The following is a 55,702-nucleotide window of genomic DNA, read 5'->3' on the forward strand; positions in this document are numbered from 1 at the left end:
ACACGCACTGGTACCTCACGGGGTTCCGATGCCGGGAGGGCGCATCGTCAAGTCGGAGGAGCTTTTCCAAGCCGATCCCCTGGCACGCCCCTACGTGCTCAAGCCCGTCAACGAAGGCTCTTCGGTCGGCGTAGCTATTGTTACCGACCAAAGTAACTACGGCAACCCGATCCGGCGCGACGCCAGGGGACCGTGGCAGGAATTCGAGCAACTGCTGGCCGAACCCTATATTCGGGGGCGCGAACTCACCACCGCGGTGCTCGGGGATCGGGCGCTGCTGGTGACCGAGCTGGTCCCGAAGTCCGGCTTCTACGACTTCGACGCCAAGTACACCGACGGGATGACCGAACACGTCTGTCCGGCGCAGATTCCGCCGGAGATTGAAAAGCTGTGCCTCGAATACGCCTTGCAAGCTCACCGCTTGCTCGGCTGCCGAGGCACCAGCCGGTCGGACTTCCGCTGGGATGACGAGCAGGGCGAGGAAGGCCTGTTCCTGCTCGAAACCAACACCCAGCCCGGGATGACACCGCTCAGCCTGGTGCCCGAACAGGCGCGCCACTGCGGAATCGATTATGCCGAGTTGGTCGAGATCGTGATCGAAGACGCGCTGGTGCACTTCGGCAAGCTGGAGAGGCCGGCCTGATGGCGCAGACCATTCGTCGCAACGCCAAGCCCGTGCGTCGGCAGGCGCGTGCGCAGGCGTCGAAGACCAAAGTCCGCAAGGCCAGGCAGAAGACCAACTCGCTGGTCGACGCGCTCATGCGCATCTTGCCGTTTACCGAGGAGCAGCTGCACAAGATATTCCTTGTCCTGATCCTCGCGGCCGCTGCGGCAATCGCCTGGATTGTCGCCAGTACCGCCGGGCTGACGGCGCTTGCCGGTCAGCAGATGGCCTTCGCCGCGGCCGACGCCGGTTACGAGGTCAATCGCGTGGAAGTGCGCGGAGTCGAGCGGATGAACGAACTCAAGGTCTACGAGCGGGTGCTGGGCGAGAAGGACCGGGCCATGCCGCTGGTTGATCTACACGCGCTCCGCAGCTCGCTGATCGAACTGCCGTGGGTTAAGGATGCGCGGGTCTCGCGCCAACTTCCGGACAAGATCGTGGTCGATATCGTCGAGCGCCAGCCCCACGCCGTGCTCAAGAAGCCGGACCGGCTGGTGCTGATCGATCCGCAGGGCCACGAACTGGAACCGATCTCGCGCACGGCTGCCAAGGGCATGCTCGAGATTTCCGGTCCTGGTGCGCAAGCCCGGGTGGAAGAGCTGAGCGCCTTGCTCGATGCCGCGCCTGCGCTTCGCCCGCAAGTGGCGGGCGCGGAATGGGTCGGCAACAGGCGCTGGAACTTGACTTTCAAGACGGGTCAGGTGCTGGCCCTACCGCAGGGCGAGGATGAATCCGCCGGCGCGCTTATGAGTTTCGCCAGATTGGACGGAGTGAACCGGCTGCTTGGGGGTAAGGTGGCCGCGTTCGATATGCGCAATCCGGAACGCATCTACATGCGGGTGCCGGGTCGCGCGAAAGAGGCATCAAACACCGGGGGAACTTAATGGCCAGCCAACCTAGAAACAGCCCGCGCATCGCGCGCGTGTTTGGCGCGGTCAACATTGGATCGTTTCGAATTTCGGCCATGATCGCCGGTCTCACCGAGAGCGGCGAAATGGTCGTGCTCGGCAGCGGCCATCGCGCTTCCGAGGGCATTCGGCGTGGGTATGTCACGGACATGGCCGCGGCGACCTATGCGGTTCGCGACGCGCTCGAGCGGGCGGAAAAGCACGCGGGGACGAGCGTCGCCAGCGTCTGGATCGGATGTACCGGCGCGGGCCTCGCGAGCCAGATCACGCCGGTCGACATCGACATAGGCGGCCGCCGCATCGAAGAGGAAGACATAGAACATCTGCTGGTCTCGGCGCGCAGCAGCATCGAGCCTGACGGTCGCATGGTGCTCCACGCGCAACCGGCGTGCTACTTCCTCGATGGGGCCGAGGGGATCGCCAATCCGAAAGGCCTCCACGCGGAGCGGCTGCGCGTCGATATTCATGTCATGCTCGCCGAGGGCGCTGCGATGCGCAACCTGACTGAAGCGGTGCAGAACGCCCACCTCGAAGTCGAAGGGATCGTCGCCTCGCCGCTTGCGACTGGTTATGCCTGCCTGACTGCGGAAGAGCGGGATCTTGGCGTGGCCATGGTCGAGTTCGGTGCGCAGGTAACCAACGTATCAGTTTACATGGCGGGGATGCTCGTCGGACTGACGACGATCCCCAGCGGGTCTGCCGACATCACCGATGCGATCGCCAGCGCGCTCGGCATTCGCCGTTTTCAGGCCGAACGGCTCAAGTGCGTTTACGGTTCGGCCATCGCGAGCCCCGCCGATCACCGCGAGATGATCCCCGTCAACGGTCCTGGCGACGATCGCGCTGGACCCGTCGCGAGAGGGGCAGACGAGAACAACCGCATACCGCGGTCGGAGCTCATCGGCGTGATCACCGGTGAGCTCGACCGCCTGGTAAGCGACATCGGCCGCGCGCTGGAGGCCATGGGGTATTCGGGCCGCCACGGCCGTCAGGTCGTGTTCACAGGTGGCGGGGCAGAACTCGCCGGCCTTGCCGACTACGCCCAGTCCGCGCTTGGACGGCCTGTCAGGATCGGCAGGCCGCCCCAAATGAAGGCTCTACCGGAGGCGCACGCAGTGCCTGGATTTGCGACGTTGGCCGGATTGGTACTCTATGCGGCGGAGGACCCGATCGATATTCGATCGGTCGGTTCGCGCTTCCAGACCAGCCATCGTGCGTCGGGTTTTGCTCAGGTGCAGCGTGTCTGGCGAGCGATGAGAGAGTACTTTTAACGGTTTGCTAGGGTTTTCGCGGGGCTGTGGATAGTTCCATATACCTTTTGCACCGCCGAATCGCTTTGTGGCACAAGCGTGCCACGGGATTGTATCAACGCCTCCCCAAGGAGAGCAGGGAATGAGCATCAATATCGGTCCTCCGTCGGTGGAGGAACTGCGGCCACGGATTACCGTGATCGGTGTTGGCGGAGCTGGCGGCAACGCCATTTCCAACATGATCGAGGCCGAAATCGAAGGCGTCGACTTCATCGTCGCCAACACCGACGCGCAGGCACTCAATAACTCGATTGCCGAGCATCGCATCCAACTAGGCCCGGACATCACCCGCGGCCTTGGCGCGGGCTCGCGGCCCGAAGTGGGGCGCGCTGCCGCTGAAGAGACGATCGAAGAGATCGAGCGCGCCCTCGAAGGCGTGAACATGGTCTTCATCGCCGCCGGCATGGGCGGCGGCACCGGCACCGGCGCGGCTCCCGTGATCGCGGAGATCGCTCGCGGCAAGGGCATTCTCACCGTCGGCGTCGTGACCAAGCCGTTCCTGTTCGAAGGCACGCGCCGCATGCGTTCGGCCGAATCGGGCATCGACGAGCTGCAGAAGAACGTCGATACCCTTCTGGTCATTCCCAACCAGAACCTGTTCCTGGTCGCGAAAGCGGAAACGACCTTCAAGGAAGCTTTCCAGCTCGCCGACGAAGTGCTGCAGCAGGGCGTCCGCTCGATTACCGATCTTATGGTCATGCCAGGCCTCATCAACCTCGACTTTGCCGACGTTCGTTCGGTGATGGGCGAGATGGGCAAGGCCATGATGGGCACCGGCGAGGGCGAAGGCGACAACCGTGCGCTCGAAGCCGCCGAACGCGCTATCGCCAACCCGCTGCTCGACGGCGTGTCGATGCAGGGCGCCAAGGGCGTGATCATCTCTATCATTGGCGGCGAGGACATGAAGCTTCTCGAAGTCGACGAGGCGGCCAATCACATTCGCGAGCTGGTCGATCCGGAAGCCAACATCATTTGGGGCTCGGCATTCAACCCTTCGCTCGAAGGCAAGATCCGCGTTTCGGTCGTCGCCACCGGTATCGAACAGAGCGCCGAGCAGGCCGTTGCCGCCCGCAGTCAGCCGATCAGCCTCAGCGCGGGACGCGCGCCGAAGAAGCCCGTCCTTCCTCTGCCGACCGAAGAGGAACTGGCCGAGGACTCGTTTGCGACTTCGCCAGGTGCTGAACCCGGCTTTACCCAGGCGCCGTCATTCGAAGACGATTACGCCGAACCTCTGACGGGAGCTGCCTATGACGGCGGCGAGGAAGAAGGTCTCGCCGATCCAGTCGACGACAGCAATTATGGCCGCGGTCAGGAAGCGGGCTACGGTTCGCTGACCGGCATGAAGATCGAACGCGATCCCGAGGTCCTGGCCGAACAAGGCGAAGACGAGGGAGACGCATTCGAACTGACGCTTGAGGCTCCGGACGCCGGGGACGACGTGCCGGGGGCGGATCAGGACGAACTCTTGCTCGAGGCCAGCGAAGTCGCCGACGACTCCGAGCCAGTTCAATCCGGTGGACGCCGCCGAGGCCTGCTCGGCTCGGGTCCGGGTGAAGCAGAAGGTGGTTCGTCCGCCCCTCAGGGTGGCGGTGCAGCTCCGGCGGGTGGAAGCACCTTGTTCGAACGCATGGCCAACCTCTCACGCTCGAGCGCCAACAGAGACGAAGATGACGAAGAAGAAGGCGGAAGCAGTTCGATCCGCATCCCACGCTTCCTCGGCCGTCAGAACAACCAGTAGGACGGTCGCCATTCTCGCCAGGTTCAGCCGCGCCTGTTTAGCAGGCCCGGCATGACCCGCATTGTCGGTCATAAACAACGCCGCAGGCCGGGTGCATTGGCGCTCATGGCCTCGGCGGCAGGCGTGCTGCTGTCTGTCGCGGTTTCGCCCGCAGCGCAGGCTCAGCCCGTGGTCCAGCCGCTACCGGATCCCGCGACTTATCGGCTGAACGAGGCGCTGCGTCAGCTTGCCCAGGATCCGCGCTCGATCAATGCGCTGGTCGATGCCGGGCAGGCGTCGATTGCGCTCGAGGATCCTGAATCCGCGCTCGGTTTTTTCCGCCGGGCGGAAGCCGTCAATCCGAACGATGGGAGAGTGAAGGCCGGCCTGGCGGCGGTTATGGTCCGCCAGGGACAGCCGCTGGAGGCCTTGCGCCTCTATGACGAGGCGGAGAAGGCGGGCGAGGCGATGTTGCTTCATGCCCCGGATCGGGGCCTCGCCTTCGACCTGATCGGCGACAATGTCCGGGCGCAGAAGGAATATTCGGCTTCGCTGAACTTCGCGCCCGACCCCAGGGTCGTCCAGCGCCTCGCGCTCAGCCAGGCGATCGCCGGAAATCAGGCGGCTGCAGAAGCGACATTGCTGCCGCTTCTGCAGAAGAGCGATCTCTCGGCCTACAGAACGCGCGCCTTCTCGCTGGCGATTCTTGGCAAGTCGGACGAAGCCGTCACCATTGCCGAGACCATGCTGCCAGAGCGTCTGTCGAGCAGATTGGCGCCCTATCTGCGCTATATGCCGCGCCTGACGCGTGCGCAGCAAGCGGCGGCAGCGAACCTCGGTACGTTTCCGCCGGCGGCGCAGATCGGTCGCGACGACCCTGCGGTAGTGGCTTACGCGGCCCAGCTTGGAGTTCTGCCATCGGTTCCAGCTTCGGCTCCCTCGGGGGGTTCGGCCGACTCGCGGCTCGTTCCGGCGGGCGAACCGCTGGGCCGGCGCGACAACACGAGCCGAATTCCACGGCGCGAGGAAGTCCCGGCACCGCAACCAGCCGCACCGCCGACCCCGGCGCCAACGCCTCCGCGTCCGGCGGTGCAAGCCCCTCAGGTCGCTCAGGTGCCGCAGCCGCAGCCGATCGAGCCGCCTCGACCGGCGCCGGTGGTCGTCTCTGCATTGCCTCAAACTCCGGCTCCGCCGCCCGCGCCAGTGCCCGAAGAGCCACCTCCACCTCCCACCCAGGACCTAGTGGAAGCGTTCTCCGATTTGGCGGCTCCTGCTACGCGCGTCATTCCCGCGGACGGAGCGGTGGACATGTCCAAATTTGAACCCCGGCGCGATCCGCCGCCACGGCCGGCGGTGGTTGCGCCGCCGAAACCGGTCATTCCGAGCCGTCACTGGGTGCAGATCGCCACGGGCCGCGATACCGACGCGCTGGCTTTCGACTGGCGCCGACTCAAGCGCTCTGCGGGGGGGCTGCTGGACAAGTCCAAGCCCCAGATTGCCGACTGGGGGCAGACTAACCGCCTGCTGGTCGGGCCGTTCCCCAGCGCCAAGGAGGCCAACGAGTTCGTTGCGGACCTGAAGAAGAAGAACTTGGATTCCTTCCGCTTCACCAGCGCTCAGGGGGAAGAGGTGAAGCCCCTCGACTGAATCTGACGGACGATCTCGCGGCCCTCGGTGAATTCGTCTTTTTGCACATCTTGCCAACAGGGTTATAGAGTTTTGCCCAGCGGCGACATTTACCTCAATTGCCTAGCGAACCCCTTACATTGCATGTGCTTGGGTGTCTTGCTGGGATGGGAAAGTTAATGATGAACACCGGGCGTGAGCCGATCGAAGAAGCCGACGACGCGGCGCCGGTCGAGATGCTTGCGCAATTGTTCGAAGCCCATGGCTGGCCTTGCGAATTCGTCAACGAGGACGAATTGAGCGGGGAAATCCAGGGCAGCTGGGCCACTTATCAGATGCGCTGCATCTGGCGGGCGGAAGACAACGTCCTGCAGTTGCTCTGCCTCCCGGAGATTCGGGTGCCCGACGCCAAGCGCAAGCCGGCGTACGAGTTGCTCGCTCTGGTCAATGAGCAGCTCTGGCTCGGCCATTTCGATATCTGGTCGAACGGTGGCGTGCTGCTCTATCGTCACGGGCTGATGCTTGGACCTGATGGGATGTTGAGCTTGTCGATGGCGCAGGTCGCCGTCGAAAGCGCAGTCTCGGAATGCGATCGGTTCTATCCCGCATTCCAGTTCGTGCTCTGGGGCGACAAGCGGCCGAAGGACGCGCTCGAAGCCGCAATGGTCGACGCGGCGGGAGAGGCCTGAGGCTGGTCTCCCGCTTGCGGGAGGGTCCTGAGGAGGGCATGGGAGCTCCGATGTGGGAGGACATCCTCCCCACCCCTCCCGCGAGCGGACGGGGAGTAGGAGCGCTCAGTGGCCGATTTCAATTCCATCCTTCTCGTCGGGTGCGGCAATATGGCCGGGTCGATGCTTCGCGGCTGGCTCGCAGCAGGCCTGGCGCCGGAGCGGTTCTCGGTTGCGGACCCGGCAGTGCGGGATCTGCCGGATGGGGTGCACAGGCTCGACGCCGTTCCAGAAAGCGGTGAATTCGATGTCATCCTGCTCGGCATTAAGCCTCAGGTTCTGGCCCAGGTCGGTCCATCCGTCGAACCGCTGGTGGGGCGCGATACCACGCTGTTCTCGATCCTCGCCGGGGTTGAACTCGCCGTGTTGCAGGAGCAGTTCCCTCGGGCAGGCGGTGTCGTTCGCCTGATGCCGAACCTGGCGGCCGCCCTTGGAAAGTCACCGATCGCCATGGCGGAAGCAGGTCTGGACGATGCGTCACGGAACGAAGCTTTCGCCTTGCTCAAGCCTCTCGGAACGCCTGAATGGGTCGCCGAGGACGAATTCGACCTCGTCACCGCACTGGCCGGCTCGGGACCCGCATTCGTCTATCGGTTCATCGATTCCTTGTCCGTGGCAGCGGCTGAGCTCGGATTGCCTGCGGACAAAGCGCGGCGGCTGGCGCTGGCGATGGTCGACGGCGCGGCGGCCCTGGCCGCGGCTTCAGAGCACGACCCGGCAGAGCTTGCGCGTCGTGTCGCGAGCCCGGGCGGGGTCACTCAGGCGGGCCTCGACGCCATCGACGAAGGTAATTCTCTGAGCGATCTTATGCTTAAGACGTTAAGGTCTGCACGGGACCGCAGCGCGGAGATGGCCGAGGCTGCCCGGAATAGCGGTTAATACCTAAAGACCGGTTTTCCTTGAATACTGAGGCTATCGACGCGATATTGCCTCCACCGGCTTGTCGTCGCTCGGCGCCGGAATGGAGTTTGTAATGGCGAATTGGAATGATCCCCAGCCCACTCGGACGAACTTCTCGTCTTCCGGGTCTGCGGGTGCGGTGGGGACCGGTCAGGCGTATGCCGTCGACCAGGGCCTTCGCCGCCACATGCTCTCGATCTACAACTACATGACCAGCGGCGTGCTGCTGACTGGTATTGTCGCACTGCTGTTTTCATGGGGCGGAGAGACGTCTCCTGCGGCCCAGGTGTTCCTCAGCGGGGGCATCCTGGCGTGGGTAATCATCCTTTCGCCCCTCGCGATCGTCTTCGCCATGAGCGCGGGCGTCAACAAGTTCTCGACTGGCACGCTCCAGCTGATGTTCTGGGGCTTCGCGGTGCTGATGGGCCTGTCGATGTCGACCGTATTCCTGGTCTATACCGGCAGCTCGATCGCGGCGACTTTCTTCGCGACCTCCGCGGCTTTCGCGGGCCTCAGCCTGTTCGGCTACACCACGAAGAAGGACCTGTCGGGCTTCGGCAGCTTCCTGATCATGGGCGTGGTCGGTCTGATTGTGGCTAGCCTGTTGAACATGTGGCTGCAGTCTGGGTCGCTGACCTGGGCGATCAGCTTCCTGGGCGTGCTGATCTTCGCGGGTCTCACGGCTTATGACACCCAGCGGCTGAAGCAGCAGTACATCGCGATCCAGCAGATGAAGCTGACCAACCCGAATGCGGTTGCAGCTTACCCGGTGGGCAAGGTCGTGATCATGGGCGCACTGAGCCTATATCTGGACTTCATCAACATGTTCCAGTTCCTCTTGCAGTTCATGGGTCAGCGCAACTGATCGCAACTCAGATTCGTTTCATCGTGCCCGGGGTGCGGAAACGCTCCCCGGGCATTTTCATTGCCCGACCCGCGCGATAGGCTGACGCTTCATCCGCGCGCAAGGCGCGGCGTGGCACGATCATCTCACGTGCCATGAGAGGGGAGCACACTGCATGAATTCGACCCGCCCTAATCGGCTGAAGCTGGCGCTCGTGATTGCGGCTGTCGGCGCTCTTGGGGCCTGCGCGAAGGCACCTCCGCCTCCTCCGCCTCCGCCTCCTCCGCCACCCAGGGTCGTGGAAACGGTTCCCTTCCGACCCATCCCCCCGCAAGGCGCCTCGTATACGATGGACCTGCCGCCTGTGGGCGTCGGCGGCCAGCGCACCACGGTCAACACCGGCCTCGATGCGGACAGCACGCTGTGGCACTTCCGTTCGGCCTGGAACGTCGCTGCGCTCAATTGCCTCGATCCTGGTTATGAATCGATTCTGGAAGGCTACTCAGCTTTCCTCAAGCAGAATGTCCGGACCCTTGCCTCCACCAATACTGCGATCGAGGAGCGCTTCCGCAAGCAGTACGGCGCGCGCAACGCGGCGGTGAAGGCTCGTGAGACTTACATGACGCAGGTCTACAACTACTTCGCCCTGCCGCCTGCCCGCGCGCGGTTCTGCGACGTGGCCCGGTCGTTCTCTCAGCAATATCTGAGCCTGTCACCGACACCCGATATCAAGCAGTTCGCAGCGGCCAATCTGCCGAACGTCGAGACGGTCTATCAGGACTTCTTTCGTGAATACGAGAAGTACCAGGCCGATTCAGCGTCTTGGGATGCCCAATACGGGACCCGTTATGGCGCATCGCAACCAGGTTACGTCGCGGTCCATGGAGCCAGCGGGCAGAGCGTAGGGGCGTTGGTCAACTTGAACGCCCCGGCGCAGCAGACCGGCGCGGTCGTCGATCCGCAGTCGGGGGCGGAAATCCCGGTTATCCCGGTGCCGGACGAGGTCAGCACGCCGGTGGTTCAGCCCGTTCCGAGCAAGTAGGCGGAACGGGAGTGGCGCGGAAATGGGAAGGGCAAAATTTTGCTCTTCCAAGCCCGCGGCCTTTTGGCTAGGAGGCGCGCTCTTCGCGGGGCCCCAACCCCGCGCGACACCGGAACGGGGCCGTAGCTCAGCTGGGAGAGCGCGTCGTTCGCAATGACGAGGTCAGGGGTTCGATCCCCCTCGGCTCCACCACCGGGTCCTTTACTTTACGAGCGGTTCGACAAACCTGCCGCTTAACCGTTAGGTTAGCGCCATGCATTTTCTCGACCAAGCCAAGATCTATCTCCGTTCAGGCGCAGGCGGGCCGGGTGCCGTCAGCTTCCGGCGTGAGAAGTACATCGAGTACGGTGGTCCAGATGGCGGCAATGGCGGGCGCGGCGGGGACGTTGTCCTGGTTGCGGTGCCGGGCCTCAATACGCTGATCGATTTTCGGTATACCCAGCATTTCAAGGCTGCGCGCGGCAGCCACGGGATGGGCAAGAACCGCACGGGCGCCAGCGCGCCCGACCTGGTGATCGAAGTTCCCGTCGGTACTCAGGTGCTTGACGAGGAGCGCGAGGAAGTGCTGGCCGACTTTACCGAGGTGGGTCAGCGCATTGTCCTGCTCGAAGGCGGCATGGGTGGGCGCGGTAACGCCAGCTACGCCACCTCGACCAACCGCGCCCCGCGCCAGCACCAGCCGGGCATTCCCGCGCAAGAGATGTGGGTCTGGCTGCGGCTCAAGCTGCTGGCCGACGTTGGCCTGGTCGGGCTGCCGAACGCGGGCAAGTCGACCTTCATCAACCAGGTTTCGAACGCGCGCGCCAAAGTGGGCGACTATGCCTTCACCACGCTGGTGCCCAAGCTCGGCGTTGTTCGGCACCGGGACCGCGAGTTCGTGCTGGCCGACATTCCTGGGCTGATCGAGGGCGCTGCGGATGGCGCGGGCATCGGTGACCGGTTCCTTGGGCACATCGAGCGCTGCCGCGTGCTGATCCACCTGATCGACATCAGCGGCACCGACCCGGCCGAAGGCCTGCGCATCGTAGAACGCGAGCTTGAGGCCTATGGCGAGGGTCTCGAGGACAAGCCGCGGCTGATCGCGCTCAACAAGATCGACCTGGCTGACGCCGAACTGGCCGAAGGCTTCGCACAGGAACTGCGCGATGCCGGAGCGGACCGCGTGTTTCCGATTTCGGGGGCTACGGGTGCGGGGATTGATCGGTTGCTCGACGCTGCGCTGGATTATCTTCCGGCGCGGACGGCAACCGAGAACCCTCATATCGTCAACTCAGACGACGATGAGCCCGAGGGCGAGTGGTCGCCACTGGGCTAAGCCCTCTCCCCCTTGTAAGGGGGTTGGGAAGCGGCGGCTGAGGCTGCTCCAAGACCCTCTGCCCGGCCGTCTCCCAACGAGAAGGGAGATGCATGGCTTCTCAACCGCGATTGCAGCGGCTAACTCGCCGCAATGCCCATTGAGAGCCTTGCCGATTTAGCCAATCCCGCCACCGCTCCTCGCCTTGTCCTCAAGGTCGGGTCTTCCTTGCTGTGCGGTCGCGATGGCACGCCGAACCGTGATTGGCTCGCAACCCTGGCCCAGGAGATCGCCAAAGCGCAGGCGGGCGGGCAGAAGGTGATCGTGGTGAGCTCGGGCGCCATCGCGCTCGGGGCGGCGAAGCTGGGGCTGGCGAAAGGCGGACGGGGTTCTCTCGCCGACGCTCAGGCGGCCGCCGCGGTAGGGCAGATCGCCCTTGCAGGTCTGTGGAGCGAGTTGCTCGGGACCCACGGCCTGACGGCGGCTCAGCTGCTGCTGACGCTGGAGGACCTCGAGGACCGGCGCCGCTACCTCAATGCTGCAGCGACGCTCGGGCGGCTCCTGGGGGCTGGGGCCGTGCCCGTGATCAACGAAAACGATTCCGTCGCCACGCAGGAAATCCGCTTCGGCGACAACGACAGGCTCGCGGCGCGCGTGGCCCAGGCAGCTCAGGCTGATGCAGTGGTCCTGCTGTCCGATGTCGATGGTCTCTACGACCGTGACCCCAAGCACCCCGAAGCCACTCTCCTGCCGCGGGTTGAGGGCGTTACGGAGGCAGTCCATGCGATGGCCAGTCCGACTTCCGGCTCGGGTCTGGGTTCGGGAGGGATGACTTCCAAGCTTCAGGCGGCGGAGATTGCGACCCGTGCCGGGATCGCCCTTGCGATCATCAACGGCACGCACGAGCGGCCACTGGGTCGGGCCCTCGGCAACGACATCGGTACGGTGTTCACCCCCACTCGACGCGATCGGGCGCGCAAAGCGTGGCTAGGCGGACGCCAGCGGCTCAAGGGTACGCTGGTGGTGGACCCTGGTTGTGCCGGAGCGCTGCGCAAGGGCGGTAGCTTGCTCGCCAGCGGTATTACCGAGGTTGACGGACATTTCGAGCGCGGCGATCCGATCGGCGTGCGCGACCCCGACGGCAAGGCGGTGGCCCAGGGCCTTGCCGAGTATGACTCCGATGAGATCGAGCAGATCAAGGGTCGCCGCAGCGAAGAGCACGCGGCTTTGCTGGGTTATGCGCCTCGCTCCGCCGTGGTTCACCGCGATCAACTGGTGTTGCTTTGACGCTCGCGGTCACCGGCGGCACGGGCTTTGTCGGCCAAGCGCTGCTGGACCTGGCGAGTAGCCGATCCGTCTCCGTACGAGCCCTCGCACGACGCGAGCAGTCTCCCCGTCAGGGCGTAGAGTGGGTTCGCGGTGACCTGGCTGATCTCGGCGCGCTCAAAACCCTTGTCGAGGGCGCCGAGGCGGTGTTGCACATCGCGGGTGTGGTGAACACGCCCGACCCGATGGGCTTCCACCTCGGAAATGTGGCGGGGACCGAAGCCCTGATCGCGGCCGCACGAGCGGCTGGGGTTTCGCGCTTCATTTTCGTGTCGTCCCTTGCGGCGCGCGAGCCGAACCTTTCCAGCTACGGTATGTCCAAGCGACACGCCGAGGAAGCCGTCCAGACGAGCGGACTGGATTGGACCATCGTCCGCCCACCGGCGATTTATGGGCCGCGCGACCGAGAAATCCTCGACATGTTCAAGGCAGCACGTTGGGGCGTAGTCCCCATGCCGCCGGCCGGCCGGGCATCGATGATCCATGTCGAGGACCTTGCCCATCTGTTGCTGAACCTCGTGCGGCTGACGGTGCCGTTGCTCGAGGAGGTAAAACACCGCATTCTCGAGCCTGACGACGGGCGGGAAGGAGGCTGGTCGCACCAGGAACTGGCCAAGGCCATCGGCGATGCCGTGGGGCGGCGGGTGTGGGTGCCGACGCTCTCCGACAAGGCCTTGCGCGCCGCGGCCTGGGCAGATGGCCGCTTGCGTGGGAGCAAGGCCAAGCTGACACCTGACCGGGTCGGCTACATGGTCCATCCCGACTGGGTGAGCCGTCCCGACAAGGCTCCACCCGAAGCCCTGTGGCGGGCGGAGATCCCCACAGCCGAAGGCCTCGCCGCGACAGCGCGCTGGTATCGGGCGCAGGGGTGGCTCTAGCTGTTCGGCGCTAAACCGCGCCGCTTCTTTCCATACGGAATGTTGCCGAGGTTGGCCGGAGGGCCAGTCCGAACTGACGTGTCTCCGCGTGCGTTCTCGACCACGGCGATCGAGATCGGCTTGTCGAACATCACGCCGCAGCCATCATCCTTGACCCAGACGATGCGGCTGAACAGCTCAAGCCCGTCCCACTTTAGCAGGGCCGTGGCGCCGACCGGGGGAGGGTTGCTGATTTCCACACGAGCGCCGGTCTCGGACAGGTCACAGATGTTACCCCGCCAGTCGCCACCCGCCGTCTGGAGGTGAACCACTCCCGACACCGGTACCCGCTCCGAACCGCGTCGTTCGACCCAGGTGGCGGCAGCCTTCGCTTGTTCTTGACCCATACCGCATGATCTCGTGGGCGAGTTAATAGCCCTACTCGGCAAAGGGTTAGCGGCGTGGTGAGACTTGTCCTGGCTTCACTCGACAGGCATCGCCTCTGGAAACGATCACCGGCCATCGAGGATCTCGGCTCGCGGCCGGTACAGGCGCACGGTGTAGTTCCACCCTGGCATGATCGGCAGGCAGTTTGAAACCTGCCCATCGCAGCCGCCGAACTGGATGCGGTAGTATCCGTCGGCATCCTGCTTGGCCGTCATGTTGTTGAGCGAATAGGCGTTCTGCGGGTTGGCCTCGAAGTAGCCGTCCTTGTTGTAAACCGTGACTGACCAGAAGCCATCGACGGGGACGTCCTTCACTTCGAGACGATGGACCGTTGTGCCGTCATCGTTGGGCGGGCGCCCGGCAACGTAGACGGCGTCTTCAGCAGGATTGCCTCCCCAGCCACAAGCCGTGCCGACCAGGTGAGCCTCAGGATCGACCGTCTCGCGTGTCCCGAACGCCAAGCGCGGCTCGAAGGAGCCGGCTTGCTTCAGCACGTCGCGGATTTGGCCGAGGGACACCTGGTCCCATTGCGGCACCTCGAAAGTGCCCGGCGAAGCCTGGTCGATTGTTATCGCGTCCTGCAAGGCATGCACGGCAGAGAGGTCAGCCGGGTCTTGAGGGTCGACAAACGTGCGCACCAGCAGCGCGACGTAGCGGGTTCCGACTTGCTCCCGCGTGACCACATAGGCACCGGCGCCGTAATAGGTGGCGGGGTTGAAGTGGTCTTCGCTGATCAGCAACAGCGACATGAACCGCTTGCCGGCATCGGGAAGGGTGATTGTCACCGGGCCTGCGTCGAGGTCGAAGATGCCGCTCGAGTAAAGCGTGTCGCGATTCATGCGCACCACGGTCTGGTGAGCTATGTCAGGCAAACCGCGATTGTGGACCATCCTGCCGAAAGCGCCGTCCTTTGCGAAGTTAGCGAAATAGGTGTCGGTCTCGGCTCGAACGAAGGTGTCGCGGGTCACGGCTTCCATAGGTCGCTCCTGGCGCATGGCTGTCTTGGTGGTCCAAGTGGCCGTGAGAAGCGCGCAGGCTCAATCGGGTGGATTCCCGATGCCCTTCTTTTTTCGACGAAAGCTGCCCGCTTCGCGGCGGATCAGAATGCCGGTTCGTAGCCCGGAGGCAGTTCGCCCTCGTCCGGCGTGTCCGTCGCGCCGACCGGCGTGTGGATGCCGCACTCGGTCTTGTCCCAGCCGCGCCAGCGTCCCGCACGCGGGTCTTCACCGGGCTTCACGATGCTGGTGCAGGGTTGGCACCCAACCGACAGATAGCCCTGGGCCTCCAGCGGATGGCGCGGGAGGTCGTACTCGGCGAAGTAGGCGTCGAGATCGGCCTTGGTCCAATCGCCCAGCGGGTTGATCTTGAGGCGGCCATCCTCGATCTCGAAGCGCGGCAAGTTCTGGCGGGTAACTGACTGGAACGCCTTGCGGCCTGAGATCCAGGCGTCCAGGCCTTGCTTGGCGCGGCGCAGGGGCTCGACCTTGCGGATCTCGCAGCAGCCGTCAGGGTCCCACGACCAACGCAAACCATTCTCGTCCTTGGCGGAGAGCACGGCAGGATCGGGCTGCACGACCGAGGAGTTGGTCAGGCCGAAGCGCCGGGTCAGTTCGTCCCGGTAGGCGAGAGTTTCCTCGAACATCTTCAGCGTGTCGACAAAGATCACCGGCACCGTCGGGTCGGCCTGCGCTACGAGGTGCAGCAGCACCGCGCTTTCCGTGCCGAACGAGGAGACCACGGCTACCCGGCCGAGGCTGCCCTCGGCGAAAAGCTCACGCAACATCGTGCCCACGTCCACCCCGGCGAAGCGCGCGTTAAGCGCGTCCGCATCGGCCTGGGTGAAGGCAGGACCGGTGTCGATCGTGTCGATGGCCCGACTAGCCATTCACCAGATCCGGATGGCGCAACTGCCAGATCGGCACGGCCGCATCGGCGGCAGGCTGATAGACATAGGGATAGCGGCTCAGCGTCGCGTTCACGTCGTCCATGTCGAACGGTACGTCGGGAGCAAAGCTGTCGAATCCGCAGCGGCGCATGAAGAACAGCAAATCCACCAGCACGTCGCCGGTAGCCTTGATCTCGCCGGTGTAGCCCATCTCGCGCAGCACGCGGGCGCTGGAGAAGCCGCGGCCGTCGCGGAACTTGGGGAAGTCCACTTCCACCAGCTTGGTGCGATCGAGCACCGGCGCGAGCCGGCGCACGTCGTCGCCCGCTTCGATGCGGACCGAAGCGGCGTTGGTCTGGTCGAGAAACGCGTCGAGCGAGACAGCCGGTTCATCCGGCACGGGATCGTCGCGGAAGCGCAGTACGTCAGCCATAGATAGCCTCCTTGAACCCATCCATGCCGACGCGGCGGTAGGTATCGATGAACTTTTCACCCGGTTCGCGAATCTCGCGATAGCGTTCGACGGCGCGTTCCAGCGCGTCGACCACGCCCGCTTCGTCGAAGCCGGGGCCGGTGATCTTGGCTTGCGTGGTCACCTCGTCGCCCGAACCTCCGAGCAGGAGCTGGTAGCTCTCCGTGCCCTTACGGTCGACGCCAAGGATGCCGATGTTGCCGGCGTGGTGGTGGCCGCAGGCGTTGATGCAGCCGGAGATCTTGATCTTGAGTTCGCCCACGTCCTGCTGGCGCGCCGGATCCGCGAACCGTTCGGAGATCTTTTGCGCGACCGGGATCGAGCGCGCGTTCGCGAGGCTGCAATAGTCGAGCCCCGGGCAGGCGATGATGTCGGTCACCAGATCGAGGTTGGCTTCGCCCAGGCCCGCTTCGTGGAGTGCGGTCCACACGGCGTGCAGGTCTTGCTTGCGAACATGCGGCAGAACCAGGTTCTGCGCGTGCGTAGCGCGGATGTCGTCGAAGCTGTAGCGCTCGGCGAGATCGGCCACGAGGTCCATCTGGTCGGCCGAAATGTCGCCGGGGATCTGCCCGATGGGTTTGAGGCTGATGTTGACGATCGCATAGCCCGGCGCCTTGTGCGCGACGGTCTGGCGATCGACCCACAGCGCGAAGTCGGGGTCCGAACGGTCGATTTCTTCGGAAAGGCCGGTCTCGAACGCGGGCGGGGCGAAGTAGGCCGCGATGCGGTCGTACTCGGCCTGGGGGAAGTCCTGGTGGAGGGTGAGGAAGTGCTGGAACTCCTCTTCCACCTGCCGACGGAACTCGTCTTCGCCCAGTTCGTGGACGAGGATCTTCATCCGCTGCTTGTGGATGTTGTCGCGTCGGGCGTTGCGGTTCCAGGTGCGCAGGACCGCCTGCATGTAGGACAGGATCTGCCCGGTCGGGAGGAACTCGCGAATCTTGTACGCGATGAAAGGCGTGCGGCCCATGCCGCCACCGGCATAAACCTCGAACCCGATCTCGCCCGCGTCGTTCTTGACGATACGCAGCGCGAAATCGTGCCAGCGCAGCGCCGCACGGTCGATCGGCGAGGCGATCACGGCGATCTTAAACTTGCGCGGCAAGTAGCTGAATTCCGGCATGAAGTTGGTCATCTGCCGGATCATCTCGGCCCACGGACGCGGGTCGAGGATCTCGTCAGCCGCGGCGCCGGCGTACTGGTCGGCCGAGACGTTGCGGATAGACTCGCCGCTGGTCTGGATAGCGTGCATCTCGACATCGGCGAGCTCGCCGAGCAGGTCAGCCGCTTCTTCCAGCTTGATCCAGTTGTATTGGATGTTCTGCCGCGTGGTGAAGTGGCCGTAGCCACGGTCATAGACGCGGGCAATGTGCGCCAGCTTGCGCATCTGCGCACCGTTGAAGGTGCCATAAGGGATGGCGACCCGCAGCATGTACGCGTGGAGCTGCAGGTACAGACCGTTCTTTAGCCGCAGGGGCTTGAATTGGTCGTCAGTCAGCTTGCCTTCGATGCGGCGGCGGGCCTGGTCGCGGAATTCCTCGACGCGGGCCTGGACCATCGCTCGGTCATATTGGTCGTACTTGTACATCAGATCACCCAGGTGCCGGCGTTGGGATCGGCAGGTTTGAGAGTCAGGTCAGGGCGTACGGTCGGGCCATAGGCGCGGACCCGGTCCTTGATGTGAGCCGGGCGAGGCTTACCCTGCGCATCGAGTTCGGCATCGAGCGCGTAGCCACCATTGACGCGGCACGCAGCGTCTTCCTGCTTGAGGATGGTTTCCCCCTGGTCGCCGACGTCAACCGCGTCTTCGACATGAAACGACCATCCCTGGCCATCCCACCAGATGACCCGGCCGTTCTTCAAATCATTCCCCGTAAGTATCTTCACGAATGCGCCTCCAGCGCGAATTGGGCGACGGCCGCGTCGGTGCGGGCGGTGACATCGCCGATGATGATGAGGGCAGGGCTCTTCACCCGCTCGCGCTCCACAAGGTCGGGCAGCGCGGCGAGAGGGCCGCGGAGAACACGCATCGTGGGACGCGCGGCATTTTCGATGACCGCCAGCGGCGTCTCGGGCGACAGGCCGTCGGCCATGAGCTTCTCGGCGATCTGAGGGGCGGTCTTGACGCCCATGTAGATCACCAGCGTGCGGCCCTTGCCGGCAAGGCCCGCCCAGTTCTGTTCGGTGAGACCCTTGCACTGACCGGCGACGAAGCTGACGATGCTTGCGCCTTCGCGGTGGGTCAGCGGGATCTGCGCGGCGGCCGCCGCTCCCAAGGCCGAGGTGACACCGGGAACGACTTCGACCGGAACGCCGGCGGCGTGGCACGCTTCGGCTTCTTCACCACCGCGTCCGAAAACGAACGGGTCTCCGCCTTTAAGACGCACCACATCGCGCCCGGCGAGCGCCTCGCGCACCAGCAGGGCGTTGATCTCTTCCTGAGGCAGGGTGTGGCGAGCGCGGCTCTTGGCGACCGACACCAGCTTCGCGCCCGGACGTGCCATTGCCAGCACGGCAGGTTCCACCAGACCATCGTGCACGACGATCTCCGCCGCGCCCAGCAGGCGCGCGGCGCGCAGCGTCAGGAGGTCCGGATCACCCGGGCCCGCTCCGACAAGGTAGACTGTGCCTATCCTGCTCATGGCGCGCATGTGGCGTTGAGGCCCGTTTCGCGCCAGCCATATTGGATTGGGTAGGGGCTAGGAGAGCTTTAGGCTGCGTTCCTGGGCGCTTTAATCAAATCCTCCCTGTGGCGGCTGAGCCGTCATGGGGAGGAGGGGTGACGCAGGGGCTAGGGGCACCAGGCCATCCCCTCCACCAGTCGCAGTTCTCCTCCCCATCGGTTTCGCCGACAGGGGGGATTTCAATCTCAGAAAGTCGCCGTCAGCGCGGTGGCAATATAGTGGGTGTCGCCAGTCTGCGGGGCGTTGGGGGCGGTCTTGAGGAATTCGCCCTTGGCCAGCCACACCGCGTTGACTTCGGCTCTGAGGAAGTTCGGCATCAACCAATAGCGCAGGCGACCTTCCAGTTGGTGCCCTGCGAAGTTGCCCGATTGACCGGTAATGTCCCGCACGCCCGTGGTCGAAAAGCTGTCGGTACGAGAGGCCAGCCACATGGGGCGATAGACGGCGAAGGCATCCCACCGCGGGTCGGGCGCGACCTCCGCCCGCAGGCCGGGGGTGCTGATATTCGCCCGGCCGATGGCATTGTAGATACCCGCCGGGGCGAGGTCGGCACGGCGCATGCCGAAGAGAGTGTCAAAGCGTCCGTACTTTGGACCGTCCCCATCGCCGCTCGCTCGATCGTACTCGACCGAAAGGCGAAGCTTCGCCGGGCCGGGGAAAGTGTAACCGGCGTCCGCATGGATGAACCACGCTCTTACGTCGACTACAAGAGAGTTGGCTGCGGTCGAGGCGCGGATGTTGCCCGTCTGATAAATGCCTTCAATCTCGAAATCGAACTGTCCCACCTTGGGGTCGCGGATCAGGCGAGCGCTAAAGGTGTCGAGGTCTCGATTACGAGTGGGATGGTCGAGCCAATCGCGCTCATGCAATCCGAAGTAGCCGATCTCCGCCGTGGCGCCGGCTATCGTCTTGGGCCGGGCGATAAGACCGCCCCACAGCTGCAGGTCGAAGCTCTCGCGGTCCCACTCGGTCTTGGCGTCGAGGACTGAGGGCAGGTCATCCGGGAGCCTGATTTGCGGCAAGACGTAGATCGCGGTCGCCGTGACGCCGGCCTTGGTTCGCAGATCCGCTCTCAGGCCGGTGTAGCCGTTGGTGGTGTTGCGGTAGTCGTCCGCGGCGACAAGGCGGCGTGAGCCGAGGTTGAGGGTGAAGCGCCCTGCTTGCAGGGTGGCCTTGCTGCCATCGCCCAGGACATTGTCGATATCCGCGGCAAGATAAGCCTGGACCAGCTCAAAGGTGTTGACCTCGTTGGCGCTGATTGCGCTGCCGGGCTTATCCAGCCAGGCCCGGCTGTCGTACAACTCGCCCCCGATGCGGACCACGCCGGTATCGTATTCGGCGAACAGAGTCGTGCGCAGGTCGAGTTGCTCATCTTCATCGCGAAGGCCGGCTCGAGGCTGGCCATCGAGCGCCTCATAGCGCACGCGCATGCTGCCCGAGAGCTTGAAATCATCGGGATTACCGATCGCCGATTGCAGCGTGGGCGCCTCGGCGCGGGCAACAGCCGGCAAAGCACCGGCCAGCAAGACGACACCAATGGCGAACCTCATGGAAAACCCTTCGAAGCGACGGAGCAATCGGTTCGGCTCCATTCGAATGGTCGCCGTCATTGGCGCACTCTATCGCCGCTCGTTTCGGACGAGGGAACCCTAGTTGTTGTTTTTGGGCGTTTCGCCCGGCTTCGCCTCTCGCAAAACCGCAATGAGCTCCTTGAGGGCCTCGGTCTGGTCAAGGTGAACCTGACGCGTGGTGCGATTGGGAATGGGCACGTTGTTTTCGCGGAACGAGCGCCAGATTCGCTTGAGCACGTCCGAGCGGACATTGGCGAGGCCATCCTCGGGATCGTTGATCCAGATCCTGATCTCGTAGAACACGCCATCTTCGGTGAGTTGGGTGATCCACGCCGCAGGTGGGGGAAGGTTGAGGACTCGCGGAGAGGCCTTGGCGGCCTCGATCATCAGCGTTTCTGCCAGGTCGAGGTCGGCGGAGTGATCGACCACCATCTGCAGCCGGACCCGGACATTGCGCGAGCTGTAAGACCAGTTCTCGACCTGATTGATCATCAGGTTTTCGTTCGGGATCAGGTATTCCTTCATGTCGCGGGTGGTGACCGAGACGGCGCGCAGCCCGATCTTCTTCACCTGGCCGACAGTGTTCGAAATTCCGTCATTCACCGCGATCACGTCGCCGGGCTTAATCGAACGGTCCATCAGCAGAATGATCCCCGCCAGCAGGTTGCCGAAGGTCTTCTGCAGGCCGAACCCGATGGCGAGGCCGAAGGCGCCCGAGAACACCGTCAACGCCGTCAGATCGATACCGAGCAGGTCGATCCCGATGAAGATGGCGATCAGCCAGATCACGATCGACAGCAGCTTCTCGCCCAGCAGCCGGCGGGCTGGATCAAGCGCCGTCAGGCGGGCGAACAGCCGATGGGCGACTTTGCTACCGACACGGGCAAACACATAGAGCCCGATGATTACCGCCAGAACGACGATCACGCCCCACACGGAAATGCGGGTGGACCCGAGCGCAAAACCGAATGAGTCGAGCCACTCCACAACCGTGCCTGCGGTCATGCTCTTCTCGGTAACGACGTCCTTCAGCGCGTCGGCGCCTTCGATATTTCCCGCCGCCTTGGCGACGGCTGTAGCGGTGGCTTCCGGCGAAGGGGACGAGGCAGGAAGCAGCATCGAAGCCATCAGGCCGACCCCAGGGCCTCTAGGCCGCGCGAGAGATCGCGCATCAAGTCCTGCGGGTCCTCAAGCCCAATCGAGAGCCTAATTCCGAGGCGGTCCTGCGTGTTCCAACCGGCGGGCGGCCAGGATGTCGCGCTGCGGGCACGGGCGGGGTCGAACGGGATCACCAGGCTCTCGTAGCCGCCCCAGCTGTAGCCGATGCCGAACAGCTCCAGCGCGTCGATGAAGCGGGCGCGTCCGGCCGGATCGCTTCCCTTAAGGACGAAGCTGAACAGTCCGCAGCCTCCGATGAAGTCGCGCTGCCAGAGCTGATGGCTGGGGGCGTCCGGCAGCATCGGGCACAGGACGTGGGCAACTTCCGGGCGGCTGGATAGCCATCGGGCGAGCGTGAGCGCGCTGGACGTCTCGCGCTCCAACCGCACGCCGAGCGTGCGCAGGCCACGCAAGGCGAGCGCGGCATCGTCGGGCGAGACCACGAGGCCGAGGGCTTGGCTCTTGAGCCGCAGCCGAGTGTAGAGCGCCTCGCCGGCAGAAGCGCTGCCCATCATTAGGTCCGAATGCCCACCCACATGCTTGGTCAGCGACATCAGCGAGATATCGCAACCCCGCGATAGTGCCGGGAAGCCGAGCGCCGTGGCCCAGGTATTGTCTAGAATGCTGACAGCGCCCTTCATCCGCGCGGTTGCCGCCAGCGCCGGAATGTCGGCCACTTCCATCGACAAGCTGCCAGGACTTTCGAACAAGACCGCGCGTGTGCGCTCGGTGAAGAGGGCGGCAAAGCCCTCGCTATCGAGCGGATCAAAGAAGCGCGTCTCTATGCCCAACGGAGCAAGCAGGGACTTCGCCATCACCCGGCTGGGTTCGTAGGCGTTGTCGGTCATCAGTACCGTGTCGCCGCTTTCGAGCACCGACAGCAGCACGCCGGAGATCGCCGCCACGCCGCTTGGATAAAGCACCGTGCCCGCAGCGCCCGGCTCGAGTTCGGTCAGGGCGTCGGCCAGCGCCCATTGCGTCGGTGAGCCGCGGCGGCCGTAGTAGAAGTGACCGTCCGCGTTGGGGCGACCGCGCGCCAGGTCGGCGCTATCGGCGTAGAGGTGGGTGCTCCCGCGCCAGACCGGCGGGTTGACCACCGAGCCTGTCCATTCCGGCCGCCGGCCGGCTTCTACGATGCGGGTGGCGGGCTTGTGCTGATCCTCATCGGGCGAGCTCAAGCGGCGGTTCCCGTCGCCTTGGGCGTGGCCGGGTCCGCACCCCATTCGCTCCAGCTCCCGTCATAGAGCGCGACATCGTCCTTGCCGAGCAGGTGCATGGCGAACAGCAGGACCGAGGCCGTGACGCCGCTGCCGCAGGTGGTGACGACCGGTTGATCGAGGTCGATGTGCGCTTCCTTGAAGGCGGCGCGCAGCCCCGCCTCGTCGCGGAAGGTTCCGTCAGGCTTGAGCAGGCGCCCGAAGGGCAGGTTGTGCGACCCGGGGATGTGACCGCTCGGCATCCCCGGCCTGATCTCCGGCTCGGCCCCGGTGAACCGACCGGTGCCGCGTGCGTCGAGGACTTGCTCGGTCGCAGTCTGCAGGTTGGCGAGCATGTCGGCCTTGCTGCGGACGGCGGCCGTTCCCGCGGTGGGGGTGACGTGCCCGCCTCCAGTCCGGGTTCGTCCGCTCTCCAGGGGACGAGCCTCGCTTCGCCATTTGCCGAGACCGCCGTCGAGAATCGCGACTTGCGCGAAGCCGTGGAGGCGGAAGATGAACCACGCGCGGGCCGAAGTTTTCACCGCGCTGTCGTCGTAGATCACCACCTGGTCGCCGTCGTTGACGCCGAGTTCGCTCAGGCGTTCAGCGAATTGCTGAGCCGTGGGCAGGGCTGCGGGAACCGCACTCGACGGGTCCTTGAATGTATCCAGGTCGAGGAAGCGTGCCCTTGGAATATGGGCCGCCTCGAATTCAGCCGCCGCGTTTCGCTCTGCGTCGGGCAGGTGGGCCGATGCGTCGATCACCACCAGACCCGGTTCGCCGAGCCGCTCCGCCAGCCAGGCGGTGGAGACAAGGTCCTTCATGCGGCGTGGTTAGCCGGTTCGATCATGTCAGTAAATGTGGCGTTAGGGTCTATGCGAATGCGCGCTGGGCCAGATGCGGATAGATGCGCGGACCCAGATCGAGACGGAAGGGCTGCAGGGCCGATCCTTCCCCCGGCTGCCCGACCACGAAAGTCCGCACCACCGGTCGTGCGCCCTCCGCCTCGACCCGGAAGCGTGCGAGCGGCAGGAGCAGCGCGGTCTTGCCCTGGCGGATCGGCACGATTTGCGAGAACGGCACACGAAAAGCCCCTGAGATCACTTTGCGCTCACCGGGTTCAAGCCGCTCGATGGTCTGCGACGGCATGGCCCCCTGACCGGGACCTGCGAGCTGTTCCTCGCGGCTCATCGAGGCGTGGGCGGAAATCATGTCGGCGCCGATCTTAAGGCCGGTAATCGGTGAAGACCCATGATTGGCAACCTCCAGCCGGTAATCGAGCGTCGCGTTCATCAGCGTGAGGCTGAGGCGCAGCGGCTCTAGTGCCACTTGCAGAGGTTCGGCGGGCGTGATGGCTGGCTGGCGCGGCGGCGACGGCGCTATCGGCACTAGCGACTCGGACAGTGGCTCAGGCGCCGCAACGGGCGATGAATCGACTCTCGGCCGTTCGAGTTGCGGCACCTCAAGCGGAATGCCTGCAAGGGGACGACGGCGCCACCAGACGAGCGCCACCAGGGCGAGTCCGGCGAGCACCAATATTCCACCGAGAATCCAAGGCCAGGCCGCCCCGCCCTCGTTACGATCGCCGAAGTCCCGGATCGGTATTGGCGCTCGAGCGACGGGCTGGGTTGCGATGGCCGGAGCGGCGCTCTCCGCCGTGGGCTCTTCAGTGACGGCGGGCGGCTCGCCACCGATGGCTATTGCCGTTTCAGCGGCAGGGGCCCTCTGAGTCGCTTGAGGCCGGGGCGCTGTCGTCTGCCTCGCGAAGGGTGGCGGAGTTACTTGCGGTGCCGGGGTTGCCTCGACCGGGCGCACTTGCGTTGGCGCAGGGGTCGGCGTGGGCTGCGGGCCTCGCGATTCCGGCACGTCGGGGACGACCGGACCCTGGCGCTGAGGAGGGGGTTGCGCCTCCGACGTGGAAGGGGGCAGGCGGAAATCGGCGACGCTGGCCACGGCGGGCGCAGCCGCCCACAGCGCAAGCGCGCTCGCGCCGGCAATCCGGCAGGTTATCTTCGACCTAGGAATTTTGAACGTCCGACCCATCGATTTACGCCGCATGTTGGGTGAGGCGCTGAATAGTCCGTGAACCGCCCTACGCAAAGCGCCGCCTTGTGCATGGCGTCCGATAGGGGCAAGAGCGCGACCGATGAGTGACACAACCTCAGACGCGCCGCGCCACCTTGGGCAACAGAGCGCCTTGCCAGCTTCTCCCGAAGAAGCCGTACTCGACTATGTGCCTAACCCGCGTGCCGGCACGCTCTATCTCGTGCGTTTCGCGGCCCCAGAATTCACGTCGTTGTGCCCGGTCACCGGGCAGCCCGATTTTGCCCATCTCGTCATCGACTATGCGCCTGGCGACACGATCGTCGAATCCAAGAGCCTCAAGCTGTTCCTGGCCTCGTTCCGCAATCACGGCGCATTCCACGAGGACGTGACGGTCGGCATAGGTAAGCGGCTATTCGACGAGATGGCCCCGCAATGGTTACGGATCGGCGGCTACTGGTATCCGCGGGGCGGCATTCCGATCGACGTGTTCTGGCAAAGCGGTTCGTCGCCCGCAGGTCTCTGGATACCGGATCAGGGCGTTTCGGGATATCGCGGACGAGGGTGAGTTGCTACCGCGACCAGCGTTTGACTAGACCAAGCCGGCGAAACGCGCCGCTACATGGGGGTAAACGATGCGCATTGTAATGATCGGAAGCGGTTACGTCGGCCTCGTCTCCGGTGCCTGCCTTGCCGATTTCGGGCATCATGTCTGTTGTGTCGACAAGGACGCCAGCAAGATCGAGGCTCTGCATCAGGGCCGTATTCCGATTTTCGAGCCCGGCCTGGATGAGTTGGTGGCTAAGAACGTGGCGGCGGGACAACTGCAGTTTTCGCTCGATCTCATCGAAGCGCTGCCAAATGCTGACGCTGTGTTCATCGCAGTCGGCACGCCATCGCGTCGTGGCGACGGCCATGCGGACCTCAGCTACGTCTACGCGGCCGCGCGTGAGATGGCCCCTCACCTCGACGCCGGCACGGTCGTGGTCACCAAGTCAACGGTTCCGGTCGGCACGGGGGACGAGGTCGAGCGCATCATACGCGAGGCGGCTCCGGATCTTTCCTTCTCGGTCGCTTCCAATCCGGAGTTCCTCCGCGAAGGCGCGGCAATCGAGGACTTCAAGCGCCCCGACCGCGTGGTCATCGGCGTCAACGACGATCACGCTGCCGACGTGCTGCGGGAAATCTACCGCCCGCTGCTCGGCAACGAGACGCGTCTGCTCGCGATGTCGCGGCGCGCGGCCGAACTGACGAAATACGCGGCGAACGCCTTCCTCGCGACCAAGATCAGCTTCATCAACGAGATCGCTGACCTGTGCGAGCGGGTGGGTGCCGACGTGCAGAACGTGGCCAAGGGCATCGGCCTCGATTCCCGCATCGGCGCACGCTTCTTACAGCCGGGGCCGGGATATGGTGGTTCGTGCTTTCCCAAGGACACACTCGCCCTGCTCAAGACCGCGCAGGACTACGAAGCGCCGTTGCGGATCGTCGAGGCCGTGGTGGCATCGAACGACGGCCGCAAGCGTTCGATGGGCCGCAAGGTGATCCACGCGCTCAACGGTCAGTCGCAGGGCAAGACGGTCGCGTTGCTGGGCCTGACGTTCAAGGCCAATACCGATGATATGCGCGACTCGCCGGCCCTTGCGATCGTCCGCACGCTTCAGGACGGAGGCGTGGCGGTACGGGCTTACGATCCCGAAGGGATGGAGCAGGCGGCAAACGTGCTCGACGACGTCACCTATTGCGGCGATGCTTACGAAGCCATGGAAGGCGCCGACGCAGCTGTCATCGTGACGGAGTGGGACGCGTTTCGCGCTCTCGATTTCCAGCGGGCTGGAACGGCGCTAAACGACAAGCTGCTGGTCGACTTGCGTAACCTCTACGACCGGGCCGACGTCGAACGCCACGGCTTCCGGTATGTCGCGGTAGGCCGTTAGGAGCGCAAGCGTACATAGCTGCCCCGGGGCGATTTCCACCGGGGCAAATGGGGTAGGGGACCGCCGGGCTGGTGGCCGATGCGAACTCACGCTAAGTTCCTGCAAGCCAAGGGGTAGGCAGGGGGTTCGGTAATGAGGAAGCGTTTTCTTCGGCTTGCTGGTGTAGCGTCGGTTGCGGGTCTGGCCATCTTGGCCGCGGTGCCCGCGATTTCCCAGGGCGGCTCGGCCCCCCCGGTTCGCTATACGATCGACGCGGGCACGATCTCCGGCATGGGCGCAATGGGCGCCAATGGCGGCGGCGGCTTGAATTCGGCGATGGCGATGATGCGTGGTGGCGGCAACCAGGTGGCGCATGAGCTCCGGCTGCGTCTGGGTTCGAGCCAGGCTCCGGCGGGAGATCCCAAAGCGGATCATTTCATTCCGCAGGGCATGCGCATGGGGGCCTCGCTGCCGCTGGTGACGCCGCGACAGGTCACCGGAACGCAGGAGTACACGCCGGGCCAAATGCCGACCGGACGACTGCTGCTGTTCTGGGGCTGTGGCGAACATGCCGGGCCCGGGCAGCCGGTGGTGATCGACTTCTCGAAGCTGGCTCGTGGGCAAGTGCCTCCGGGCCTCTACGCGCAGTCGCTTAACTTGCCGGAAGACTGGTCGATCACTTCTGCCAATAGCAAGACTTTCGGCGAGTGGCCGAACGAGCGGGATCCCAAGCCGGTGCCGGGTAACGCCTCGCTTCTGGGGACCCAGCGCATCGCGAGCACTTATGCGCCGGAGATTTCGTTCGAGCTCGCCAACGACTTCATGTCCGCCCTGCGTCCATCGACGGCCGACGCAGCGGGCGGGGCTGTGAACCTCAGCTGGAACTCGGTGCCGACCGCCACCGGATACTACGCCTGGGTGATGGCCATGAACCCCGACCAAAGTGGCCAGCCGCGTGACATGGTGTGGTGGACCTCCTCCTCAACCCAGCAATTTGGCGGACCGATGTGGGATTGGCTCTCACCGAGTACGGTGCAGAAGCTAATCACTGCAAAAACGGTCATGCCGCCAAGCCAGACCAGCTGCACGATCCCGGCCGAGGTGCGTGAGCAAGGTGGGCCGTTCATGATGACCAACCTTTATGCCTACGGCCCGCAGGCGGATTTCTCCTACCCCGTCCGGCCGGCCAACGCGGCGCGCAGTTGGCAGCCGGACTGGATTGCCCGCGTCCGCTTCCGCGCGAACGCCATGGTCATGCACGGCATGCCGGGAATGAGCGACTTCGGAGCATCGTCAGAGTCCTCTGAAGAGGCGCAACCGGCGCAACAGGGCCAGGAACTTCCGCGCTGCAAAGGCTTGTCGGGCATTGCCAAACGGGCAGCGGGACTGTGCCAGTGAGCGGATAGGGCGAGCCATCGCTGGCGATCGGAAAGCTGTCGCTGCCCTTCGTGAAAGCTGGTGCCGGCTACAGGATTCGAACCCGTGGCCCCCTGATTACAAATCAGGTGCTCTACCAACTGAGCTAAGCCGGCGCCTGGAAGTGCCTTTGCTTCAAGCGACGCCGAAGGTCCAGCCTTCGGTGCGAGCTATTTCTGGGGTGAGGCGTTCTGGCGCCCACAATTCCGGTCTGCCGGCGTTGGCTCGCAGCCAGGCGGCCGTGATGAGGGCATCGGCCTTGTGATCGTCGATCGGCACGTTTTGGCGCCAGGGCTTGCTGCCCAGCGCTGCGAGGGCTTGGTCGAGTGAATCGCGATCCCGAATCTTGGAGGCTCCCGCGCGGCGTCCAGCGGCGAGAGCGGCAATGGTCGTGTAGATTTCGACTATGGCAGAGCCAGCGGATGGGAGCGAATCGATTGGCCAGACGGGTAACTGCCCGTCGAGCCCGTGGAGCAGCCGCATGCCTGTCAGGCTCGACTTGCCGACTTGTGCCGCGCCGACCAAGTTGAAATTGCTGTAGGGTTTGCAACCCATCAACTCCTGCGCTCCCTCGGTGACGCGGAATCGTCCGCGGCGGTGTTGAGCGGCGGAGTGATGGAAGTGTTCTCCTTCTCGCGAGCCATGGCGTCGGAAATAGCGGCTCGCGGCGTCATGCTCGACGAAGCTCGTCGCGCCCAGGTACGGATCGTCCTGACACAGGCTGTCCACGAGACCCCAGAGTTCGCGTGCCGATGAAGGACTTTCCTCCCAACCGGGGAAGAAGGCTTCACAGTCGACAAAGGGCAGTGAGATCCCAAGGTCGAGGCCAACGAGGCTGCCTTCCAATAAGTCGTCGGCCAGCCACCGCAGGACTTCGGGCCGGGACCATATGTGACCCGGCCGAACCAGCTTTGGCGCGTCGTCACCGATCGAGCAGATCGCCAGCGCAATTCCGCGATGTCGCTCTCCCACCGCGCCCGACCAGTCGATCGCGGTGAAATGGCGAAAGCGATAGCTCACTTCTTCCGGAAGTGGAGCGGTCGACTCACGACTGCCGCTCCTTTCGGCGCTTGTCCCACCATTCGATCCGCTCGCGGACCTGGCGTTCGAACCCACGTTCGACCGGCTCGTAGAAGATCTGCGGCTCCATCTCCGCGGGCCAGTAGTTGTCGCCCGAGCACCCTTCTTCTGCGTTGTGATCGTAGGTGTAACCTTGGCCATAGCCGATGTCTTTCATCAGCTTGGTCGGTGCGTTGAGGATGTTTTGCGGTGGCATCAGGCTGCCGGTATCCCGAGCGCTCTTCCAGGCCGCTTTCTGGGCCATGTACGCGGCATTCGATTTGGGCGCCGTGGCGCAATAGAGGCAGGCCTGCACGATCGCGAGCTCACCTTCAGGGGATCCGAGGAAATCGTAAGCTTCCTTGGCGGCGATGCATTGCGTCAGCGCTTGTGGGTCGGCGAGTCCGATATCTTCGCTGGCAAAGCGGGTGATCCGCCGCAACACATAGAGCGGCTCTTCGCCGGCCACCAGCATCCGTGCGAGGTAATAGAGCGCCGCCTGCGGATCCGAGCCGCGCATCGACTTATGCAGCGCCGAGATCAGGTTGTAGTGCCCCTCCCGATCCTTGTCGTAGACCGCCACCCGACGCTGAAGGAATGCACCGAGTTCGGCCGGTCCCAGGGGATCGGGAATTCTCGCGGAATAGAGCGTCTCGGCTTGGTTGAGCAGGAAGCGGCCGTCGCCGTCTGCCGAAGCTATCAGGGCCTCGCGCGCGCCGGGCGTGAGGGGGAGGGGGCCTTCCAGGGCCTCCGCCCGCTCAAGCAACTTGCCGAGTGCCGCCGGATCGAGCCGGTGGAGGATCAGAACCTGGGCACGACTGAGCAGCGCGGCGTTTAGCTCGAAACTGGGGTTCTCCGTCGTCGCGCCGACCAGCGTCACGGTTCCGCGCTCGACGAAGGGCAGGAAGCCGTCTTGCTGCGCGCGGTTGAAGCGATGGATCTCGTCGACGAAGAGCAAGGTGCGCCGGCCGGCCAACTGGGCCACTTCGGCCTCGGCAAAGGCCTTCTTGAGATCGGCAACGCCTGAGAACACGGCGCTGATGGCCACGAACCTCATCCCGACGGCATCAGCCAGGAGGCGGGCGATGCTGGTTTTGCCGGTGCCTGGCGGCCCCCAGAGGATCATGCTCGACAGGCGACCGGCGGCGACCATGCGGCCGATTGCTCCTTCCGGTCCTGTCAAGTGCTCCTGCCCTATGATCTCGTTCAGCGAGCGCGGCCGAAGACGATCGGCAAGCGGCGCGTCTGCGCGCGGCTCGTCGGCGGGTGGCGTATGGGGCATTTCGTCAGCGAACAAGTCGGCCATCGGCTACAGATAGGCGTTGGTCGACCGAGGGGCGACTTGAATTTTTCCTCTTCTAAGATATATCGTAGAATATCTATTGGAGGATCATCATCATGATCTACACGGATTGCGATTTCGGTGACGGCCGGGAATGGAAGGCCATGGCTGACAAGTGGGGCAAGATGCGCTGGGGCGGACCTGGCGGGCCATTCGGACCCGGGGGTCCGTTCGGACCGGGCGGCGTATTTGGTCCAGGTGGCGTCTTTGGCCCAAAGGGCGGCCCATGGGGCCCAGGCGGCCCCCGCCGTCACGGGCGCGACCGCAAGTTTGGCCGCGACGAACAGCGGCTGATGCTCCTGTCGCTCATCAATGAACAACCGCGTCACGGCTACGATTTGATCAAGGCGATGGAGGAACTGTCGGGTGGCCATTACTCGCCAAGCCCGGGCGTGATCTATCCGGCGCTTTCGTTGCTGGCTGACGAGGGCCTGGTGGTCGAGCAGCAAAGCAACGACCAGAGGCGCAAGTTCGCCATTACTCCCGCAGGGAAGGCGGTGCTCGAGGCGGAGGCGGACGCGGCCGCCCGGGCAATGGAGCGTTTGACCGGACTGGGTGAAAAGGCCGAACGCCATCGTTCGCCTTCTATCGAGCGGGCAGCGTTCGGCTTGTTCACTGCCGTTGGCCAACGGATGGCCAACAGTGGCGGTAATGACGAAGATTTGCCGCACCGGATCGCCGAAATTCTCGACGAAGCGGCGCAGAAGATCGAGCGGCTCTAGCCTACCCGATTTCTCCCTTCCACAGGCGTGTGATACACTCTTGGTGTGATCGCGCCTGAGGGAGGGACTGCGATGGCAATTGCAAGTCCGGTAGCAACGCCGAAACACCTTCGGGTGGTCGGCATCGTCTCGCTGCTATGGAACGCCGTCGGGGCGACCGACTATACGATGACGGCTCTCGGCAACACCGCCTATCTCGAAAGCATGGGGTTTGGGCCAGAAGAGCAGGCCTGGGTCGATGCCTTTCCCGCCTGGGCCGTGGCGGCCTGGGCAATCGGAGTGTGGGCCTCCATCGTCGGCTCGATCCTCCTGTTGATGCGCTCGCGCCATGCGGTGACGGCGTTCGTGATCTCCGCGATCGGCGCAATCGTCAGCTTTGCCTATCAGTTCACCTCGGAGAGGCCGACTTCGATGGAAGGCGGTTCGGCGCTCATTATGCCGGTCGTGATTGTCATCCTGATCGTTGCGCAGTGGTATTATGCGCGGCGGATGGACGCTGCCGGGGTGCTGCGCTGACAAGCGCCTTGCGTTCGGCCAGCCGCAGGTAGAGCTCGGCAACCGATCCGTTGATCGCATCCCAGGAATAAGTGAGGCTGCGCAGTTCGCCCGCCGCTCCGTGCTTATGCCGCAGTGCCGCGTCACGAATGTAAGTGGCGATAACCTCGGCAAAGGCGGCGCTGTCACCGGGCTCTACCAGTCGTCCTGTTTCTCCGTCGACGACGAGGCTCGTACTTCCTGTCGCTCTCGCCGCGACTACCGGCAGGCCCGAGGCCATGGCTTCAAGCGTGACATTGCCGAACGTCTCGGTGACCGAGGGGTTGAGCAGCATGTCCATGCTGGCGACCGCTCGTCCGAGATCGCCGCCAGTCAGCATCCCGGCAAAGATTGCTCCGGGCACCCGTTCGGCGAACCAATCGTGCGCCGGCCCCTTGCCGATGACGAGCACCTTGTGCGGAGCGCCCTGGCTGCGCAGGCGGGCAACAGTGTCGGCAAAGACGTCGAGGCCCTTTTCCATCACCAATCGGCCGAGGAAGCCGACCACGACGTCATCGTCCGCAATGCCCAGCGAGCGGCGCCATTCGAGATCGCGGTGGCGGGGATCAAAGATCTCGCGGTCGACACCGCGCGACCAGATTTCGATATCGCTGCTCATCCCCTGCTCGCGAAGCACTTCGGCCATGCTCTCCGAAGGGGCTACCAGCGCGTCGCAGCGGTTATAGAAGCGCTTGAGAATGCTTTCGAGCCAGGGTTCGGCAAAGCCCATGCCGTAATAGCGCGGATAGGTTTCGAACCGGGTATGGACCGACGCCAGCACGGGCAGATGGCGCGCCTCGGCCCAACCGAGGGCGGCGTGAGCCGTGGGGTCTGGCGACGCCAGGTGCATCACCGTGGGAGAGAAACGCTCCAGATCGGTCTTGTTCTTCGCCGATAGCCCGAGCGGGAAGCGATATTCGCTACGGAAGGGGATCGGGACGGCGGGCACGCCAATGAGATCCCCAGTGGGGGGGAACGCCGGCTGGGACACGACGGGTGCGTAGACACGCACCGCGGCACCCTGCCTCAACAAAAAGTCTACCAGGCGGTTCAGGGCCTGGTTCGCGCCGTCGCGGACATAATTGTAGTTGCCGCTGAACAGGGCGACGCGCAGATCGGCAATGTCCATCGAGGCCCCCTAAGGCCTGTGTCGCGCCCCGGCAATGGCTGCTTTGGCAGGCAGCAAGCCGGCCCGATCCGCAAAACGGGGAAAACACCTATCAGGCTACCGTGGCAGGAAGGTCACAGAAGCGGCTGCCGTTGCCGCCAGCTAGGCCGCCGGTAATTGTGTGGTTACCACCCTGGTTCTAAAGGAGCGAACCGCCCGTGCGACCGTAATCAGCGGCGCCCGGCGCAGGGAGATGGAGACCACCTAATGTTGTTTCGGGGCGCCGGGTCGGCAGCTTATACGCGTGCATTTTGGCTTGCCGGTTCGGCGGCAGTTGCACTTTGCATTCCTTCTTTCGCGGCAGCGCAGAGTGAATCCGCTCCTGCCGGACCAGCAGACGAAGCTTCGCCGGACGATAGTTTCCCGGCGGACCAGGACGCCAGCACCGGCAACGCGATCGTCGTTACCGCCACCAAGCGGGAACAGACGCTGCAGGATGTCCCGGTCGCGGTTTCCGTGACCACGGCCGAGACGATCGAGCGCGGTCAGATCCGCGACTTGCGCGATCTCCAGACGGTGGTTCCTTCGCTCAGCGTCGGACAGCGCCAGAGCGTTGCCAACACCAACTTCTTCATCCGCGGCTTCGGCAATGGCGCCAACAACGCGGGGATCGAGCCTTCGGTCGGCGTGTTTGTCGATAACGTCTACCGTTCGCGGACAGCGGCGCAGATCACGGATCTACCCGACGTTCAGCGAATCGAAGTGCTGCGCGGCCCACAGTCCACTCTGTTCGGCAAGAACGCCTCAGCCGGCGTCATTTCCATCACTACCGAGGAACCCAAGTTCGACTTCGGCGGTGTGGGCGAACTGACCTATGGCAACTTCAACCAGATCATCGCCCGTGGATACGTAACGGGCCCAGTGGCGGATTCGATCGCGGTCAGCGTTGCGGCCGGTCTCAACCAGCGCGACGGCTTCTTCCGTGACGGCGGCACGGGCGACCGGACCAACGAGCGCGACCGCTGGTTCGCCCGGGGGCAGTTGCTGGTCGATCCGGACAACGGCTTCCGCGCCCGCATCATCGCCGATTACGATTCGATCGATGAAAACTGCTGTGCGGTCGTCAACGTTCAGGACGGCCTGGCAACGCCGGTTGTCCGGGCTCTTGGGGGGCAGGTCAACGCCCCCGAGGATGCGTTCAACGGGTTTGTGTACAACAACTACAACTCAACGAACGATATCGAGAACTACGGCGTTTCCGCCCAGTTCGACTTCGATCTGAACGACGACTTCACCGTCACCTGGATCAGCGCCTATCGCGAGACGCAGGCGGTCACGAACCAGGATTCCGACTTCACCAGCGCCGACCTGATCTATCCGAACTTTCAGGACCTTGGGATCGGTAGCTTCACGCAAGAAGTGCGGCTGACCGGTGAGATCGGCGACAGCATCAATGTCCTGCTCGGTGCGTTCTACATCAACGAGGACATCGACCAGCAGAACAAGCTGATCTACTCGACGCAGTTCAGGCCCTACGCCAATACGCTGGTGCAGCAGCTTTCGGGCGGTGCGCTCAGCCTGGCGACGCTCGAGGGGGTCTTTGGCGCTGCCGACGGGCAGGACTACTCCGGGCAGTTCCTTGCATCGGGCCAGGGCTTCACAGAGGCCTATACCCTCGATAGCGAGGCGTATTCGTTCTTCGGACAGGTCGACTTCGAAATCACCGACGGCCTCGTCCTTACCCTGGGCGGCAACTATACCGACGACAGCAAGAAGTTCGTCACCAATGCCCGTTCGACCGACACCTTCTCGGGCATCGACCTCGACGCGCCGCAATACGCGGCATTCCGTGGGCAGCTGCTTTTCGGTGGTGCCCTCGCTCAGGGTGTAGGCACGGCGCTCGGCCTCGGCCGTTCTGCTACGGCGGCGGAAGTCGGTGCCTTTGCGGTGTCGAACCCCACGGCCTTCGGCGTGATCCAGACCGGTGCGACGGCCTACGCCAGCGCCAATGCCAACAACCCGCTTGCGAACCCGCTGGCCCCATTACGCGCGCTGCAGTTTATGCCGCCGTTTCTCAACGTCCCCAACGTGGTCGAGGACGGCAAGACCAACGACAGCGATTTCGCCTACACCATTCGCCTGGCGTACGATGTGAGCGACACCATCAACGTTTATGCGACCTACGCGACCGGCTTCAAGGCAAGCTCGATCAATCTCTCGCGCGACAGTCGTCCTTCGCCCAACGATCGGGACGCGATCATCGCGGCGGGTCTCGACCTCAACAACCTGGTCTACGGAAGCCGCTTTGCGGGTCCCGAGAACTCGCGGGTGATGGAGGCCGGGATCAAGGCGAACTGGGGTGACATCTCGGCCAACCTCGCAGTGTTCGACCAGGATATCTCAGGCTTCCAGTCCAACATCTTCACCGGGTCGGGCTTCGCCCTGCGCAATGCGGGCGAGCTCAGCACTTTCGGTGTCGAGTTCGAAGGTCTGGCGACGATCGCCGATGCTCTGACGCTGAACCTCGGAGTGACCTACCTCGATCCCAAATACGTCAGCTTCGAACAGTCGGCCGTAGGGGATCTCTCGGGCACTCGTCCGGCGGGGATCCCCGCTTGGACGGTCCTGATCGGTGCTCAGTACGAGCATGAGATCGGCGGGGGCACACTCGTGCCGCGGGTTTCGTTCCTGTGGCAATCGAAGGAGCAGCTGATCGAAGGCCTTCCGGGCTTTGTGGTGCGCAATCCCGATGGAACGATCGCCGATGCGACGCCAGCGCTCGAGGCTGCCGAGCCCTTCACTCGCGAAGTGCAGGACCTGACCGCCTCGTTCTCCTATGACATGGACATTGGGCTCAGCCTGTCGGTCTGGGGGCGTAATCTTCTCAACAAGCGCGATGTCGGCGTGATCTTCGATACGCCCGCTCAGCCGCGCGGCATCTCCGGCTATGCGAACGATCCGAGGACTTACGGGGTCAGTGCTCGCTATCGTTTCTGATCTACTCGAAAGAGCGGGATCAAAAGGGGGTCTTTTGACCCCCTTTTCATTTGCACCGCGATGAATTCTGTGATGCCTTCCCCCTCAGGTACACAACAATGTGACCTGAGGGGGAGATAGATCATGAAATGGATGTTGTTGCCCTTCCGGCGCTACGCCGAGTTTTCCGGTCGTTCGCGAAGGATGGAATTCTGGATGTTCCAGCTGCTGGGACTGATAGTCGGCGTCGTCTTGTACAGCCTGATCCTGGCCGGTGGCGGAATGGAGTGGATTACCATGGTCGCCGCGACCGCGGAGGGATCGGTGGTCGACAATCAGCTCGAAGGATTCTCTTTCGGCCCCTTGGCCTGGGTAGGAATCGTGGGACTTCTCGTGTGGTTCGTGGCTGCGTTCATTCCTTCACTCGCGGTGACGGTGCGGCGTCTTCACGATCGCGACATGTCGGGATGGTACTTACCGGGCTTTATCGTAGCCGTGATCTGCCTGAGCCTCATTCCCATCCTGGGAGCGATCCTGGTGCTCGTCCTTGAGATCGGATGGATCGTCCTGATGGCCTTGCCGGGTACCCAGGGATCGAACAAGTATGGTGCGGATCCGCTTGGCCAGGCCGACGCGGAAGTCTTCGCCTAAAGTGACCTGAGCGCTCGGGCCGGCTTCGCCCGCAAGAGCGGTAGCGAAGCGCCGAGCGCGAAGGCCAGAACCAGCGCGATTCCCGCGCCGAGTACTCCGAGGACGCGCGGCCAGTCCGGCAGCCACTCGAACTCGAACAGCTGGACGATGACCAGCCAGGCGAGGCCACTGCCCAGGCCAAGCGCAACCAGGGCAAGCACAGCCGCGAGCAGTCCGAATTCCGCCAATTGCAGCGTGAGCAGTTGCCGGGTGCTCGCCCCGAGCACGCGCAGCACGACTGTATCGTAAAGCCGTGCCGCTCGAGCTGCGGCGATGGCGCCAAGCAAGACCGCGATCCCCGCAAGCACCGCCACTCCAGCGGCTGCGAGGATTGCCAGCGATACCTGTTCAAGGATGTCCCGCGCCTGGGTCAGTAGGGGGCCAACCTCGATGACCGAACTCGAGGGGAATGAGCGGACGAGATCACGCAAAAGACCACCGGCCTCGCTTCCACTTGGCAGAGAGACCGTGGCCGCGAGGTTGTGCGGAGCGTCCTGCAGGGCGTTGGGCGAGAAGATCAGGACATAGTTGAAGCCCATGCTCTCCCAGTCGATACGCCGGAAGCTGGCGATTTTTGCCTGCCGCTCCACGCCCAGCAGGCCGATGGTGAGATAGTCGCCGATCTTGAGCCCCGCGGCCTGTGCCAGGTCGAAGTCGACCGACACGAGCGGTTCGCCCTGGTAGTTCTCCGGCCACCATTCCCCTGCGACCAGCGAGTTGCCTTGCGGCAATCGGTCCGCATAGGTCAGCCCACGCTCACCCCGAAGCGCCCAGGCCCCTTCCGGCAGCTCGTCCATCTGGCTGACGACAGTGGGGTGAGCTTTCGGTCCATAGGACAGGATCGCTCCGCGCAGGGTTGGCACGACCCGGATCTCGGCCTCGGGAGCGTGACGACGGACGGCGGCTTCGAACTCCGCCTCGCGATCCCGTGGGACGTCGAGCACAAAGTAGTCGGGCGCGATCTGCGGTACGCTGCGAGTGATATTTGCCGAAAGGCTGGTCTGCACCGCAGCCAGAACGACGAAAGCCGAGAGGCCGAAGCCGAGCGCCGTTACCAGCGACCCGGTTTGGGAGCCGGGCCGGTGTAGATTGGCGAGCGCGGATCGAAGCAGCGGGTTGGCCGGGCGCGGCGCGCGGGTGGCGAGTTTGCGAATGGACCAGCCCAGGCCCCAGAGTACGATCAGAAGGGCTACGGCGCCGCCCATGAAAAGGGCGCTCAGACCAGGCTGCGGTGAACCGATCAGTGCCAGGGCGGCGATACCCGCCAGTCCCAGGCAAACCGGCCAGATGGCTCCGCGCCAGGCCCCCGCCAGGGGCGCGACGCGTGACCGCATCAATTCCATCGATGGGAAATACCGCGCCCGCATCAGCGGCGGAGCGGCGAAGACGAGGGCGACCAACAATCCGAAGAGCATTGCTCGCAGAAGTGCCCCGGGATCGACCACCAGGCCGGTCCGCACTGGCAGTAGATCGCCCAGCGCCCGCGCCAGCAGCGGCGTGACGAGCACGCCCGCGACGAGCCCCGCAACAGCTCCCGCGAGGGCGGCCACGCCGATCTGGAGCGCGTAGATCCGGACGATATCGTGGCTGGTGGCGCCAAGAATCTTGAAGGTCGCGATGCTCGCCCGGCGGGCCTCGAGATAGGACGCCACGCCGCCGCCAATGCCGATCCCGGCGATGACCAGCGCAGCAAGGCCCACCAAGGTCAGGAACTCTCCCATGCGGCCGACGAAGCGCTCGGCTCCCGGGGAGGCTCGGTCGCGGGTGCGGATGTCGAAGCCCGAGTCCGGAAAGCGCTCCGTCAGCGTCTTCTCGACGCTTTCGGGAAGGTCATTGCCGATGAAACGCACCCGGGTCTTCGACTGGTACATCGCTCCAGGGGTGGTGAGGCCTGCCGCGGCGGGAACCTCGAGCGGAACGATTACCGTCTGGCCGAGCTGGAAGCCCTCGCTCAGCCGGTCCGGCTCCTCATCGATGATCCCGGCCACGGTCAACTCGGTTGAGCCGACCTTGAACTTGTCTCCGGGGACGACCCCCAACCGCTCAGCGGCGCCCTCTGCGAGCCAGGCTTGGCCGGGCGGCGGAGCGCCCAGGGTGCTACCGCCGTCGAGCGTCAGCGAACCGTAGAGTGGCCAGTTCGCATCCACGGCCTTCAGCTCGATCGGTGTCGCCGCCTCGGCGGTGCTGGCCATCGCCTGCATGCGCAATCCGCGCGAAATCGTGCCGTACCGAGAGAGGAATTCGCTCTCCTCCTCATTCAAGGGTCGCTGCCAGACTTCGACCTCGAGATCGCCGCCGAGGATCTCGCGGCCCCGCTCGGCCAGTTCGCCTCTGATTGCCCCAGTCAGCGTGCCGATGGCTGCAAGCGCACCGACGCCGAGGAACAGGCAGACAAGCAGCAACCTGAGGCCGCGAAACCGGCGGTGGAGATCGCGCCGGGCGATGCGCCAGGCAGCAGGCCACGAAAGCGTCATGTCGACAGCGATGTCAGGCGGCGCGGCAACGGGGCGGGGCAGCGCTTAGGCACGGGTGTCGCTGGCGATGCGCCCGTCGGACAGGGACACGATCCGATCGCATCGCTCTGCCAAGTGCTCGTCGTGAGTAATGATGACCAGCGTCGCCCCGGTTTCTTCGCGGCGGTTGAATAGAAGCTCGATGATCTCGGCACCGGTCGCCACGTCGAGATTGCCCGTCGGCTCGTCCGCAAAGACCAGCGGCGGGCGAGACGCAATCGCGCGGGCGATGGCGACGCGCTGCTGCTCGCCGCCGGATAGCTGGGCGGGATAGTGGGTCAGGCGATGGCCAAGGCCAACCGCCTCCAGCTCAGCCGCGGCGCGGGCCCAGGCGTCGGGCTCGCCTGCAAGCTCCAGCGGGGTTGCGACATTCTCCTGCGCAGTCATCGTGGGAAGGAGGTGGAAGGCCTGGAGCACGATGCCGATACGGCCGCGTCGGGCGCGAGCCAGGGCGTCTTCGTCGAGCGAAGTGAAGTCAGCACCTGCGACGCGCAGGGTTCCTCCGCCAGCCCGTTCGAGACCGGTCAGGACCGACATCAGCGAGCTTTTCCCGGAGCCGGATGGGCCGAGCAGGGCGAGAGTCTCGCCGGTCGGAACGATGAGGTCGATGCCGCGGAGGATTTCGACGGCAGCTTCGCCTTCGCCGAGCGTAAGCCGCAAGTCATGCGCCTCGATTGCAGGAGGTCTTGTCACAAGTGTTGGATGGCATAGGGAAAGATGGCGAGCAAGGAGGCTTGGACGATGCGTATTGGCGGCTTGTCGATGGTTTTGGCGGCGCTCGCCCTCGCGGCCTGTGGTAGCGAGCCGGCGCAGCCTCCTGCGCAGGAGCCTCAAATGAAGGCCGCGAGCGAGCCCGTGGCCGCGCCCGTCTCCGGGCCCGAGCGCCGGATTCTCGCCTTCGGCGACAGCCTGTTCGCCGGCTACGGGCTGGGTGAGGGCGAAGGCTACCCAGAGAAGCTGCAAAAGGCGCTGCGGGCAAAAGGCATCAATGCCCAAGTAGCCGATGCCGGCGTGTCGGGAGACACCACCGCGGCAGGACTGCAACGGCTCGCCTTCGTGCTCGACAGCCAGGCCAAGGCACCCGAACTCGCCATCGTCGAGCTGGGAGGAAACGATCTGTTGCGCGGCATCTCCCCGGCGGAGACGCGCGAGAACCTAGAGGCGATCCTGCAGGAGCTGGCGAAGCGCAAGATTCCGGTCTTGCTGATGGGCATGCGGGCGCCGCCCAATCTCGGCCAGCAGTTCGTCTCCGAATTCGACGGAATCTACCCGGCCTTGGCGCGCCAATATTCGACCGCACTGGTGCCGTTCTTCCTCGAACCGGTTTACGACAAGCCGCAGCTGATCCAGGCCGACAGGATCCATCCCACGGCGGCCGGGATCGATGCGATGGTTGCGGCCACAGTAGCCGACGTGGCGAAGGCTTTGCCAGCAACTCAGTGACGGAGTTGCCTAGACCCGCGTGACCCGACCCCCGGCGACACGCCAGATCGCCGCTTCCCCTTCGATGGCCGCGAACGGCGGGAGTTCGGTGCCGGTCAGCCAGACCTGTGCACCGCCGGTACGAAGCCTTTCGAACAGCGCCTCTCGCCGCAGCGGATCGAGATGGGCTGCAACTTCGTCTAGCAACAGGACGCCGGGACGGCCGGCGGCGGCGAGTTCGGCATGCGCGAGCGTCATGGCGATCAGCATGGCCTTCTGCTCACCTGTGGAGCAGCTTGCGGCAGGCATTCCGCTGCCGGCCATCGTCACTTCGAGCTCGTCGCGATGCGGACCGGTGAGGGTGCGCTGTGCCGCCCGGTCCCGCGCCCGCTGACGCGCCAGTTCCGAAGCCAGCTCGTGTGCGTTCAGCGCGCCACCGGCGAGGTAAGACAGGGCGGGGCGGGCAAACGGTGCCACGGGAAGCGCTGCCAGGGCTTCGGACAAGCGCTCGACCATGCTCGCCCGGCCCAGGGCCAGTGCGGCCCCACTCTCGGCCAGTTGCGTCTCCAGCGAGGTCAGCCATTGCGGGTCGGGAGCGACCTCGCTTGCCAGCAGGCGATTGCGTTCACGCAGCGCGGCCTCGTAGCGCGAGGCATAACGGGCGTGGGCAGGATCAAGCGCCAGCGCAAGGCGGTCCATGTAGCGGCGGCGGGCTCCGGCGCTGTCGGTAAATAGACGATCCATCGCGGGGGTCAGCCATCCGACCGCCAGCCATTCTCCCAGTGCCACGGCGCTCGCTTCTGCGCCGTTGATCTGTACCAGTCGCCGACCCGGGCGGTCCGCGGAGGTGCCGGTGCCAAGCTGCACCGCGCCAATGCCGTCTTCGCAATCCAGCTGAGCGCTGACCGCGAAGCCGCCGACACCCTCGTTCCCGGCCATGTCCGGAAGGCCGGCGCGTCTCAGACCTCGTCCGGGCGCAAGCAGGGACAGCGCCTCCAGCACGTTGGTCTTCCCTGCGCCGTTCTCTCCGAACAGCAGGTTGATCTTCGCGCTGCCGTCCAGGCGGCTAGCGGCGTGATTGCGGAAGTGGCTGAGGGTGATCCGGTCGAGCGCCATAGGCCAGACAAGCGTTAGGCGAAGGGCAAGAGCTAGACCACAGCAAACCCGCTTCGCCGCTATTTAGGAAATTTCGCCAAGTTGCGGGAAGCTGGGGCGCCGGTAATTCTCTAATAACGACAAGAATCGCGCGAAACCGCCATTTTCGAAGTTTGGCACGCCCTATGCAAAGTGTCTCGCATCGGCGGAATGGCCCGCCGGGATGAGATAAAGGGGATTATTTGAAATGTCTGTTCTGTCGCACTTTGCTCGCCACGCCTTTGCCGCTCTTAGCGCGCTTGCGATTTCCACGGTTCTGTTCGCCAACGTGCTCGCGACTTCGGCGACTGATGTTCACTCGGTCGCGGGTATCCTGGCATGAACCCGGTAGACCGTCGCCCCTCCGGATACGAGCCGTCGCGCCAGCTGCGGCTCGACCGGACCAACGGCAAGGTTTTCGGCGTCTGTGCCGGCCTTGCCAACTACATGAACGTCGATCCGCTGATCGTGCGGGCGGTGTTCGTGGTCGGGACGGTGTTCGGCTTTGGGACCTTCCTCGTGGCTTACCTCGTGATCGCGCTGCTGGCGGAGTGATCCGTCAGCGCGCTTTCGCGAAGGGCGAGAAGTCGGTGTCCGTGTCGAACACGTCGACCCCCTCTCGCCGTTTCAAGAATCCCACTACAACGTAGGTGAAGGGCGTCAGCAGCGCTTCCCAGGCGGTCTTGATCAGCCATTGCGAGAGCACGACCTGCCACAGCTGTTCGGGCGGCCAGCCCGCTAGTCCATAGAATGCCAACGGATAGAAGATCAGGCTGTCGAGCCCCTGGCCGACGACGGTCGAACCGATCGTTCGGGTCCATAGGAAGCGGCCGCCGGTCATTACCTTCATCTTGGCGAGGACGAAGCTGTTGGCGAATTCCCCGGCCCAAAAGGCGGTGATCGAAGCCAGCACTATGCGCCACGTGTTACCGAACACGAACTCGTAGGCCTCCTGCCCCGGCCAGTCGGCAGCGGGTGGCAGGGCCACGACCACGGCGGCCATGAACGCCATGAACAGCAGGGCCGCAAACCCGGTCCAGATCGCCCGCCGTGCGTTGGCATAACCGTAGACCTCGGTCAGCACGTCGCCGATGATGTAGCTGAAGGGAAAGAACAGCACTCCCGCACCAAAGGACCACTGCGTCCCGTTCGGCAGAGTGACGAAACTTGGCTTGGAGGCGCCGATCATGTTGGACAGCAGCAGGATCGCGACGAAAGCCGCCATGATGTAAGGGAAGTAGCGAAATCGCGCATGGTTGAGCGCTTCGCCTTCAAGCCGTGTCGATACCCCGTCCATGGCCGGTGACTATCGCGTTTTGCATGTGTCGCAAAGCGCGCTAAGGCCCGCCGCGACGCGCCCGTAGTTCAACTGGATAGAGCACGAGCCTTCTAAGCTTGGAGTTGCAGGTTCGAGTCCTGCCGGGCGCGCCATCCCATTCAAAATGAGGTGAGGCGGTCCTGTTACGCACGGGACAGGGACGGTTGGCTGCGCGCGCCTGTCAACCGAGGCAATCCGCGCAACTCCCACAACTTAGTGTTCGCCATCGCGCGCAGGGAGTTGCTCCCGCGACTGTCTCAATCGAAACCTGATGCGCATTTGCCACAGGGCGGGCGCGAAAGCCCCAAATTCATCTAATTCGGATTGAAACGAGTTCGCCACTCCACCACGCGGCAAACCAGCAGTGAGCGTCGGTCAAGCGTGCGAGGCATAGGCATGCAGGCAGTAGCGCATTGCGGGTCAACGTCCGGGAAGTCGGACATGTTGGGGACTGAACTGTGAAAATCCAAAGGTATCTGAAGGGAGCCGTCGCTCCCATCGCAATCGCTGCTGTGCTCATTGCGCAGCAAGCCGTCGCCCAGGAAACGCCCGCAGCGGACGAACAGACCGCTGACGAAGGCGAAGTCATCGTCGTCACCGGTTCGCGAATCGCGCTTCGGACGACCGATCGTCGTGAGCCCACGATGGTGCTCGGTTCGGACGAACTCGAGAGCCGTGGTTTCACCAATCTCGGTGACGCGCTTAGAACGGTGCCGGCGTTTGCTCCGCCTTCGAGCAGCCCGGTCGGCACTCAGGCCGGCAGCTTTGGCGCGGGCCAGACCTTCATCGATTTCTTTGGCCTCGGCTCGCAGCGCACTCTGACGCTGGTCAACGGCCAGCGCTACGTAAGCTCCAACACCGCTTCCATTTTCGGGCCGGTTGATGCGGGTTCACAGGTCGACCTGAATACCCTTCCCACGCTGATGGTCGATCGTATCGAAACGGTCGCCGTCGGCGGTGCGCCGATTTACGGCGCCGACGCGATTGCCGGTACAGTAAACATCATCCTCAAGAAGGAATTCGACGGGGTTCGCCTCAGCGCGCAGAGCGGGATTTCTTCGCGGGGCGACGCCGAAGAGTTCCGGCTTGGCGCTCTGGCCGGCACGACGTTTGGCGGCGGTCGCGGCAAGGTTCTCGCCTCGTTCGAGTTCAACAAGGCGGGCGGTCTCCTCTACACCGATCGCGAAATCACCAGGAGTGGCCGGTTCTATGTGGCCCGCAATGATCCCAATTTCCCGTTCAACAATCAGCTGATTGAAGATCGCCGCATTCCCATCTTGAGCGAATTTGGCGCCCCGACGTATGTGGATATCGTGCCTGGCGATCTTGCCGCTCTCGGTGCTCCCGGTGAGAACTATGGCTTTCTTGACGCGCAGGGGAACACGCTGGTGTTCAACCGCAACGGTGACCTGGTGCCGCTCGATTTCGGCGAGCGTCACGGCCTCACCAACTCCGCCGGCGGCGACGGCTTCAGTCTCGTTCCGCTGACGAACCTGCAGACCCCGTCGGAGCGCTACCTCGGATACGCGCGGGGCAGCTACGAACTCACCGATTCCGTCGAAGCCTTCGCCGAGTTCTCCTACGCCAATTCAAAGGGAACCGAACTCCGCGCACAGCCGGTCTACAACACCTGGTTGTTCGGCGACGCCGGGGATCCGGACGGCAACCTGATCATTCCGCTCTCGAATCCCTTCCTTAGCGACGCTGCGCGGGCGACCATCGCCTCGCAACTTCCGGCGGGTCAGGACTTCTTCTATCTGGGACGCGCCAATACCGACCTGGTTTCGGGTCGCGGCAGCACCACCGTCGAACTCTACCGCATCGTAGCGGGCTTCGAAGGCGATTTCGCTGTGGGAGACCGTAACTTCGACTGGTCGCTCATCGGAAACTACGGCCGTTCGAGGACCAAGGGCTCGAGCCGCGAACTGGTTCAGGAAAACTTCGAAAACGCCCTTGCGGGCTGCACCGGCACAAGCTCGCCGATCGCGACCGTGAGCTCGACTTGCGTCCCGTTCAATCCGTTCGGGCACCAGAATGGTCCGGAAGTCGCCGATTACATCACGACTATCGCCCATCCGATCGCCACCAACACCCAGATGGTCGTCACCGCCGACGTGACCGGCGGCCTCTTCGACATCTGGGGCGGCGAAGTCAGCTTCGCACTTGGCTACGAACATCGCGAGGAGAAGGCCGATTTCGATCCGGGCGAGTTCTTCTACGGGGTTGCCGATCCTAACGATCCCACAGCACCCCGCGGACAGTACGGCCGCTCGATTCCGATCGATCCCGTCTTTGGCAAGTTCCACACCAACGAAGGGTTCGGCGAGCTGCTGATTCCAGTCGTGTCGCCGGACATGAACATTCCGTTCGTCGATACCTTGGAGCTCAACGGCGCTGCCCGCTATGTCGATCATTCGCTTACGGGCGGTGACCTGACTTGGACCGCCGGTGGCCGTTGGAAGCCGATCGAGGATTTCGGATTCCGCGGTAACTTTACGCGGTCGATCCGATCGCCGGCGATCACGGAACTGTTCAATCCGACCAGCCCCATCTTCACCACGGCGGACGACCCCTGCGACTCGCGCTTTATCGGTCAAGGGCCCAATCCGGCCAACCGGGCGGCAAACTGCGCAGCAGCCGGCCTGCCGGCCAACTTTGCTTCGAACATCGTAGACCTCACATCCAGAGGCTCGCTTTCGGGCAACATCGGCCTCGAAAACGAAAAGGCGGACAGCTGGACGGTCGGCGCCATCATCACTCCTCGTTTTGCACCGGGCCTGTCGCTATCGGTCGATTGGGTGGACATCGCGCTGAAGAACGCAATTCTGAGTCTCGATGCCGACCAGACGATGCAAGCCTGCTATGACGCCGTCGATTTCCCGAGCCCGGCTTGCGATCAGATTGATCGCGACTCCGACGGGCAGGTGGAGTTTATCCGCACCGGCTATGTAAACGCCGCGTCGTATGACTACTCCGGCCTGGTCGCCGAACTGGATTGGCGAGTTGCGACCCCGTTCCTGGGTTCCCAGAGCCAGGTCCTGTTTAGCGGCAGCTATCAGTACATCGACAAGCTCGAACAGCGCGTCGGAGCGGGCGACCTCACGACGCTCCGCGGCCTGATCGGCTACTCGAAGCACAAGGGCACCGCCAGCGTCTCGTACGCCAACGGTCCGTTCGGCGGGTTTGTCCAGGTGCAGTACTTCGGCAAGGCCGTGGTTGATCCCGACGCCCAACCGACTGCCTACGAGTACTTCACTCGTGGTGATGTCGCGTTCGTCCACGCGTCGGTCAATTACACGTTCGACGACCAGCTGACGCTGCGGTTCAACATCGACAACCTGTTCGACACCAAGGCTCCGTTCCCGACCCCGGCGGGCGGCGGTGTCTCGACCTATTACAGCGGAGTCATGGGCCGTTACTTCAAGGTTGGCGCTGTTGTTAACTTCTAAACCCTGAAGAACGATCAACTCAGAATGTGGAAACGGCGGGCGAAAGTCCGCCGTTTCTTTTTGGACCCGCTCCTGGATCATTGCGACGCGCTTGCCATTCGACTGACGGCGGAGCAGGGTTCCCAGGCAATTCGGCCGGAGGTGCGGCATGAAGATAGCGCAGGCCCTGGCCGCTCTTGCCTTAACGAGCGGCCTCGCAGCTCACGCCCAAGCGCCAACCGCGCCTGTGGAGACCGATGAGATCGTCGTTCATAGACAGCGCTTGAGCGCGACCAACCTCGCCAACACCACCTTGATCATGGAACGTCGGGACTATCGGGTCAGGATAGAAATGGACGCGGACGGCACGTTCCGCAGCTCCTTGAACGGCCTCTTTTCAGATGTGGGCAGGTGGCGCATCGAAGGCGAGCGGGTTTGCTTCGATGGAACTTACCGAGAAAGCTATTGCTCCTCGGCGCTCGTTGGCAAACGGCCGGGTGATTCCTGGGACGGCGTATCCGGCCTGGATGGAAAGCGATACAAAGTGCGGCTGGTCGTCGGAACCTAGTAGTCTGGCCGGGACACCTGAGAGAAAGTCCGGCTCCGCAGCAGGGTGCTATCCATATCCTTCAACAAAGTTCGATCTGGCGCAGCCGACGGCGCTTCACGTCCGCGTCCCGTTAGCTGTCGCTATGCAACGGCCTGGACACCGCGAATGGCAAGAGTTTCCGCCCAGAGCAGGCGATAGCGGCGCGCCAATTCGATGTAGCGCTCGCGAATGTCAGGGAGCTTGGCGGCCGCTGCGAGACGGTAGTACCGGTCGACCCGGCGTTCCAGGTGTTCAAGACTCCGTTTCCATCGCATATTTTCGCCTTTCATCGTGTCGGTCGATCGATGGCTATTGCGCCATGGTGGCAACAATGCGGCACGAAATGAACGACTTGCGGCAGCCCCGCCACGGTTCGGCGCTTCGATCTCACACGGCCTGTGCCGCCGCCCACCCGCTGGCCCAGGCCCATTGGAAATTGTAGCCGCCAAGCCAACCGGTGACGTCCACGGCCTCGCCAATGGCATAGAGGCCGGGGACGCGCTTGGCTTCCATCGTTTTCGACGAAAGCTCGGCAGTGCTGATCCCCCCGGCAGTCACTTCAGCCTTGGCGAAGCCTTCGCTGCCGTTCGGCCGGAACGGCCAGTTGGCGAGTTGGGTTTCCCCGTCGCGCAAGGCTGCGTCGGAGAGGTTGGCGAGCGGTCCTTCGAGCTTGAGCCGGTCGTTAAGGGCATCGGCCAGTCTGTCCGGAAGCCTGGCCCGGAGGGCATTGCGCAAGGTCGAGCGCGGGTTTTGATGCTTGGTTTCGACCAACCATCCCGTGCCGGCATTCGGCAAGAAATCGATCTCGATCGTGTTGCCGCGACGCCAATAGGAGGAGACCTGGAGGATCGCTGGGCCCGAGAGGCCGCGGTGCGTGAACAGGGCGGCCTCCCGGAACGAGGCCGGTCCGCAGCGGGCGATCACTTCGGTGGCTACACCGGACAACTCTCGGAACAGCACGTCCTCGCCGCTCAGAGTCAGGGGGACCAGGGCAGGGCGGGGTTCGACGACCTTGAGGCCGAACTGACGCGCAAGCTCGTAGGCATAGGCAGTCGCCCCGATCTTGGGGATCGAAGGCCCGCCGGTGGCGAGTACCAGCGAAGGCGCCTGGGCTACGTGCCGATCGGTCGTGACGGAGAAGCGGCCGCCTTCATGCCGGACTTGTCGAACGGTCTCGCCACAGGAGAGCGTGAAATTTCCCGTCGCGCACTCGGCCAGAAGCAGGTCGACGATCTGTTGCGCCGATCCGTCGCAGAAGAGCTGCCCCAGCGTTTTCTCATGCCAGGCGATGCCGTGGCGTTCGACGAGGGACAGGAAATCTTGTGGAGTGTAGCGGCTGAGCGCCGATTTCGCGAAGTGCGGGTTGGCCGAGAGAAAACGCTCCGGCACGGTGTGCAGGTTGGTGAAGTTGCACCGGCCACCACCGGAAATCAGGATCTTCTTGCCCGGCTTCTCGGCATGTTCGATTACGAGCACGCGACGACCTCGTTGGCTCGCCTGGCCAGCGCACATCAAGCCAGCCGCGCCAGCGCCGAGGATGATTACGTCATAGTTGTTGTTCATGTGGGGCCGTCCAGCAGCGGCGCTCTAGCGTTCGCCGCGGCCGGGAGCCAGCCATTCCGGAATTCCTGCAACTGCAGATGAGACGCAGTCAGCTTTCGGGCTGCTCGTGGTGCATCACCGGCATGACTTCGGGATAAGGCATCACCAGCGATCCATCCGGAGCGGCGGTGAAGCTGGTCTGCGTGGGATAAGCGAAGCGGATATCGCGCTCGCGCAGCTTGGCCAGCACGGCCAACGCCACCTTCTGCAGCCCGGCATGGGCTTCGAGAACATCATTCGTGCTGATCTCGAAGATGAAGTCGTAGTCGATCGAGCTTGGCCCGAAAGCCCGCAAACCGGCGCGAACGAAGCGATACCCTAGCGTGTCGACTTCGGCCCGGAGCAGGGAAGGGATGGTCTGCAGGTCCTCGTAAGGAGTCTGGTGGATCACGCTGATCGGTAGCTGGAACCGATAGACCTCGCGACCCGTGAAATTGGTCACTTCCTGCGCCAGCAGCTGGGTATTGCCGATGATGCGCATGTCTCCTGCCAGCGAGCGGATACGCGTCGACTTGAGGCCGATGCGCTGGACTACTCCCGTGACCGGCCCCTCCTTGCCCTGATAGGTAATGGTGTCGCCGACGCAAAAGGGCTTGTCGAAGATGATGGAGAGCGCGGCGAACAGATCGGAAAAAATACCCTGCGCGGCGAGGCCGATGGCGATACCGCCGATGCCTAGCCCGGCAACGAGGCCGGTGACATTCGCGCCAAGGTTGTCGAGGATGACGATTATGGCGATCGCGAAGACGACAACCGAGACCAATAGGCGAATGATGCCCATGGCACTGGCCATGCTGTTCGGATCGCCTTCAAGGTTGCTCGTTCGGTGCGTGATAATTCCGAGGATCAGCGCTCGCGCCCAACTCGCCACCTGTAGCGCCACAGCGACCGTGAACGCGAAGGCGATGGTCTTGGCGACGTCCTGCGGCGGATGCAGGTAGCCTTGGACCATCCGCAGTGAGACGGCGATGAGGAACCACAAGCGGGTCTTGCGTACGACGCTGACGAATACTTCGGTCAGGCCGTTCTGCGCGCCGAGCTTTTTGACCGCGCGTAACACCAGCGCCTTGATGCCGTAGAGCAGGGCGACGACCGCGGCCGCAATCGTGAGCGCGATGGCGATTTCGATCAGGTTGTTGACCGCCCAGTCAAGGACGGGCTTGCGCCAAAGGTCGATCTTCACGCGCCTGCCGCCTCACCTTTCAGTCGCGCCGTTTCGGCCGCGGTGGATTGGGGACCGGTGTTGCGCTTGTTCAAGCCATTGGCCTGTGGATCGCGAACAAAAGGTTCGGGGTCATTCTCACGCCGGGGCAAGCCGAACAGGGGCGACATTCCGGGGTGTCGCCCGAGCCCGCCGTACAGGTCGAACCCGCGATCTATCCAATCGCGCAGTGGATCGTCCTCCGGCAAGGCGGGGATGTCGGCGACTGAAGCAAGGAAGAGGAATACGGCGAGCAGACGGTAATCGACGTAGTTGGGGCTCTCCCCGCCGAACCATTGATATTCGCGCAGCGTGTTGCGCATCAGCTCAAGCTTTGGCGGAATCTGCGGGAGCCGATCCTCGCGGCCGACGATGATGTCTTCGATCCTCTGACCGCCAAACATCCGTTCGCGCGATTCTGTCACGTAGTCATGATCCTGCGGCAGCGAGCGGTCGCGGTACTGCTTGAGATAGCAGGTCATCCACGGACCGATCGCGGTTTGCCAAAGCCACTGTTCGAGCATTTGCCCGCAGACCTTGACCGACGGATCGCCGATAAGCGTCGGACGGTCGGGATATTTCTCGTCGAGATATTCGGCGATCAGCCAGCTATCGAGCACCCACTGGCCATCGTCGACGATGGCTGGCAGGCGCTCGGTCTTACCGCCTGTCCTCTCGGGGATTCCGGTGAAGCCACCGGGGACGACGTCCATCTCGAATCCCTTGTGGGCGATGGCATACTTGGTCGCCCAAACGAACGGGCTGATGGTCGCTCCGCTGGCCAGCTGGAGATCGTAAAGGGTGATCCTGTTATCCTTCGCCAACGTACTACTCCCGAACGACGAGCCTTTTGACCGACTTTAGGCAGGCAAATCCTAACGCGCCAGTCACCGTTTCCTGTCGGATTTATTGACAGTCTGGAACGTCGACGAACATGCGTTAACCATTGAAATTCGCAGAAAAGCTCAGTTTGCATGGGTTGGCATGGCACGTGCAAAGTACAAGACACCCAACCAAGTCTTCGAACGAGGCGGGGCCGCCCATTGGTCCCCAACCGGTCTCCCGGTCCCGCCTCCCCGAAGATTTCTCCCAAACTAATTAGATCTCACCGCCGCATCCGAATGCGAGTTTCCAGGTCGGTTAGGCGCTGGTCGAGGTAGGCTCTATCCTGGGAAGACGCGTTAAGTTGCGCATAGGCGGCCTCCAGATGGGACAGGTCCTGATACTCAACCTGCAATTGAGCCTGGGCAGCGGTAGAAAGGCCGCTCGACGGCAGGGCGCGACCAATCGCATCCAGGCGCGAACGGGGCGTCAGCGTTGCTCCTCCCCCGTAGTTGGTGTCTCCAAGCCTGGCGTCGAGGGCATCGAGACGGGCATCCAGATCGCTCCTCTCGCTCGAGCTGACGACGCCATCCTGCAGATATCCGGACTCCACCTGGATCAGTGCGGCATAGTCGGTCTTGAGGCGCCGGCCTTGAGTACGGGTGACCCTGCGGTCATAGACCGCGCTATCGACGCGGCGCTCGAACTCCGCGCGCCCGTCCGCAATCTCGGCGGTTTGGGCAGTTTGCCCGTCGTCGTAAGTCCCTACGGCAAGAACCTGGGTGAGCGCGCCGTAGCGGTCAGCCAGATCGGACCTTTCTCTGGACGTAAAGCGCCGGTCGGCCCCGTAGCGGCTCTCAAGCTGCACGAGTGAGTCGTAGTCTGACTTCAATCGCGACGCGGTCTGCTGGTTCACGGCACCCGCGCGGACCTGGTTGTCGACGCGGCTCTCGAACTGGCTGCGTTGGTTGGCCAGCGGTGTTTGTCCGGCCGCCCATTGAGCTTCGATCGAAGAGGTGTTGCCCAAGCGGTCGCCGAACAGGGCGCCGAAGATAACTCCGAACGGATCCTGCTGCGGCGTTTGTTGCGTTGGGGCCTGCGCGAACGCAGGGCCAGCAGTTAGGGCTATCGCAGCTGCGACAGTAAGGGTGATAGTTTTTCGCATTGGCAACCTTCTCAGCTTGCCTCCCGGTCGAAAAACGACGCCTGCGCGAAAGGGTTTCCAAGGACTTGCAGAGCCGGAGAGGTCATCCTACTTCGCGACGCGCAGCGAGAAGGAGCACGTGTCGTGATCGATCGGACCAGGAATACGCCCTGTTTTGTCTCATTCGATCTCGCGAGTTCTCATGTCCGCATTTCTCACGCTCGATTCTGTCTCAGCTCAAACGCCTGAACATCGGGTCCTTTTTCAGGGCCTGACCTTAGCCATAGGCGCTGAACGCGTCGGCCTGGTTGGCCGCAATGGTTCGGGCAAATCCACCCTCCTGCGTATTATTGCCGGCATGGCCGATGCCGCGACGGGTACCGTCCGGCGATCGGGGACGATCGGAATGCTGGTTCAGGATTGGCCGCCCGACTTATCTCTCGCTGACGCGCTTGGTGTTGCCGAGGGAATGGCCGTCTTGCAGCGTGTGCTGGCGGGCGATGGAAACGTCGCGGATTTCGAGGCGGCGGACTGGGCGCTGGGATCTCGGGTAGACAGTGCGCTGGCCGACGCCGGGGTGCCCGGGTTCGCTCTTGATCGCACGATGGGATCGCTCTCGGGCGGAGAGCGCACTCGTGTGGGCATTGCCCGGCTGCTGATCGAAAAGCCCGACTTGCTGTTGCTCGATGAACCGACCAACAATCTCGATAGCGCGGGTCGCGAGGCGATCCATTCGCTGATCCGCGGTTGGAGCGGCGGGGCCCTTGTCGCCAGCCATGATCGCGAACTTCTCGAGACCATGGACCGGATCGTCGAACTCACCTCCGTTGGCGTTCACATTGTCGGTGGAGGCTGGACAGCCTTTGCCACGCAACGCGAGGCGGAAAGGAGCAGGGTCACTCAGGACCTCGAACGCTCGGAAGCAGCGCTTCGCGAGGTGGAGCGGTCTGCCCAAAGGCAGCGCGAAGCCAAGGATCGACGAGACAAGGCGGGGAGGGCGTTCGCGGCCAAGGGCTCGGAGCCGAAGATTCTTCTGGGCGCGAAAGCCGAACGGGCTGAGAATTCCGGGGGCCGAGGGCGCCGTCTGGGCGAGCGTTTCGTCAATGAGGCAGCTGCACGGGCCGAGGAAGCCATCGCCAAGGTCGAGGTGCTTACGCCGCTGACAATCTCCTTGCCGCCCAGCGGGATTCCGTCTGGCGCGCAAATCCTCGCGCTCGAGGAGGTCGCGGTTGACCTGGGCGAACGCCGTCTCGGACCCTGGACGTTGAGCCTTCGCGGGCCTGAGCGAGTTGCGGTCTCCGGACCTAATGGCGCGGGAAAGACCACCTTGCTCAAGATCGCGGCGGGTCTGGCCCTACCATCCAGCGGCACGGTGTGCCGTCTCGACGGTCGGATCGCCATTCTCGACCAGCACGTGACGTTGCTCGATCCCGAAGCCAGCATCCTGGCCAATTTTCGCCGCCTTAATCCGTCGCTCAACGTTCGGGATGCCTACGCCGCCTGCGCGCGTTTCGCCTTCCGCAATCGCGATGCCGAACAGCTTGTGGGCACGTTGTCGGGCGGCGAACGCCTTCGGGCAGGTCTCGCTTGCACTTTGGCTGGCGAAAGGCCGCCTTGGTTGCTCATTCTCGACGAGCCGACCAACCACCTCGATCTGGCGTCGATCGAACTGCTGGAGCAGGCGTTACGCGAATTCGACGGCGCCTTGCTGATCGTAAGCCACGATCCTGCCTTCCTGAAGGCGGTCGGCATGGATCGTGAGTTCGGTGTTTAGCGTCGTGCCGCCCGTCAACTGGCCTTTGCGACCTGCGCATCATCCAGCAGCTGCTGCAGCTCGCCGGCCTGGTACATCTCCATCATGATGTCGCTGCCGCCCACGAACTCTCCCTTCACGTAAAGCTGAGGGATGGTCGGCCAGTCCGAAAACGCCTTGATGCCCTGGCGGATGTCCATGTCCTGCAGCACGTCGACGCTTTCATAGGCAACGCCGCAGTGATCGAGGATGGCGACGGCACGGCTGGAGAACCCGCACTGCGGGAACAGCGGCGTGCCCTTCATGAACAGCACGACATCGTTGTCGCCGACGATCTTGGAGAGACGCTCGTTGGTATCGGACATGGGGCAGGGCCTGATCTGATGAAATTGAGTATGGAAGTCAGTTGGGAACCGAAGTGGTCAGTTGCAAGGCATGGAGCTCGCCGCCCATGCGCCCGCCGAGCGCTTCGTATACCATCTTGTGCTGTTGGATGCGGCTCTTGCCGGAAAAGGCAGCGGAGCTGACGTGGGCGCGGTAGTGGTCGCCGTCTCCAGCGAGGTCTTCGATCACCACCTCTGCGTCAGGCAGCGCCGCCCGGATCAAGGCTTCGATTTCAGCGGCCGGCATCGCCATGGTCGGGCCCTCAGGACTCGCTCATCAGCTGGCGCTTGGCTTCGACCGACTTTTCCTCGAGCGCTACGCGCACGGCAGTTTCGTCGACATCGATGCCCGCCGCGGTGAGGTCGCCCAGCACCTTGCGGATCACGTCCTCATCCCCGGCTTCCTCGAAGTCCGCCTGGACAACGGCCTTGGCGTAAGCTTCGGTTTCTTCGGCCGTCAGGCTCATCTTCTCGGCGGCCCAGTGCCCCAGAAGCCGGTTGCGGCGCGCAGCCACGCGGAAAGCAGTTGTCGCATCCATCGCGAACTTGGCTTCCTCGGCCCGTTCGCGATCGTTGAAGTCGGTCATGTCAGGATTCCCTCAAAAATGCTGCCGGAGGCGAATAGCGTTGCGCCGTGTCAGGCGGCAAGCCCGGTTCCGCGGGCGAGCCAGGGCTTCTCCGCCTCCAAGCGTGCTTCGTATTCCGCGATCGCGGCGTCGCGCGCCAGCGTCAGGCCCACCTCGTCGAGGCCGTTCACCAGGCAATGCTTGCGGAACGGGTCGATCTCGAACGTGAAACGATCCTGGAACGGCGTAGTGACCGTCTGGTGTTCAAGGTCGATCGTCACGGGGTCCGTCTCTGCCACCTCAAGCAGCCGGTCGACCTGTTCTTGCGGCAGAACCACGGTGAGAATGCCGTTCTTGAACGCGTTGCCAGAGAAAATGTCCGAAAAGCTCGGCGCGATCACCGCCTTTACGCCCATGTCGAGCAAGGCCCAGGCGGCGTGTTCGCGGCTCGAGCCGCAGCCGAAATTGTCGCCCGCGACGATGATCGGCGCGCGTGCGAATTCGGGCTTGTCGAAGATGTTGTTCGGATCTTCGCGCACGGCTTCAAACGCACCGCGCCCGAGGCCTTCGCGGCTGACCGTCTTGAGCCAGCGGGCGGGAATGATCAGGTCTGTGTCAATGTTCTTGCGGCCGAACGGGATCGCACGGCCGGAAACTTCACGGACGGCTTCCATCAGTCGGTCTCCGGCGGCTCGCCGCTAGGGATCGTGGGAGCTTTCTGGCCCTGCTTGGCCTTTTCCTTGCGGCGGTTGACGTAGAGCAGGGCGGCGGCAACCGCGGCCGACCCAATCGCTCCGGCAATGGCCGCATGGCCCGAGTTGAGACGCTTGGTCATGTTCCTTTCAATGGGGCGAGCGCTCCCCAGAGGCAAGCCTCATCGGAGAAATTCGCCTAATGCGCTCCACAGCTTTTCCTTCTCTCCGAGCGGCATCGCAGCATGGGCCGGGCTCGAAGAGGGCAGGGCGATCAGCGCGAGCCCGCTGCCGGCGAGCTGGGGCATACCTATCCTTGCCGACGTCTTTCCGTTGAACCCAACCGCCCGAAGGTCGGGCAAGGATGCCGCCAGGTCCCGCAACTGCGTGGGCTCGGCGTCCCGGATAGAGGCATCGAGGCTGCCTTGGCGTCTGGCGGACGCTACCGTGTCCCAGAGGCCGACTTTCGCGCGGAGCAGAGCCGCTAGACGATCCTCGTAGTCGAGCGGCACAAGCTCGGTTCCGATGGCCTTCCCGATAAGATGCCAGAAACGGTTCTGCGGGTGCGCGTAGTAGCGACTGACGGCCAATGACGCCTCGCCCGGCAGGCTGCCTAGGACGAGCAGGCGGGTGTCGGGTGCCACGACGGGCGCGAAGGAGGACTTGCGGATCACGGATCGCCCCGGATCATCGCCTGATC

At 63.9% G+C, this 55,702-nt stretch carries 55 protein-coding genes and 3 tRNA genes (1 of these 58 cut by a window edge); 27 read left to right on the top strand and 31 right to left on the bottom strand.

Going from position 1 to position 55,702, the window contains the following annotated elements:
* From KK137_RS15975 to KK137_RS16035, 13 genes are all read left to right on the top strand, one after another.
* Positions 1-643 carry the 3' portion of a D-alanine--D-alanine ligase gene (locus tag KK137_RS15975; protein ID WP_214537671.1) on the top strand. It extends 338 nt beyond the left edge of the window, so only the last 643 of its 981 coding nucleotides appear in the window; its start codon lies beyond the left edge, outside the window; it ends in the stop codon at positions 641-643.
* Positions 643-1,548, top strand: a complete 906-nt coding sequence (locus KK137_RS15980) for a cell division protein FtsQ/DivIB (RefSeq protein WP_214537672.1) — start codon at positions 643-645, stop codon at positions 1,546-1,548. The genes KK137_RS15975 and KK137_RS15980 overlap by 1 nt, the downstream gene beginning before the upstream one ends.
* Positions 1,548-2,843 (top strand): cell division protein FtsA, encoded by a 1,296-nt coding sequence (gene ftsA / locus KK137_RS15985; RefSeq protein ID WP_214537674.1) that lies wholly within the window; start codon positions 1,548-1,550, stop codon positions 2,841-2,843. The genes KK137_RS15980 and ftsA overlap by 1 nt, the downstream gene beginning before the upstream one ends.
* 121 nt (positions 2,844-2,964) lie before the next feature.
* A complete protein-coding gene (gene ftsZ, locus KK137_RS15990) occupies positions 2,965-4,620 on the top strand; it encodes a cell division protein FtsZ (RefSeq protein ID WP_214537676.1) in 1,656 nt (551 codons plus the stop codon).
* A gap of 51 nt (positions 4,621-4,671) precedes the next feature.
* Positions 4,672-6,246, top strand: coding sequence for an SPOR domain-containing protein (locus KK137_RS15995; RefSeq protein ID WP_214537678.1), 1,575 nt, complete (start codon positions 4,672-4,674; stop codon positions 6,244-6,246).
* Between the two features lie 161 nt (positions 6,247-6,407).
* The gene (locus tag KK137_RS16000; RefSeq protein ID WP_250894013.1) at positions 6,408-6,914 is read left to right on the top strand and encodes a type III secretion system chaperone family protein; all 507 of its coding nucleotides are present in this window, start codon (positions 6,408-6,410) and stop codon (positions 6,912-6,914) included.
* Positions 6,915-7,022: 108 nt separating this feature from the next.
* The gene (locus KK137_RS16005; protein ID WP_214537680.1) at positions 7,023-7,832 is read left to right on the top strand and encodes a pyrroline-5-carboxylate reductase family protein; all 810 of its coding nucleotides are present in this window, start codon (positions 7,023-7,025) and stop codon (positions 7,830-7,832) included.
* A 94-nt stretch (positions 7,833-7,926) separates the two neighbouring features.
* On the top strand, positions 7,927-8,718 hold the full coding sequence (locus KK137_RS16010) for a Bax inhibitor-1/YccA family protein (RefSeq protein ID WP_214537682.1): 792 nt from the start codon (positions 7,927-7,929) through the stop codon (positions 8,716-8,718).
* 328 nt (positions 8,719-9,046) lie between these two features.
* Positions 9,047-9,739, top strand: coding sequence for a hypothetical protein (locus KK137_RS16015; RefSeq protein ID WP_214537684.1), 693 nt, complete (start codon positions 9,047-9,049; stop codon positions 9,737-9,739).
* Between the two features lie 116 nt (positions 9,740-9,855).
* Positions 9,856-9,931, top strand: a tRNA-Ala gene (locus KK137_RS16020).
* A gap of 61 nt (positions 9,932-9,992) precedes the next feature.
* Positions 9,993-11,054 (top strand): Obg family GTPase CgtA, encoded by a 1,062-nt coding sequence (gene obgE / locus KK137_RS16025; protein ID WP_214537685.1) that lies wholly within the window; start codon positions 9,993-9,995, stop codon positions 11,052-11,054.
* Between the two features lie 132 nt (positions 11,055-11,186).
* Positions 11,187-12,320, top strand: a complete 1,134-nt coding sequence (gene proB / locus KK137_RS16030; RefSeq protein WP_214537687.1) for a glutamate 5-kinase — start codon at positions 11,187-11,189, stop codon at positions 12,318-12,320.
* On the top strand, positions 12,317-13,237 hold the full coding sequence (locus KK137_RS16035; protein ID WP_214537688.1) for an NAD-dependent epimerase/dehydratase family protein: 921 nt from the start codon (positions 12,317-12,319) through the stop codon (positions 13,235-13,237). The genes proB and KK137_RS16035 overlap by 4 nt, the downstream gene beginning before the upstream one ends.
* Here the strand turns inward: KK137_RS16035 and KK137_RS16040 are convergent.
* From KK137_RS16040 to KK137_RS16095, 12 genes are all read right to left on the bottom strand, one after another.
* A complete protein-coding gene (locus tag KK137_RS16040) occupies positions 13,234-13,623 on the bottom strand; it encodes a PilZ domain-containing protein (RefSeq protein ID WP_214537690.1) in 390 nt (129 codons plus the stop codon). The genes KK137_RS16035 and KK137_RS16040 overlap by 4 nt on opposite strands.
* A 105-nt stretch (positions 13,624-13,728) precedes the next feature.
* Positions 13,729-14,640 carry a DUF1254 domain-containing protein gene (locus KK137_RS16045; protein WP_250894014.1) on the bottom strand — a complete coding sequence of 304 codons (912 nt, stop codon included), beginning with the start codon at positions 14,638-14,640 and terminating at the stop codon, positions 13,729-13,731.
* 122 nt (positions 14,641-14,762) lie between these two features.
* Complete coding sequence (locus tag KK137_RS16050) at positions 14,763-15,548, bottom strand: phosphoadenylyl-sulfate reductase (protein ID WP_214537693.1); 786 nt, start codon at positions 15,546-15,548, stop codon at positions 14,763-14,765.
* Complete coding sequence (locus KK137_RS16055) at positions 15,541-15,981, bottom strand: DUF934 domain-containing protein (RefSeq protein ID WP_214537695.1); 441 nt, start codon at positions 15,979-15,981, stop codon at positions 15,541-15,543. Before KK137_RS16055 ends, KK137_RS16050 begins: the two co-directional genes overlap by 8 nt.
* Positions 15,974-17,608: a nitrite/sulfite reductase gene (locus KK137_RS16060; protein WP_214537697.1), complete on the bottom strand. Its 1,635-nt coding sequence runs from the start codon at positions 17,606-17,608 to the stop codon at positions 15,974-15,976. Before KK137_RS16060 ends, KK137_RS16055 begins: the two co-directional genes overlap by 8 nt.
* Positions 17,608-17,907 (bottom strand): DUF2849 domain-containing protein, encoded by a 300-nt coding sequence (locus KK137_RS16065; protein WP_214537699.1) that lies wholly within the window; start codon positions 17,905-17,907, stop codon positions 17,608-17,610. Before KK137_RS16065 ends, KK137_RS16060 begins: the two co-directional genes overlap by 1 nt.
* A complete protein-coding gene (gene cobA, locus KK137_RS16070) occupies positions 17,904-18,662 on the bottom strand; it encodes a uroporphyrinogen-III C-methyltransferase (protein ID WP_214537701.1) in 759 nt (252 codons plus the stop codon). The genes KK137_RS16065 and cobA overlap by 4 nt, the downstream gene beginning before the upstream one ends.
* Positions 18,663-18,889: 227 nt before the next feature.
* Positions 18,890-20,254: an alginate export family protein gene (locus KK137_RS16075; protein WP_214537703.1), complete on the bottom strand. Its 1,365-nt coding sequence runs from the start codon at positions 20,252-20,254 to the stop codon at positions 18,890-18,892.
* A gap of 99 nt (positions 20,255-20,353) precedes the next feature.
* A complete protein-coding gene (locus tag KK137_RS16080; protein WP_214537704.1) occupies positions 20,354-21,403 on the bottom strand; it encodes a mechanosensitive ion channel family protein in 1,050 nt (349 codons plus the stop codon).
* Positions 21,403-22,656, bottom strand: a complete 1,254-nt coding sequence (gene metC / locus KK137_RS16085) for a cystathionine beta-lyase (protein WP_214537706.1) — start codon at positions 22,654-22,656, stop codon at positions 21,403-21,405. Before metC ends, KK137_RS16080 begins: the two co-directional genes overlap by 1 nt.
* A complete protein-coding gene (locus KK137_RS16090; RefSeq protein WP_214537707.1) occupies positions 22,608-23,453 on the bottom strand; it encodes a sulfurtransferase in 846 nt (281 codons plus the stop codon). Before KK137_RS16090 ends, metC begins: the two co-directional genes overlap by 49 nt.
* Before the next feature lie 49 nt (positions 23,454-23,502).
* Positions 23,503-24,162, bottom strand: a complete 660-nt coding sequence (locus KK137_RS16095) for a hypothetical protein (RefSeq protein WP_214537708.1) — start codon at positions 24,160-24,162, stop codon at positions 23,503-23,505.
* A gap of 613 nt (positions 24,163-24,775) precedes the next feature.
* Between KK137_RS16095 and queF the strand changes: the two genes are divergently transcribed.
* The 3 genes from queF to KK137_RS16110 all read left to right on the top strand — a co-directional run bounded on the left by queF (position 24,776) and on the right by KK137_RS16110 (position 27,986).
* On the top strand, positions 24,776-25,240 hold the full coding sequence (queF, locus tag KK137_RS16100; protein WP_214537710.1) for a preQ(1) synthase: 465 nt from the start codon (positions 24,776-24,778) through the stop codon (positions 25,238-25,240).
* 67 nt (positions 25,241-25,307) lie between these two features.
* Positions 25,308-26,609, top strand: a complete 1,302-nt coding sequence (locus tag KK137_RS16105; RefSeq protein ID WP_214537712.1) for a UDP-glucose dehydrogenase family protein — start codon at positions 25,308-25,310, stop codon at positions 26,607-26,609.
* A 132-nt stretch (positions 26,610-26,741) separates the two neighbouring features.
* Positions 26,742-27,986 carry a hypothetical protein gene (locus KK137_RS16110; RefSeq protein ID WP_250894016.1) on the top strand — a complete coding sequence of 415 codons (1,245 nt, stop codon included), beginning with the start codon at positions 26,742-26,744 and terminating at the stop codon, positions 27,984-27,986.
* 58 nt (positions 27,987-28,044) lie between these two features.
* Here the strand turns inward: KK137_RS16110 and KK137_RS16115 are convergent.
* The 3 genes from KK137_RS16115 to KK137_RS16125 form a co-directional block, all read right to left on the bottom strand.
* A tRNA-Thr gene (locus tag KK137_RS16115) sits at positions 28,045-28,120 on the bottom strand.
* Positions 28,121-28,139: 19 nt separating this feature from the next.
* Positions 28,140-29,024, bottom strand: coding sequence for a hypothetical protein (locus KK137_RS16120; RefSeq protein WP_214537713.1), 885 nt, complete (start codon positions 29,022-29,024; stop codon positions 28,140-28,142).
* A 25-nt stretch (positions 29,025-29,049) separates the two neighbouring features.
* The gene (locus tag KK137_RS16125) at positions 29,050-30,369 is read right to left on the bottom strand and encodes a replication-associated recombination protein A (protein ID WP_214537715.1); all 1,320 of its coding nucleotides are present in this window, start codon (positions 30,367-30,369) and stop codon (positions 29,050-29,052) included.
* Between the two features lie 92 nt (positions 30,370-30,461).
* Here KK137_RS16125 and KK137_RS16130 point away from each other — a divergent pair, with 92 nt between their 5' ends.
* Positions 30,462-31,127 carry a PadR family transcriptional regulator gene (locus tag KK137_RS16130; protein WP_250894017.1) on the top strand — a complete coding sequence of 222 codons (666 nt, stop codon included), beginning with the start codon at positions 30,462-30,464 and terminating at the stop codon, positions 31,125-31,127.
* A gap of 72 nt (positions 31,128-31,199) precedes the next feature.
* Positions 31,200-31,643: a hypothetical protein gene (locus tag KK137_RS16135; protein WP_214537716.1), complete on the top strand. Its 444-nt coding sequence runs from the start codon at positions 31,200-31,202 to the stop codon at positions 31,641-31,643.
* Here the strand turns inward: KK137_RS16135 and KK137_RS16140 are convergent.
* A complete protein-coding gene (locus KK137_RS16140) occupies positions 31,579-32,790 on the bottom strand; it encodes a glycosyltransferase family 4 protein (RefSeq protein ID WP_214537720.1) in 1,212 nt (403 codons plus the stop codon). The genes KK137_RS16135 and KK137_RS16140 overlap by 65 nt on opposite strands.
* A gap of 246 nt (positions 32,791-33,036) precedes the next feature.
* Here KK137_RS16140 and KK137_RS16145 point away from each other — a divergent pair, with 246 nt between their 5' ends.
* Positions 33,037-35,766, top strand: coding sequence for a TonB-dependent receptor domain-containing protein (locus tag KK137_RS16145; RefSeq protein ID WP_214537722.1), 2,730 nt, complete (start codon positions 33,037-33,039; stop codon positions 35,764-35,766).
* A 123-nt stretch (positions 35,767-35,889) separates the two neighbouring features.
* A complete protein-coding gene (locus KK137_RS16150) occupies positions 35,890-36,396 on the top strand; it encodes a DUF805 domain-containing protein (RefSeq protein ID WP_214537724.1) in 507 nt (168 codons plus the stop codon).
* On the opposite strand, the gene KK137_RS16155 is transcribed toward KK137_RS16150, so the two are convergent.
* Together KK137_RS16155 and KK137_RS16160 are read right to left on the bottom strand one after the other, a co-directional pair.
* Positions 36,393-38,909, bottom strand: coding sequence for an ABC transporter permease (locus KK137_RS16155; RefSeq protein WP_214537726.1), 2,517 nt, complete (start codon positions 38,907-38,909; stop codon positions 36,393-36,395). The two genes, KK137_RS16150 and KK137_RS16155, sit on opposite strands and share 4 nt — an antisense overlap.
* Before the next feature lie 45 nt (positions 38,910-38,954).
* Positions 38,955-39,641: an ABC transporter ATP-binding protein gene (locus KK137_RS16160; RefSeq protein ID WP_214537727.1), complete on the bottom strand. Its 687-nt coding sequence runs from the start codon at positions 39,639-39,641 to the stop codon at positions 38,955-38,957.
* 141 nt (positions 39,642-39,782) lie between these two features.
* On the opposite strand from KK137_RS16160, the gene KK137_RS16165 reads away from it, so the two are divergent.
* Complete coding sequence (locus KK137_RS16165; protein WP_338028117.1) at positions 39,783-40,391, top strand: arylesterase; 609 nt, start codon at positions 39,783-39,785, stop codon at positions 40,389-40,391.
* Between the two features lie 9 nt (positions 40,392-40,400).
* Here the strand turns inward: KK137_RS16165 and recF are convergent, their stop codons facing one another.
* Positions 40,401-41,486: a DNA replication/repair protein RecF gene (recF, locus tag KK137_RS16170; RefSeq protein WP_214537729.1), complete on the bottom strand. Its 1,086-nt coding sequence runs from the start codon at positions 41,484-41,486 to the stop codon at positions 40,401-40,403.
* A gap of 226 nt (positions 41,487-41,712) precedes the next feature.
* Between recF and KK137_RS16790 the strand changes: the two genes are divergently transcribed.
* The gene (locus tag KK137_RS16790) at positions 41,713-41,847 is read left to right on the top strand and encodes a hypothetical protein (RefSeq protein WP_275950745.1); all 135 of its coding nucleotides are present in this window, start codon (positions 41,713-41,715) and stop codon (positions 41,845-41,847) included.
* Positions 41,844-42,059: a PspC domain-containing protein gene (locus KK137_RS16175; RefSeq protein WP_214537730.1), complete on the top strand. Its 216-nt coding sequence runs from the start codon at positions 41,844-41,846 to the stop codon at positions 42,057-42,059. The genes KK137_RS16790 and KK137_RS16175 overlap by 4 nt, the downstream gene beginning before the upstream one ends.
* 4 nt (positions 42,060-42,063) lie before the next feature.
* On the opposite strand, the gene KK137_RS16180 is transcribed toward KK137_RS16175, so the two are convergent.
* The gene (locus KK137_RS16180; RefSeq protein ID WP_214537731.1) at positions 42,064-42,801 is read right to left on the bottom strand and encodes a queuosine precursor transporter; all 738 of its coding nucleotides are present in this window, start codon (positions 42,799-42,801) and stop codon (positions 42,064-42,066) included.
* A gap of 57 nt (positions 42,802-42,858) precedes the next feature.
* On the opposite strand from KK137_RS16180, the gene KK137_RS16185 reads away from it, so the two are divergent.
* The 3 genes from KK137_RS16185 (at position 42,859) to KK137_RS16195 (ending at position 46,818) form a co-directional block, all read left to right on the top strand.
* Positions 42,859-42,935 (top strand) — tRNA-Arg (locus tag KK137_RS16185).
* Between the two features lie 345 nt (positions 42,936-43,280).
* A complete protein-coding gene (locus KK137_RS16190; RefSeq protein ID WP_214537732.1) occupies positions 43,281-46,271 on the top strand; it encodes a TonB-dependent receptor domain-containing protein in 2,991 nt (996 codons plus the stop codon).
* 148 nt (positions 46,272-46,419) lie between these two features.
* Positions 46,420-46,818: a hypothetical protein gene (locus tag KK137_RS16195; protein ID WP_214537733.1), complete on the top strand. Its 399-nt coding sequence runs from the start codon at positions 46,420-46,422 to the stop codon at positions 46,816-46,818.
* A gap of 122 nt (positions 46,819-46,940) precedes the next feature.
* Here KK137_RS16195 and KK137_RS16200 read toward each other — a convergent pair whose 3' ends face one another.
* The 5 genes from KK137_RS16200 to KK137_RS16220 all read right to left on the bottom strand — a co-directional run bounded on the left by KK137_RS16200 (position 46,941) and on the right by KK137_RS16220 (position 51,629).
* The gene (locus tag KK137_RS16200) at positions 46,941-47,114 is read right to left on the bottom strand and encodes a hypothetical protein (RefSeq protein WP_214537734.1); all 174 of its coding nucleotides are present in this window, start codon (positions 47,112-47,114) and stop codon (positions 46,941-46,943) included.
* A 112-nt stretch (positions 47,115-47,226) separates the two neighbouring features.
* Positions 47,227-48,402: a BaiN/RdsA family NAD(P)/FAD-dependent oxidoreductase gene (locus KK137_RS16205; protein ID WP_214537735.1), complete on the bottom strand. Its 1,176-nt coding sequence runs from the start codon at positions 48,400-48,402 to the stop codon at positions 47,227-47,229.
* Positions 48,403-48,490: 88 nt separating this feature from the next.
* A complete protein-coding gene (locus KK137_RS16860) occupies positions 48,491-49,624 on the bottom strand; it encodes a mechanosensitive ion channel family protein (protein WP_214537736.1) in 1,134 nt (377 codons plus the stop codon).
* A complete protein-coding gene (locus KK137_RS16215) occupies positions 49,621-50,466 on the bottom strand; it encodes a beta-etherase (protein ID WP_214537737.1) in 846 nt (281 codons plus the stop codon). The genes KK137_RS16860 and KK137_RS16215 overlap by 4 nt, the downstream gene beginning before the upstream one ends.
* Before the next feature lie 281 nt (positions 50,467-50,747).
* On the bottom strand, positions 50,748-51,629 hold the full coding sequence (locus KK137_RS16220; protein ID WP_214537738.1) for a hypothetical protein: 882 nt from the start codon (positions 51,627-51,629) through the stop codon (positions 50,748-50,750).
* A gap of 181 nt (positions 51,630-51,810) precedes the next feature.
* Between KK137_RS16220 and KK137_RS16225 the strand changes: the two genes are divergently transcribed.
* Positions 51,811-53,382 (top strand): ABC-F family ATP-binding cassette domain-containing protein, encoded by a 1,572-nt coding sequence (locus KK137_RS16225; RefSeq protein WP_214537739.1) that lies wholly within the window; start codon positions 51,811-51,813, stop codon positions 53,380-53,382.
* A 14-nt stretch (positions 53,383-53,396) separates the two neighbouring features.
* Here KK137_RS16225 and grxD read toward each other — a convergent pair whose 3' ends face one another.
* The 6 genes from grxD to KK137_RS16255 are packed head-to-tail and all read right to left on the bottom strand — an operon-like array spanning position 53,397 to position 55,676.
* Positions 53,397-53,726, bottom strand: coding sequence for a Grx4 family monothiol glutaredoxin (gene grxD / locus KK137_RS16230; protein WP_214537740.1), 330 nt, complete (start codon positions 53,724-53,726; stop codon positions 53,397-53,399).
* A 37-nt stretch (positions 53,727-53,763) separates the two neighbouring features.
* A complete protein-coding gene (locus KK137_RS16235; protein ID WP_214537741.1) occupies positions 53,764-53,997 on the bottom strand; it encodes a BolA/IbaG family iron-sulfur metabolism protein in 234 nt (77 codons plus the stop codon).
* A gap of 10 nt (positions 53,998-54,007) precedes the next feature.
* Positions 54,008-54,331 (bottom strand): DUF1476 domain-containing protein, encoded by a 324-nt coding sequence (locus KK137_RS16240; RefSeq protein ID WP_214537742.1) that lies wholly within the window; start codon positions 54,329-54,331, stop codon positions 54,008-54,010.
* Positions 54,332-54,381: 50 nt separating this feature from the next.
* Positions 54,382-54,984: a 3-isopropylmalate dehydratase small subunit gene (leuD, locus tag KK137_RS16245; RefSeq protein WP_214537743.1), complete on the bottom strand. Its 603-nt coding sequence runs from the start codon at positions 54,982-54,984 to the stop codon at positions 54,382-54,384.
* A complete protein-coding gene (locus KK137_RS16250; RefSeq protein ID WP_214537744.1) occupies positions 54,984-55,145 on the bottom strand; it encodes an isopropylmalate isomerase in 162 nt (53 codons plus the stop codon). Before KK137_RS16250 ends, leuD begins: the two co-directional genes overlap by 1 nt.
* Positions 55,146-55,184: 39 nt before the next feature.
* Positions 55,185-55,676 (bottom strand): DNA-deoxyinosine glycosylase, encoded by a 492-nt coding sequence (locus KK137_RS16255; RefSeq protein WP_338028118.1) that lies wholly within the window; start codon positions 55,674-55,676, stop codon positions 55,185-55,187.
* Between the last annotated feature and the right edge of the window lie 26 nt (positions 55,677-55,702).

The sequence above is a fragment of the Croceibacterium selenioxidans genome, from assembly GCF_018599195.1.
GTDB lineage: Bacteria > Pseudomonadota > Alphaproteobacteria > Sphingomonadales > Sphingomonadaceae > Croceibacterium_A > Croceibacterium_A selenioxidans.

Bases quoted from the DNA above. Each gene is read 5' to 3' on its own strand.
- KK137_RS15980 (WP_214537672.1), top strand. From the start codon at position 643: ATGGCGCAGACCATTCGTCGCAACGCCAAGCCCGTGCGTCGGCAGGCG.
- ftsA (WP_214537674.1), top strand. From the start codon at position 1,548: ATGGCCAGCCAACCTAGAAACAGCCCGCGCATCGCGCGCGTGTTTGGC.
- ftsZ (WP_214537676.1), top strand. From the start codon at position 2,965: ATGAGCATCAATATCGGTCCTCCGTCGGTGGAGGAACTGCGGCCACGG.
- KK137_RS15995 (WP_214537678.1), top strand. From the start codon at position 4,672: ATGACCCGCATTGTCGGTCATAAACAACGCCGCAGGCCGGGTGCATTG.
- KK137_RS16000 (WP_250894013.1), top strand. From the start codon at position 6,408: ATGAACACCGGGCGTGAGCCGATCGAAGAAGCCGACGACGCGGCGCCG.
- KK137_RS16010 (WP_214537682.1), top strand. From the start codon at position 7,927: ATGGCGAATTGGAATGATCCCCAGCCCACTCGGACGAACTTCTCGTCT.
- KK137_RS16015 (WP_214537684.1), top strand. From the start codon at position 9,047: ATGGACCTGCCGCCTGTGGGCGTCGGCGGCCAGCGCACCACGGTCAAC.
- obgE (WP_214537685.1), top strand. From the start codon at position 9,993: ATGCATTTTCTCGACCAAGCCAAGATCTATCTCCGTTCAGGCGCAGGC.
- proB (WP_214537687.1), top strand. From the start codon at position 11,187: ATGCCCATTGAGAGCCTTGCCGATTTAGCCAATCCCGCCACCGCTCCT.
- KK137_RS16040 (WP_214537690.1), bottom strand. From the start codon at position 13,623: ATGGGTCAAGAACAAGCGAAGGCTGCCGCCACCTGGGTCGAACGACGC.
- KK137_RS16045 (WP_250894014.1), bottom strand. From the start codon at position 14,640: ATGGAAGCCGTGACCCGCGACACCTTCGTTCGAGCCGAGACCGACACC.
- KK137_RS16050 (WP_214537693.1), bottom strand. From the start codon at position 15,548: ATGGCTAGTCGGGCCATCGACACGATCGACACCGGTCCTGCCTTCACC.
- KK137_RS16055 (WP_214537695.1), bottom strand. From the start codon at position 15,981: ATGGCTGACGTACTGCGCTTCCGCGACGATCCCGTGCCGGATGAACCG.
- KK137_RS16060 (WP_214537697.1), bottom strand. From the start codon at position 17,608: ATGTACAAGTACGACCAATATGACCGAGCGATGGTCCAGGCCCGCGTC.
- cobA (WP_214537701.1), bottom strand. From the start codon at position 18,662: ATGAGCAGGATAGGCACAGTCTACCTTGTCGGAGCGGGCCCGGGTGAT.
- KK137_RS16075 (WP_214537703.1), bottom strand. From the start codon at position 20,254: ATGAGGTTCGCCATTGGTGTCGTCTTGCTGGCCGGTGCTTTGCCGGCT.
- KK137_RS16080 (WP_214537704.1), bottom strand. From the start codon at position 21,403: ATGGCTTCGATGCTGCTTCCTGCCTCGTCCCCTTCGCCGGAAGCCACC.
- metC (WP_214537706.1), bottom strand. From the start codon at position 22,656: ATGGGGTGCGGACCCGGCCACGCCCAAGGCGACGGGAACCGCCGCTTG.
- KK137_RS16090 (WP_214537707.1), bottom strand. From the start codon at position 23,453: ATGAAGGACCTTGTCTCCACCGCCTGGCTGGCGGAGCGGCTCGGCGAA.
- queF (WP_214537710.1), top strand. From the start codon at position 24,776: ATGAGTGACACAACCTCAGACGCGCCGCGCCACCTTGGGCAACAGAGC.
- KK137_RS16105 (WP_214537712.1), top strand. From the start codon at position 25,308: ATGCGCATTGTAATGATCGGAAGCGGTTACGTCGGCCTCGTCTCCGGT.
- KK137_RS16110 (WP_250894016.1), top strand. From the start codon at position 26,742: ATGAGGAAGCGTTTTCTTCGGCTTGCTGGTGTAGCGTCGGTTGCGGGT.
- KK137_RS16125 (WP_214537715.1), bottom strand. From the start codon at position 30,369: ATGGCCGACTTGTTCGCTGACGAAATGCCCCATACGCCACCCGCCGAC.
- KK137_RS16130 (WP_250894017.1), top strand. From the start codon at position 30,462: ATGATCTACACGGATTGCGATTTCGGTGACGGCCGGGAATGGAAGGCC.
- KK137_RS16135 (WP_214537716.1), top strand. From the start codon at position 31,200: ATGGCAATTGCAAGTCCGGTAGCAACGCCGAAACACCTTCGGGTGGTC.
- KK137_RS16140 (WP_214537720.1), bottom strand. From the start codon at position 32,790: ATGGACATTGCCGATCTGCGCGTCGCCCTGTTCAGCGGCAACTACAAT.
- KK137_RS16145 (WP_214537722.1), top strand. From the start codon at position 33,037: ATGTTGTTTCGGGGCGCCGGGTCGGCAGCTTATACGCGTGCATTTTGG.
- KK137_RS16150 (WP_214537724.1), top strand. From the start codon at position 35,890: ATGAAATGGATGTTGTTGCCCTTCCGGCGCTACGCCGAGTTTTCCGGT.
- KK137_RS16155 (WP_214537726.1), bottom strand. From the start codon at position 38,909: ATGACGCTTTCGTGGCCTGCTGCCTGGCGCATCGCCCGGCGCGATCTC.
- KK137_RS16165 (WP_338028117.1), top strand. From the start codon at position 39,783: ATGAAGGCCGCGAGCGAGCCCGTGGCCGCGCCCGTCTCCGGGCCCGAG.
- recF (WP_214537729.1), bottom strand. From the start codon at position 41,486: ATGGCGCTCGACCGGATCACCCTCAGCCACTTCCGCAATCACGCCGCT.
- KK137_RS16790 (WP_275950745.1), top strand. From the start codon at position 41,713: ATGTCTGTTCTGTCGCACTTTGCTCGCCACGCCTTTGCCGCTCTTAGC.
- KK137_RS16175 (WP_214537730.1), top strand. From the start codon at position 41,844: ATGAACCCGGTAGACCGTCGCCCCTCCGGATACGAGCCGTCGCGCCAG.
- KK137_RS16180 (WP_214537731.1), bottom strand. From the start codon at position 42,801: ATGGACGGGGTATCGACACGGCTTGAAGGCGAAGCGCTCAACCATGCG.
- KK137_RS16195 (WP_214537733.1), top strand. From the start codon at position 46,420: ATGAAGATAGCGCAGGCCCTGGCCGCTCTTGCCTTAACGAGCGGCCTC.
- KK137_RS16200 (WP_214537734.1), bottom strand. From the start codon at position 47,114: ATGCGATGGAAACGGAGTCTTGAACACCTGGAACGCCGGGTCGACCGG.
- KK137_RS16205 (WP_214537735.1), bottom strand. From the start codon at position 48,402: ATGAACAACAACTATGACGTAATCATCCTCGGCGCTGGCGCGGCTGGC.
- KK137_RS16220 (WP_214537738.1), bottom strand. From the start codon at position 51,629: ATGCGAAAAACTATCACCCTTACTGTCGCAGCTGCGATAGCCCTAACT.
- KK137_RS16225 (WP_214537739.1), top strand. From the start codon at position 51,811: ATGTCCGCATTTCTCACGCTCGATTCTGTCTCAGCTCAAACGCCTGAA.
- grxD (WP_214537740.1), bottom strand. From the start codon at position 53,726: ATGTCCGATACCAACGAGCGTCTCTCCAAGATCGTCGGCGACAACGAT.
- KK137_RS16235 (WP_214537741.1), bottom strand. From the start codon at position 53,997: ATGGCGATGCCGGCCGCTGAAATCGAAGCCTTGATCCGGGCGGCGCTG.
- KK137_RS16240 (WP_214537742.1), bottom strand. From the start codon at position 54,331: ATGACCGACTTCAACGATCGCGAACGGGCCGAGGAAGCCAAGTTCGCG.
- leuD (WP_214537743.1), bottom strand. From the start codon at position 54,984: ATGGAAGCCGTCCGTGAAGTTTCCGGCCGTGCGATCCCGTTCGGCCGC.
- KK137_RS16250 (WP_214537744.1), bottom strand. From the start codon at position 55,145: ATGACCAAGCGTCTCAACTCGGGCCATGCGGCCATTGCCGGAGCGATT.